50 protein-coding genes and 3 pseudogenes (1 of these 53 running past the window's edge) are annotated in these 57,344 nt (G+C 73.5%); 17 read left to right on the forward strand and 36 right to left on the reverse strand.

Going from position 1 to position 57,344, the window contains the following annotated elements:
* Positions 1-97: 97 nt before the first annotated feature.
* The 16 genes from IE305_RS28725 to IE305_RS28800 form a co-directional block, all read right to left on the reverse strand.
* On the reverse strand, positions 98-922 hold the full coding sequence (locus tag IE305_RS28725) for a thioesterase II family protein (RefSeq protein ID WP_190132728.1): 825 nt from the start codon (positions 920-922) through the stop codon (positions 98-100).
* The gene (locus IE305_RS28730; protein ID WP_190132729.1) at positions 912-1,706 is read right to left on the reverse strand and encodes an SDR family NAD(P)-dependent oxidoreductase; all 795 of its coding nucleotides are present in this window, start codon (positions 1,704-1,706) and stop codon (positions 912-914) included. The genes IE305_RS28725 and IE305_RS28730 overlap by 11 nt, the downstream gene beginning before the upstream one ends.
* A 10-nt stretch (positions 1,707-1,716) precedes the next feature.
* Positions 1,717-2,463, reverse strand: a complete 747-nt coding sequence (locus IE305_RS28735; protein ID WP_190132730.1) for a 3-oxoacyl-ACP reductase family protein — start codon at positions 2,461-2,463, stop codon at positions 1,717-1,719.
* Between the two features lie 34 nt (positions 2,464-2,497).
* A complete protein-coding gene (locus IE305_RS33600) occupies positions 2,498-5,383 on the reverse strand; it encodes an aminotransferase class III-fold pyridoxal phosphate-dependent enzyme (protein WP_190132731.1) in 2,886 nt (961 codons plus the stop codon).
* A gap of 15 nt (positions 5,384-5,398) precedes the next feature.
* Positions 5,399-6,715 carry a beta-ketoacyl synthase N-terminal-like domain-containing protein gene (locus tag IE305_RS28745; protein WP_229891653.1) on the reverse strand — a complete coding sequence of 439 codons (1,317 nt, stop codon included), beginning with the start codon at positions 6,713-6,715 and terminating at the stop codon, positions 5,399-5,401.
* Positions 6,705-7,982, reverse strand: a complete 1,278-nt coding sequence (locus IE305_RS28750; RefSeq protein WP_190132732.1) for a beta-ketoacyl-[acyl-carrier-protein] synthase family protein — start codon at positions 7,980-7,982, stop codon at positions 6,705-6,707. Before IE305_RS28750 ends, IE305_RS28745 begins: the two co-directional genes overlap by 11 nt.
* Positions 7,979-9,145 (reverse strand): beta-ketoacyl synthase N-terminal-like domain-containing protein, encoded by a 1,167-nt coding sequence (locus tag IE305_RS28755; RefSeq protein ID WP_190132733.1) that lies wholly within the window; start codon positions 9,143-9,145, stop codon positions 7,979-7,981. The genes IE305_RS28750 and IE305_RS28755 overlap by 4 nt, the downstream gene beginning before the upstream one ends.
* A gap of 8 nt (positions 9,146-9,153) precedes the next feature.
* Complete coding sequence (locus IE305_RS28760) at positions 9,154-10,467, reverse strand: beta-ketoacyl-[acyl-carrier-protein] synthase family protein (protein WP_190132734.1); 1,314 nt, start codon at positions 10,465-10,467, stop codon at positions 9,154-9,156.
* Between the two features lie 52 nt (positions 10,468-10,519).
* Positions 10,520-11,098 carry an acyl carrier protein gene (locus tag IE305_RS28765; protein WP_190132735.1) on the reverse strand — a complete coding sequence of 193 codons (579 nt, stop codon included), beginning with the start codon at positions 11,096-11,098 and terminating at the stop codon, positions 10,520-10,522.
* Positions 11,099-11,801: 703 nt separating this feature from the next.
* Positions 11,802-13,016, reverse strand: a complete 1,215-nt coding sequence (locus IE305_RS28770; protein ID WP_229891655.1) for an NAD(P)/FAD-dependent oxidoreductase — start codon at positions 13,014-13,016, stop codon at positions 11,802-11,804.
* A gap of 3 nt (positions 13,017-13,019) precedes the next feature.
* Positions 13,020-13,211, reverse strand: coding sequence for a ferredoxin (locus IE305_RS28775; RefSeq protein WP_190132736.1), 192 nt, complete (start codon positions 13,209-13,211; stop codon positions 13,020-13,022).
* A 43-nt stretch (positions 13,212-13,254) separates the two neighbouring features.
* The gene (locus IE305_RS28780; RefSeq protein ID WP_190132737.1) at positions 13,255-14,442 is read right to left on the reverse strand and encodes a cytochrome P450 family protein; all 1,188 of its coding nucleotides are present in this window, start codon (positions 14,440-14,442) and stop codon (positions 13,255-13,257) included.
* Between the two features lie 118 nt (positions 14,443-14,560).
* Entirely contained in the window at positions 14,561-15,205 is a 645-nt protein-coding gene (locus IE305_RS28785; protein ID WP_190132738.1) for a TetR/AcrR family transcriptional regulator, read from the reverse strand.
* The gene (locus tag IE305_RS28790; protein ID WP_229891657.1) at positions 15,202-16,263 is read right to left on the reverse strand and encodes a saccharopine dehydrogenase family protein; all 1,062 of its coding nucleotides are present in this window, start codon (positions 16,261-16,263) and stop codon (positions 15,202-15,204) included. Before IE305_RS28790 ends, IE305_RS28785 begins: the two co-directional genes overlap by 4 nt.
* A 381-nt stretch (positions 16,264-16,644) precedes the next feature.
* A complete protein-coding gene (locus IE305_RS28795; protein ID WP_190132739.1) occupies positions 16,645-17,307 on the reverse strand; it encodes a response regulator in 663 nt (220 codons plus the stop codon).
* A complete protein-coding gene (locus IE305_RS28800; RefSeq protein WP_229891659.1) occupies positions 17,304-18,458 on the reverse strand; it encodes a sensor histidine kinase in 1,155 nt (384 codons plus the stop codon). Before IE305_RS28800 ends, IE305_RS28795 begins: the two co-directional genes overlap by 4 nt.
* Positions 18,459-18,590: 132 nt before the next feature.
* Here IE305_RS28800 and IE305_RS28805 point away from each other — a divergent pair, with 132 nt between their 5' ends.
* On the forward strand, positions 18,591-19,511 hold the full coding sequence (locus tag IE305_RS28805) for an ABC transporter ATP-binding protein (RefSeq protein WP_190132740.1): 921 nt from the start codon (positions 18,591-18,593) through the stop codon (positions 19,509-19,511).
* Complete coding sequence (locus IE305_RS28810; RefSeq protein WP_190132741.1) at positions 19,508-20,341, forward strand: ABC transporter permease; 834 nt, start codon at positions 19,508-19,510, stop codon at positions 20,339-20,341. Before IE305_RS28805 ends, IE305_RS28810 begins: the two co-directional genes overlap by 4 nt.
* Before the next feature lie 63 nt (positions 20,342-20,404).
* On the opposite strand, the gene IE305_RS28815 is transcribed toward IE305_RS28810, so the two are convergent.
* Entirely contained in the window at positions 20,405-21,313 is a 909-nt protein-coding gene (locus IE305_RS28815) for an immunity 49 family protein (RefSeq protein ID WP_190132742.1), read from the reverse strand.
* A 423-nt stretch (positions 21,314-21,736) separates the two neighbouring features.
* Here IE305_RS28815 and IE305_RS28820 point away from each other — a divergent pair, with 423 nt between their 5' ends.
* Positions 21,737-22,726, forward strand: coding sequence for an ornithine cyclodeaminase family protein (locus tag IE305_RS28820; RefSeq protein ID WP_190132743.1), 990 nt, complete (start codon positions 21,737-21,739; stop codon positions 22,724-22,726).
* Here the strand turns inward: IE305_RS28820 and IE305_RS33255 are convergent.
* From IE305_RS33255 to IE305_RS28830, 3 genes and pseudogenes are all read right to left on the reverse strand, one after another.
* Positions 22,713-22,919, reverse strand: coding sequence for a hypothetical protein (locus IE305_RS33255; RefSeq protein WP_229891661.1), 207 nt, complete (start codon positions 22,917-22,919; stop codon positions 22,713-22,715). The genes IE305_RS28820 and IE305_RS33255 overlap by 14 nt on opposite strands.
* 158 nt (positions 22,920-23,077) lie before the next feature.
* A pseudogene (locus IE305_RS33260) lies at positions 23,078-23,392 on the reverse strand (TetR/AcrR family transcriptional regulator); the annotation flags it as partial.
* 5 nt (positions 23,393-23,397) lie between these two features.
* Positions 23,398-23,694 (reverse strand): hypothetical protein, encoded by a 297-nt coding sequence (locus tag IE305_RS28830; protein ID WP_190132744.1) that lies wholly within the window; start codon positions 23,692-23,694, stop codon positions 23,398-23,400.
* A 127-nt stretch (positions 23,695-23,821) separates the two neighbouring features.
* Between IE305_RS28830 and IE305_RS28835 the strand changes: the two genes are divergently transcribed.
* Positions 23,822-24,394: a GNAT family N-acetyltransferase gene (locus IE305_RS28835; protein WP_190132800.1), complete on the forward strand. Its 573-nt coding sequence runs from the start codon at positions 23,822-23,824 to the stop codon at positions 24,392-24,394.
* A gap of 12 nt (positions 24,395-24,406) precedes the next feature.
* Positions 24,407-24,913, forward strand: coding sequence for a DinB family protein (locus tag IE305_RS28840; RefSeq protein WP_190132745.1), 507 nt, complete (start codon positions 24,407-24,409; stop codon positions 24,911-24,913).
* 27 nt (positions 24,914-24,940) lie between these two features.
* Here the strand turns inward: IE305_RS28840 and IE305_RS28845 are convergent, their stop codons facing one another.
* The 5 genes from IE305_RS28845 to IE305_RS28865 form a co-directional block, all read right to left on the reverse strand.
* Positions 24,941-25,138: a ferredoxin gene (locus IE305_RS28845; RefSeq protein WP_190132746.1), complete on the reverse strand. Its 198-nt coding sequence runs from the start codon at positions 25,136-25,138 to the stop codon at positions 24,941-24,943.
* A gap of 19 nt (positions 25,139-25,157) precedes the next feature.
* Positions 25,158-26,318: a cytochrome P450 gene (locus IE305_RS28850; protein ID WP_229891663.1), complete on the reverse strand. Its 1,161-nt coding sequence runs from the start codon at positions 26,316-26,318 to the stop codon at positions 25,158-25,160.
* A 119-nt stretch (positions 26,319-26,437) separates the two neighbouring features.
* Positions 26,438-27,106, reverse strand: a complete 669-nt coding sequence (locus IE305_RS28855) for a TenA family protein (RefSeq protein WP_190132748.1) — start codon at positions 27,104-27,106, stop codon at positions 26,438-26,440.
* Positions 27,107-27,150: 44 nt separating this feature from the next.
* Positions 27,151-28,998: an asparagine synthase (glutamine-hydrolyzing) gene (gene asnB / locus IE305_RS28860; protein ID WP_190132749.1), complete on the reverse strand. Its 1,848-nt coding sequence runs from the start codon at positions 28,996-28,998 to the stop codon at positions 27,151-27,153.
* Between the two features lie 77 nt (positions 28,999-29,075).
* Entirely contained in the window at positions 29,076-30,215 is a 1,140-nt protein-coding gene (locus IE305_RS28865; RefSeq protein WP_190132750.1) for a nucleotide disphospho-sugar-binding domain-containing protein, read from the reverse strand.
* 183 nt (positions 30,216-30,398) lie between these two features.
* Between IE305_RS28865 and IE305_RS28870 the strand changes: the two genes are divergently transcribed.
* The 12 genes from IE305_RS28870 to IE305_RS28925 all read left to right on the forward strand — a co-directional run bounded on the left by IE305_RS28870 (position 30,399) and on the right by IE305_RS28925 (position 37,809).
* A complete protein-coding gene (locus IE305_RS28870; protein ID WP_190132751.1) occupies positions 30,399-31,082 on the forward strand; it encodes an SDR family NAD(P)-dependent oxidoreductase in 684 nt (227 codons plus the stop codon).
* Between the two features lie 105 nt (positions 31,083-31,187).
* Positions 31,188-31,523: a TcmI family type II polyketide cyclase gene (locus IE305_RS28875; RefSeq protein ID WP_190132752.1), complete on the forward strand. Its 336-nt coding sequence runs from the start codon at positions 31,188-31,190 to the stop codon at positions 31,521-31,523.
* A complete protein-coding gene (locus tag IE305_RS28880) occupies positions 31,520-31,945 on the forward strand; it encodes a cupin domain-containing protein (RefSeq protein ID WP_190132753.1) in 426 nt (141 codons plus the stop codon). Before IE305_RS28875 ends, IE305_RS28880 begins: the two co-directional genes overlap by 4 nt.
* Positions 31,942-33,204, forward strand: a complete 1,263-nt coding sequence (locus tag IE305_RS28885; RefSeq protein WP_190132754.1) for a beta-ketoacyl-[acyl-carrier-protein] synthase family protein — start codon at positions 31,942-31,944, stop codon at positions 33,202-33,204. The genes IE305_RS28880 and IE305_RS28885 overlap by 4 nt, the downstream gene beginning before the upstream one ends.
* An 18-nt stretch (positions 33,205-33,222) precedes the next feature.
* Positions 33,223-34,488: a ketosynthase chain-length factor gene (locus IE305_RS28890; protein WP_190132755.1), complete on the forward strand. Its 1,266-nt coding sequence runs from the start codon at positions 33,223-33,225 to the stop codon at positions 34,486-34,488.
* A 4-nt stretch (positions 34,489-34,492) separates the two neighbouring features.
* Positions 34,493-34,753, forward strand: a complete 261-nt coding sequence (locus IE305_RS28895; protein WP_190132756.1) for an acyl carrier protein — start codon at positions 34,493-34,495, stop codon at positions 34,751-34,753.
* Between the two features lie 2 nt (positions 34,754-34,755).
* Positions 34,756-35,223 (forward strand): SRPBCC family protein, encoded by a 468-nt coding sequence (locus tag IE305_RS28900; RefSeq protein WP_190132757.1) that lies wholly within the window; start codon positions 34,756-34,758, stop codon positions 35,221-35,223.
* A 12-nt stretch (positions 35,224-35,235) separates the two neighbouring features.
* Positions 35,236-35,712, forward strand: coding sequence for an anthrone oxygenase family protein (locus IE305_RS28905; RefSeq protein ID WP_229891664.1), 477 nt, complete (start codon positions 35,236-35,238; stop codon positions 35,710-35,712).
* 52 nt (positions 35,713-35,764) lie between these two features.
* On the forward strand, positions 35,765-36,517 hold the full coding sequence (locus tag IE305_RS28910) for an SDR family NAD(P)-dependent oxidoreductase (RefSeq protein WP_190132758.1): 753 nt from the start codon (positions 35,765-35,767) through the stop codon (positions 36,515-36,517).
* On the forward strand, positions 36,517-36,879 hold the full coding sequence (locus IE305_RS28915; protein WP_190132759.1) for an antibiotic biosynthesis monooxygenase family protein: 363 nt from the start codon (positions 36,517-36,519) through the stop codon (positions 36,877-36,879). The genes IE305_RS28910 and IE305_RS28915 overlap by 1 nt, the downstream gene beginning before the upstream one ends.
* The gene (locus IE305_RS28920; RefSeq protein ID WP_190132760.1) at positions 36,876-37,178 is read left to right on the forward strand and encodes an antibiotic biosynthesis monooxygenase family protein; all 303 of its coding nucleotides are present in this window, start codon (positions 36,876-36,878) and stop codon (positions 37,176-37,178) included. The genes IE305_RS28915 and IE305_RS28920 overlap by 4 nt, the downstream gene beginning before the upstream one ends.
* 100 nt (positions 37,179-37,278) lie before the next feature.
* A complete protein-coding gene (locus IE305_RS28925) occupies positions 37,279-37,809 on the forward strand; it encodes a CD225/dispanin family protein (protein ID WP_190132761.1) in 531 nt (176 codons plus the stop codon).
* 27 nt (positions 37,810-37,836) lie between these two features.
* Here IE305_RS28925 and IE305_RS28930 read toward each other — a convergent pair whose 3' ends face one another.
* The 11 genes and pseudogenes from IE305_RS28930 to IE305_RS28975 form a co-directional block, all read right to left on the reverse strand.
* Positions 37,837-39,210 carry an FAD-dependent oxidoreductase gene (locus IE305_RS28930; RefSeq protein ID WP_229891665.1) on the reverse strand — a complete coding sequence of 458 codons (1,374 nt, stop codon included), beginning with the start codon at positions 39,208-39,210 and terminating at the stop codon, positions 37,837-37,839.
* Positions 39,211-39,230: 20 nt separating this feature from the next.
* Positions 39,231-39,845 (reverse strand): PadR family transcriptional regulator, encoded by a 615-nt coding sequence (locus IE305_RS28935; RefSeq protein ID WP_190132762.1) that lies wholly within the window; start codon positions 39,843-39,845, stop codon positions 39,231-39,233.
* A 148-nt stretch (positions 39,846-39,993) separates the two neighbouring features.
* Positions 39,994-41,505, reverse strand: coding sequence for a right-handed parallel beta-helix repeat-containing protein (locus tag IE305_RS28940; RefSeq protein WP_190132763.1), 1,512 nt, complete (start codon positions 41,503-41,505; stop codon positions 39,994-39,996).
* Positions 41,506-41,852: 347 nt separating this feature from the next.
* Positions 41,853-43,085: a beta-ketoacyl-[acyl-carrier-protein] synthase family protein gene (locus tag IE305_RS28945; protein WP_190132764.1), complete on the reverse strand. Its 1,233-nt coding sequence runs from the start codon at positions 43,083-43,085 to the stop codon at positions 41,853-41,855.
* Entirely contained in the window at positions 43,082-43,339 is a 258-nt protein-coding gene (locus IE305_RS28950; protein WP_190132765.1) for an acyl carrier protein, read from the reverse strand. The genes IE305_RS28945 and IE305_RS28950 overlap by 4 nt, the downstream gene beginning before the upstream one ends.
* A gap of 153 nt (positions 43,340-43,492) precedes the next feature.
* Complete coding sequence (locus tag IE305_RS28955; RefSeq protein WP_308440285.1) at positions 43,493-43,702, reverse strand: MbtH family protein; 210 nt, start codon at positions 43,700-43,702, stop codon at positions 43,493-43,495.
* A 51-nt stretch (positions 43,703-43,753) separates the two neighbouring features.
* Positions 43,754-44,968 (reverse strand): MDR family MFS transporter, encoded by a 1,215-nt coding sequence (locus IE305_RS28960; RefSeq protein ID WP_190132766.1) that lies wholly within the window; start codon positions 44,966-44,968, stop codon positions 43,754-43,756.
* Positions 44,969-45,017: 49 nt separating this feature from the next.
* Positions 45,018-54,521 (reverse strand): annotated as a pseudogene (locus IE305_RS28965) (amino acid adenylation domain-containing protein); the annotation flags it as partial.
* Positions 54,495-55,835: pseudogene (locus IE305_RS33905) on the reverse strand (condensation domain-containing protein); the annotation flags it as partial. The pseudogenes IE305_RS33905 and IE305_RS28965, both read right to left, overlap by 27 nt.
* Positions 55,836-55,929: 94 nt before the next feature.
* Entirely contained in the window at positions 55,930-56,847 is a 918-nt protein-coding gene (locus IE305_RS28970) for an ornithine carbamoyltransferase (protein ID WP_190132768.1), read from the reverse strand.
* Between the two features lie 64 nt (positions 56,848-56,911).
* On the reverse strand, positions 56,912-57,344 hold the 3' portion of the coding sequence (locus IE305_RS28975) for a non-ribosomal peptide synthetase (RefSeq protein WP_190132769.1). Its footprint extends 2,195 nt past the window's final position; only the last 433 of its 2,628 coding nucleotides appear in the window; its start codon lies beyond the right edge, outside the window; the stop codon is at positions 56,912-56,914.

Below are 57,344 nucleotides of genomic sequence, written 5' to 3' on the forward strand. Positions count from 1 at the left end.
CACAACCGGGTCTTGAAGGCCGACGTCACGCGAACCCCCGAATTCGCCAACAGCGTCTTCTCTTCTTCCGGGGGCCGAAGCGGCTCGGCGCTGGTACTCAGAGCTGACCTGAGTACCTGAGCCGATGCCCGCCGCGGCGGGCCTGGCCGACGGGGCCTCCGGTGATGTGGCGGGCCAGGTCGGGCCAGTGGGCGGTGAGGTAGAAGTGGTCGCCGCCGGGGAAGAGGCGCAGGTGGAAGCCTCCGGTGGTGTGCTCCTTCCAGGCGGCTGCCTCGTCGACCGTGACCAGTGGGTCGCTGTCGCCGATCAGGGCGGTGACGGGGGTGCTCAGGGGCGGGCCGGGGCGGTGGTGGTAGGTCTCCACGGCCCTGTAGTCGCCGCGCAGCACGGGCAGGGCCATGGCCAGCACGTCCGGGTGGTCCAGCAGGCGGGGGTCGGTGCCTCCCGTGCGGCGGATCTCCTCCAGGAGGCCGGCATCGTCCCGCAGGTGGACGGTGCCGCCGCGGACCCGGCTGGGGGCCCAGGCACCGGAGACCAGCAGGTGGGCGGGGGCAGTGCCCGCCTGTTCAAGGAGGCGGGCCACCTCGTAGGCCACCAGCGCGCCCATGCTGTGCCCCAGCAGGGTCAGCGGCCGGCCGGTGAGCGGCGCGAGTTCCTCGTGCACGCGGGCCGCCAGCTCTTCCAGGTCCTCCACCCGCTCCTCGCGGATGCGGTCCTGGCGGCCCGGGTACTGGACCGCCGACACCTGGTACGGCCCGGTCAGCTCCCTGCCCAGTGGCCGGAAGGCCGCGGCGCTGCCGCCCGCGTGCGGGAAGCACACCACGTGGGCGGCACCGGGCCGCGCCGGCGCGGGGCGCAGCCGGCGCAGCCAGGGGCCGCGGCGGGGGCGCGGGACGGTCGCTGTGCGGGTCTCACATGCCACGGGTGTACCCCCCGTCCACGGTGAGGCTCTGCGCGGTGATGGCCGCGGCCCGGTCGGACACCAGGAAGGCGATGAGCTCCGCCGCCTCGCGTGCTTCGACGAGCCGCCGCAGCGGGACGGACTTGCGGGCCTGGCGGAGCATGCGTGCCGGGTCCGCGCCGATCTCGGCGGCCTGGGCGGCGATCTCCCGGCGGAGCATCGGTGTGTCGATCCAGCCGGGCAGGACGGCGTTGACGGTGATGCCGCGCGATGCGAGGTCGAGGGCAAGGCCCTTGGTGTAGCCGATCAGGCCGTGCTTGGACGCGCAGTAGGCGGTGTTCCGCATCTTTCCGGCCTTGCCGAGGATGGAGGAGACGTTGACGATGCGGCCGTTGTCGACGAGGAACTCCAGGCAGGTCGCGGTGACGGCGAAGGTGCCGTGCAGGTTGACGTCCAGTACGCGGAGCCAGGTCGACTCGTCGTCGGGGGCGTTCTCGTCGGCGACGCCCGCGTTGTTGACGAGAATGTCGAGGGTGCGCAGGGGGCGGAGGACGGCGCGCAGCGCGGTGCGTACGCGGTCGCGGTCGAGCAGGTCCACGGCGAGCGGGGTGACCTGCGTACCGAGGCCGCGTACCTCCTGGGCGACCGCCTCCAGCCGGTCGGTGTCACGGTCGAGCAGCACCAGGTGCGCGGCGCCGGATCCGGCCAGGAGGTGCGCCACCTCGCGGCCGATGCCCTGGGCGGCGCCGGTGACGACCGCCGTCCTGCCGGAGAGTTCGCCGGGGGTGGGGTGGGTGTCGTTCATGTCCGGCCTCTCACGCCATCTTCAGGCCGCCGTCGATGTGCAGTACCTCGCCCGTGGTGTACGTGTTGCGCGGGCTCGCGAGGTACGCCACGGCGTCGGCGATCGTCTCGGGTTCGGCGTAGGTCTTCAGCAGCAGCCGGCTCATGATCTCGTCCTCGCCGTGGCCGCGGATGGTCTCCGTCATGTCGGTGTTGATGACGCCGGGGGCGACGGCGTTGACCAGGACCTTGCGGGAGGCGAGTTCGACGGCCATGGCCTTGGTGAACGCTTCCAGACCGCCCTTGGCCGCCGCGTAGTTGGACTGGCCGCGGCCGGGCTTCGACGCGGCGGAGGAGGAGATGTTGACGATGCGCCCGTAGCGCCGGCGCATCATCGCCGGGGCCACGGCCTGGACGGTGAGCATGGGGGCGACGAGGTTGGTGTCGAGGACGTCGCGGATGTCCTTCAGGCTCTGGTTGAGCAGCAGTTCGTCGCGGGTGATGCCGGCGTTGTTGACCAGGACGTCGATCCGCCCGAAGGACGCGAGGACGCCGGCCGCCAGCCGTGCGGGGACCTCCGGGTCGGAGACGTCGCCCTGGAGGAGCTCGGCCCTGCGGCCCAGCTTGGTGATGTGCTCGGCGACCTGCTCGGCCTCCGTGGTGGAGCTGCGGTAGTTGAGGGCGATGTCGCAGCCCAGCTCGGCGAGCCGGATTGCGACGGCGCGGCCGATGCCCCGGCTGGCGCCGGTCACCAGGGCCACCTGGCCTTCGAATTCCATGATGCTGTGTTCCCCGTTCCTGTGCGTGCCGGGCTCAGACCGAGTGCGCGTTCTTGTAGTCGGCCAGCCGGAGCCCGTGTGCTTCGGCCAGCGCGGCGATGTCGATGACCTGGCGGCGGCTGATGTTCCCGTAGGAGTAGTGGCGGTCGATGCCGGCCAGCCCCATCAGCGCGGTCTCCGCCATGCAGGCGAAGAGCTGGCCCGCCTCCAGGAAGGCCCGCGCGGAGGGGTGGAGGCTCTCGCCGTTGGGGGTGGCGACGATGCCGCCGAGCATGTATGCGAGGTCGGGCCGCTGCTCGGTCAGGCCGGGGACGGCGTTGTTGGGTACGGCGATGTCGCACACCACCGCGTCCTGGGCGAAGTGCTCGGCGCCGAGGAACGGCTCGGGGCTGTTGGAGGCGCACAGCACCAGCTGTGCGCCGCGCAGGGCGTCGGTGTCCTGGGTGACGGTGAGGAAGGGGTCCTCGCCGTACCGTTCCACCAGGTATTCGGCGATCGCCCGGCCACGGCCGGTGTCGTCGCCGGTGGGGCCGTCGGCCAGCCACTTGGTGACCAGCGGCTCCTCGGCCAGCCGGGCCGGGATACCGGACAGCTCGCCGCCGTCCGCGATCCTCGCCCAGCACTCCTGGTAGATGCCCTCCACAGTGTTCCGCAGCCGTCGTGCCGAGCCGTCCCGGCTGCTGCCGACCAGTACGATCCTGCTCAGCCGCTCGGCGAAGAGCTGGCTGTAGACCGAGGCGATGTTGCCCGCCGCACCGACGACCGCCAGGGTGGAGCCGGCCACGTCGAAGCCCCGGTCCCGCGCGCCGCGCTCCATGGCCTGCACGCCCATGGCGACGGTGAGCGCGTTGCCGGAGGTCAGTGCGATGCCCGGGATGTTCAGCGAGGTGCAGTTGTTGGTCACGATCGAGGTGTACATGCCGAGTCCGGCGACCTCGCAGCCGTCCTCGCGGGCGGCCCGCACCCGCTCCTCGACGTCGGCCCGGATACCGGCGACGTCACCGGAGGCCAGGTAGCGGCCCATCTGCTCGGAGGCGACCATCAGCGGGTAGAGCGCGAACTCCACGGCGCTGCCCAGCGGCGAGGTGATCCGCACACCGGGGTAGGGCGCGGCCTTCTTCACCGGCTCCATGCCCAGCACGAAGGAGCGCAGTGCCTCGTCGCTCAGGTCGGCCAGCGCCGGGTCCACCTGCCGCAGGTGGGCGGGGGTGATCAGGTGGTTGATGAAGGCCACCTTGCGGACGGGCCCGGTCACCGGGCGCTGCTCGCCCTGCTCGTAGGGGGCGACCGCGCCCCGGAAGTCGCGGATCTCCAGCCGCGGCTTGGGGAGGGTGCGGTCGGTCGCCGGGTGCACCAGATGGAGGGTGTCCTCGTGGCGCAGGATGCGGCAGAGCCGGTCCAGGGCCCCGCGCAGCCTCTCGATCTCCTCGTCGGTGAGGTGGAGGGACGGCTGGATGCGCAGCACGTTCCCGGCGCTGCCGGTCGGGGCGATCCTGATGCGCTCCTGGCGTAGCAGGTAGCCGGAGAGCAGGTAGCCGAGGGCGCCGGTGTACGCGGTGCCGCGCAGCACCATGGAGCGCGCCCGTCCCTGGTCGTACAGCTGGACACCGACGAACAGGCCCTTGCCGCGGACGTCCTCGATGACGTCGGGGTAGGTGTCCTTGAGTTCGTTCAGCATCGCGGCGAGTCGCTCACCGCGCTCGGTGACCTGCCGGTACGCCAGGCCGTCGTCGGCCTCCAGCATCTCGACGACCTTGAGGGCGACGGACGAGGAGAAGTCGTCCATGGCGAAGGTGGAGCTGTGGATCAGGTCGAACTCGCCCTGGTACAGGGAGCGCCGGACCAGCATGGCGGAGATCTTGGCGAGGCCGCCGCCCAGCGACTTGGACAGGGTGTAGTAGTCGCCGCGCAGCCCGATCAGCGAGCTGGCGAGGAAGGCGCCGCAGCGGCCCATGCCGCTCTGCACCTCGTCGACGATCAGGGCGGTGCCGGCCTTGTTGCAGAACAGCCGGATGGCGCGGCCCTGCTCGGTGGTCAGGACGTGGATGCCGCCCTCGCCCTGCACCGGCTCGACCAGGAAGGCGGTGACGACCGGGAGGTCCCGTTCGGTGACGCGCACGCGCCCGTCCACGACCTCGGTGTCGAGCAGCACCACCCGCTCCTCCCGGGCGATCTCGTCCAGCAGGTCGAGCCGGTCCATCGGGACGAAGCGGACGCGCGTGCCGAGGTTCTGGAAGGGGGTGCGGAAACCCGCATTGTAGGTGAGCTGGACACTGCCGACCAGCTTGCCGTGGAAGGAGCGTTCCAGGGCGAGGAACAGGGGCCGGGTGGCCAGGGCGGCGGCGTTGTGTGCGGCGACCGCCGCCAGCAGCCCCTCGACGCCGTCGGCGGGCGTGACCCGGGTCCGTAGGGCGGGCAGCCGGAAGGCGTCCTCGTCGGCCTCGGCGCCGTCCCGGCGGGCGGCCTCCGAGGCGGCCTCGGCGTGCGCGGCGACCTCGTCGGCGAGCGCCGCGGCCTTGCGTACCCGGACCAGCTCGGCGTGCTTGACGGCGGCCTCGACGGCCTCCGCCCCGCTGTTGCCGAAGGTGGCGATGTACGGCTCCTTGACGGAGGTCTCCCGGCGGACGATGTCGCTGAGCGCGGCGCCGAGCCGGCCGGCTTCGCCGCGCAGGGAGAACTGGGCGTGCACGGCGCGGTTGCTGTCCAGTACCGCCTTGGCGTGGGCAACGAGCTCCGGGTGGTTGTGCCCGAGGATCAGCGAGCCGTAGCCGCCCATCAGGTCCAGGACCGGCACGAGTTCGCCCCGGTCGTCCCGGTGGTGAACGGTGTTCCCCTCGGCCCGCTCGTACTCGGCGTCCAGCCCCAGGGCGGTGAACAACCGGCCCATGTACGGCTGAACGAACTCGGTGAACTGCGACATTACTGGTGGTTCCCCTCAGGTGGTGTACGGTCGCTTGGCGAGCAGGGCGCCCGCGAACCCGCTGAACGTGCCGTGCAGGCTGAGGACGGAGTCGATCCGCCGCTTCCGGGCGGCACCCATCACGAAGTCGGTGTCGTCGTCGGGCGGCGTGCGCAGGTGGGCGATCGGCGGCAGCTCGCCGGCGGCGAACAGGCTGGGGGCGAGTGCCAGTTCCGCCAGCGGGCCGGCGGCCCCCACGGTGCCCAGGACGGGCCGCACGGAGCTCACCGGGACACGGCTGTCCTTCAGCAGCGCGCGCAGCAGCTCGGCTTCGGCGGCGTCGTGGTGAAGGGTGCCCTTCCCGTCGGCCAGGACGGCGCCCAGGTCCTCGGGCCGCAGACCGTGCGCGGCCAGCAGCCCGCGGGCGTTCTCCGCCAGGGTGGCCGGTCCCACGCCACTGTCCAGGGCGGGCCGCAGCACCGCCCCCAGGACCTCCACCAGCGGGCGGGCGCCCCGCGCGAGGGCGTCCCCGGCCCGCTCCAGGACGACCGCCACCGCGCCCTCGCCGAGGACGGTGCCGTCCCGCTCGGCGTCGAAGCTCCGCAGCGAGTCGCTGCCGTGGGTGCCCGCGCTCAGGTGCCCGGCCCGGTACAGCCCGGCCAGCTTCAGCGCCTCGTTGTAGCTGCCGGCGCCCACCACCAGGGCGGTGTCGCAGTCGCCGTTACGGAGGCTGAACGCGGCCCGCTGCAGAGCGCCGAGAGCCGCTCCGGCGTCCTGCACGAAGGCCGCGCAGTCGCCGCGGAACCGTTCGGCGATGCTCACCATGGCGAGGGTGTTGTTGTTCAGCGCACGGATGACGGTGAAGGGGTTGAAGGCCGCCGCGTTGCCGAACGCCTCCGCCACCACGCGCTGGAGCTCCACTCCCACCTGCGACGAGTCGTCCCGCCGCGACCGGTCGAGCGCCTTGTGAAAGGCGGCGACGCCGAGTTCGGTCGAGTCGTCCTGGGCGACGTAGAGGCCCCGCCGCTCTTCCGGGATGCCCTGCCAGCCCTCCCCCGCCTCCCGCAGCGCGTCCTGCGCGGCGAGCATGGCGTTGAAGGTGAAGGAGGTACCGAACTTGCGCAGCTTGTGGGGGACGCTGTCCCTGCCGAGCCGCTCCAGCTCCTCGGGCACGTGCCCGAAGTGGGTGACCTTACGGGTCCGGACGTACGGATCCCGGTAGGGCGTCAGCGCGGGCCGCGCCGCGTGCCACGCCTCCCACAGGGCCTCGCGCCCGCGCCCGGTGGGCAGGACCGCGCCGATGCCGGTCACGACGACGGCGGCCGGGCCGGTCGCCGGGATCTCACTGCTCATAACCACGCACCACCAGACTGGCGTTGAGTCCGCCGAAGCCGAAGGAATTGCTCACTGCCACCGAAACCTCCTGTTGCCGTGCGCTGCCGGGCACGTAGTCCAGGTCGCAGGCCGGGTCCGGGTTCTCCAGGTTCAGCGTGGGGGGCACGACACCGTCCCGTACGGACAGCACGGTGGCGATGAGCTCGGGCGCGCCGGCGGCAGCGATCAGGTGCCCGAGCATGGTCTTGTTGGCGGTGACCGCCAGCCTCCGGTAGTGCTCGCCCGCCGCGAACACGTCCTTGATCGCCCGGGTCTCGACCGGGTCGTTCAGGGGGGTGGACGTGCCGTGGGCGTTGACGGAGTCGACCCGGTCCGGCTCCACGCCCGCGTCGGCCAGTGCCCGGCTCATGGCCAGTGCCGCGCCGTGTCCCTCCGGATGCGGGGCGGTGACCTGGTAGGCGTCCAGCGAGCTGCCGAAGCCGGCCACCTCGGCGAGAATCCGCGCGCCGCGCCGGCGCGCGCTCTCCTCGCTCTCCAGCACCAGCATGGCCGCGCCTTCCGCGGCCACCAGCCCACTGCGGTCCCGGTCGAAGGCCCGGCACAGCCGGTTCCCGAACAGCTCCGAGGTGGAGGGCGCGCCGAGCAGCAGCAGCCCGGTCATGGTCGGCAGGTTCAGCACGGAGTCGGCACCGCCGACCAGCATGGCGTCCACCTCGCCGCGCCGGATCATGCGGAAGCCGTGGCCGATGGCGTGGGCGGCGCCCGCGCAGGCGGTGGAGAAGTTCAGCGCCGGTCCCCGCAGCTCGTGCCGGGCGGCGATCCCGGCCGCCAGCGCGTCGTTGGTGCAGAACAGGCCGCTGGCCCGGTCGAGCGCGGCCCGGTCGGCATAGAGCGTCGCCCACGACGGCTGCCCGTCCTCGCCGACGGCGTGCAGGAGTTCGTACGGATCTCGTTCCGGTACGCCGGAGCCGACGGCCGTGCCGGTGCGGGCCGGCGCGCCGGTCTCGGCGAACCCGGCGTCGGCCAGTGCCTGGGCGGCGGCGGCCAGCCCGAAGCGGACCCGCCGCTCCATGGGACGGTCCATGCCGTCGCCGGCGCCGTACCGGGCCTCGAACGCGGCGTCGTCGACCGGTGCCGCGTACTTCACCGGGAAGTCGTCGACGCCGGGAGGCTGCCAGGCGCGGACGGCCGAGCGGCCCTCGACCAGCCCCTCCCACATGGTCTGCCAGTCGAGACCCAGTCCGCAGACGGCGCCCAGGCCGGTCACCACGACGCGGCGGCTCATTCCACGACTCCTTCCAGTACGACGGAGCACACCTGGCCCCGCACGCCGCAGGCCAGGACGAGCACCCGCGGGACGGGCAGCTCCTCCTCGCGCACCGCGTCCCCGTCGGCGACCAGCCGCCGGTTGCCGGCCAGGCCGTGCAGCGCCAGCACCGTGTGGGCCAGCGGGTGTGCGGGGCCGAGCACACCGGTGGCCCGCTCGCCGGTGAAAGCCGGGGGCCGGTGGGCGGCCCCGCCGAAGACCCGGTCCAGCGCGGCGTCCTGGGCCCGCGCCCCGGAGTCCGTCCAGACGGTGTCCGGCAGGATCCAGCCGATGCCGCCGGGGTCCGTGCCGGCCATTTCCAGTGCCGCGCGGACCGCGTCGGCGATCGCCCCGGCACGGTCGTCCCCGTCGGCGCCGAAGGCCCGGCCGTACCCGGCCAGCCGGACGGCCGGGGCATCACCGGCGGGCCCGGTGCCGTGCCGGCGGGCGAGGAGGAAGGCCGCGCCCTCCCCCGGGACGACGCCGTTCCACCCCAGCTCCTCGTACTGCACGAAAAGCAGGGGGTGCACCTTGGGGCTGACCGCCCCGACGAGCGCCGCCTCGTTCTCCCCCTCGGCCACCGACAGCACGCCGTCGATCAGGGCCTGGAGCCCGGCGTCCGAGTACGGCGAGTAGGCGGCCATGGCCCCCGACAGCCCGAAAACCGCCGAGACGTGGGCCGCGGCCGTGCTGTTGAGGTGGGAGAGCCCGCTGAAGGGCGGTACCTCCCGGGCGTAGAGGGCCGCCACCTCGCCGGGCGACCCCGCCACCCTGCGCAGCCGGTCCAGGGCCCCGAAGCGGAGCAACTCCTCGTCCACCGTGGGCAGCCCGAGGTACAGGCCCCAGCCGGGGCCGCCGACGGGCCCGTGCGCGGCCGGCCCCGCCAGCGACAACCGCGCCCCGTACAGCGCCAGCCGCGCCTGCTTCTCGGAGGTGCGCAGCACCCTGCGGTGCACCCCGAGGGCGGCGGCGTCGGGATCGTCCACCAGGAACGCGGTGCCCGTCGCGGGGCCCTCCGGAATCCCGGAGGGCCCGCTGGTGTCCTTGCCCGCGAGCAGCGCCTCCCACAGAGCGGCGGGGTCGGTGCCGGCCGCCGTGCAGACACCGGGTGCGGTCAGCAGCACCGTATCGAGAGCGGTCATGGTCGTGCTCACCTCGCCCGGGCCAGGATCAGGGAACAGTTCTCGCCGCCGAAGCCGAAGGAGTTCGACAGCACCGTGTTCACCGGTGCCTCGCGCCGTTCGGTGACGATGTCCAGCCCGCGGCTGTCCTCGTCCGCCCCGGTGAAGTTCAGGGTCGGCAGGAGCGTCTGCCGCTGGAGGCCGATGACCGACAGGACCGCCTCGACGGCACCGCTGTTGGCCAGCGAGTGGCCGAGGGCGGACTTGTTGCCGGTGACCGGCAGGCGGGCGGCCCGCTCGCCGAAGACGGCGTGCAGCGCCGCGGCCTCGCAGGCGTCGTTGGCCTGGGTGGACGTGCCGTGCGCGTTGATGTGGTCGATGTCGTCCGGGGTGAGTCCGGCGTCGGCGATCGCGGCCCGCATGCAGGCGGCGTAGTCGGAGCCGTCCCGCGAACTGGACGTCATCCGTACGGCCTCGGTGACCCCGGCGTACCCGGCGACCCGGGCCAGGACGCGGGCGCCGCGCGCCTCGGCGTGCGCCCGCGACTCCAGCACGAGGAAGGCGGCGCCGTCCCCGATCACGAAGCCCGCGCGGTCCTTGTCGAACGGCCGGCTGATCTCCGCGGCCGTCCGGCCGCCGGCCGGGGCGAGGGCGCCCACCGCGTGGAAGGCGGTGATGGAGGCCAGTGTCGTCAGACTCTCGGCGCCACCCGCGATCGCCACGTCGAGCACGCCGCTGCGGATGTAGCGGTACGCGCTGCCGACCGCCATGCCGCCGGCGGCGCAGGCGTCCGCGCGGGTCTCCATGACACCGACCGCGCCGAAGTGGTCGGCCAGGCCGGCGGTGACGGAGTCCGGCTGGTGTCTGCGGTGCCGCAGCGGGTCGGGGCCACCGTCCGACGCCAGGTAGGCGTCCAGGTCCAGGGTCCCTGAGGTGTGATCGACGTGGGCGGCGAGGGCGGTGAGCTCCTCCGGCTCCATGACCATGCGGTTGCAGGCGAGGAAGACGCCGCCGCGTTCGCCGTCCAGGCGGCGCGGCAACCCGCTGTTCTCCCAGGCCTGGGCGGCGGCGTGCCAGGCGAGGACGCCGGCGGGCCCCTGGGCGCCGGCCTCCTCGGGCACCGCCGCGTCGAGGGACCGCCACACGTGTGGCGGGATGTGCGCGGAGACCGCGCACGGGATGCCCCACTCCTGGTGGAGAGGGTGCTCCGCGATGAGCGTGCGCCCTTCTGCGAGGTGGTCGAACAGTGCCTCCGGATCGGTCAGTCGACCGGCGACCAGGCCGATGCCGGTCACCACCACCTCGTGTCCGGCCGCGGTGGGTAAGTGGGCGTGGGGGTTCACTTGCTGTCCTTTCGTACGACGAGCGACGCCTTCCGCACGGGTCGTCGCGCCGTCAGCCGGCGTGCTGCGGCAGGCCGAGCGCCTCCAGGGCCGACCGGACGCCCTCGGCCATCACCTCGTCACCGGTCGCCGGCTCCGGCACGGCGCCGCAGCCCGCGCAGACGGCCTTGCCGGAGGCGGCGACCTCCGCCTTGTCGGCACCGCACTCCGTGCAGTTCTCCGGCAGGTGGTCGAAGATGGCGTGGGTGAAGGCGGCCCAGTGCGCGCTGGTCGCCGCCGCGGCGACCTCGTACGGCCGCATGCCGGCGTGCACCTGCTCCTCGGAGTAGCCGAAGGCGCTGCGCCGCAGCACCTCCGCCGCCAGCTCGGTGATGCCGCCGCGCTCGTCGTACAGCCGCTCGGAGCCGCCGAGCGCGGACGCCAGCTGGTCCAGCACATTGGACTTGGGCAGGGCCACGCCCAGCCGGGTCTCCATCTCGTAGCGGAATTCGACCAGGTCGAGGGATTCGGCACCCAGGTCGGAGACCAGGGTGGCCTCCGGGGTGATGCTGTCGGCACCGGTGCCCAGGACCTGGGCCAGGCCCTCCCGCACGATCTCCTGGATCTGCTCCGCCTCAAAAGGGTTCTGCATGGCTCTCTCCTCGCATATGAGGTGCATACGAACTCGTTCGTGGGCACGCCGGGCGGCACAACGTTCCGGGCGGCACCTTTTTACGGCGTGAAACGCCACGAAAAAGCGCAGGGTAAATCATCCGGCGGAATACCGCGCCCGTCGCGCGATTTCATGACTCCCCTACCGGGAGTGCGGAAATACCCGTTACAAGGGCAGGGCTGCACACCCGGCGGACGAATGAATGGGAATACCTGTCGGCACGCGACCCGGAGCCACAGAAAAATGGCGTGATCAACCGACGGGCAGAAGAAAAGGGGCACACACCCGGCGTTCGGCCGGCCCCGTACTCAGACGGCCTCAGACAGCCTTGAACGCACTACACATACCAACCCCCGTACACAGTCCCCCGACACAGGAACCTGAACTGCAGGTTCGAAAAAAGGCTAGCAGAGCCCTTTCGAATGAGTCACTCGATTGTGCGCTAGGTCACGCGACCGAGCGGCGTGACAGCCATGCGGCCGTGACATATTCCCGGGAATGAAGAAATTAACCTGCGGTTCACATGGTGGATATTTTTTCACCGAGAGGGCCGCCACCTGCGGTTACGCACGGTAAACGCTTCCCGGAACACATCGGATCGAGCCATCCTGCGCATTTTCGGTCAATGGCCGGAACGCGGCACCCGGGGGTGCCGCGTTCCGTCGCGGTCGCCGGTGACCGGTCAGGCGGCCGGCGCGGCCGGCCGCGTCTCCCGGAGCCGCCGCGCGTAGGCCGTCAGCAGCCCGCCCCGGTTCACAGTCACCGCGCCGACCAGCCGGTCCCCGCGATAGTGCGCCTCCACCACCGCGTCCGTCGCCGGGTCACCCGCCTCGACGACCGCCCGGTCACCGGTCCCCGGCAGGCCCACCGACTTGATCCGGAGCCCGAACGCGGAGGTCCAGAAGGACGGTACGTGCTCATAGGGCTCCGCCGGTCCCGGCCCCGCCAGGAGGTTGCTGCCGGCCAGTTCGCCCTGCGCCGCCGCGTTGCTCCAGTGCTCCAGCGCCACCGGACCCTCCGGCGAGCACACCGCGTCGCACAGGGCCACGTCCCCTGCCACCACGATCCGCGGGTCGGACGCCCCGGCCCCGCCACCGGTACGGGCGAACAGCCGCTCGTCGCAGTGGACCCGCCCGGACACCAGCGACAGCCCGGAACCCCGCAGCCACCCGGTGGCCGGCGTCATCCCGATGGCCACCACCACCAGCTCCGCCGGCAGCACGGTCCCGTCCGACAGCACGGCCCCGGTGACCCGCTCGCCGTCGGACCGGAAACCCCGGACGCCGGTGCCCAGGCGCAGTCCCACGCCGGCACGGCGCGCCGCGGCGGCCACGATTCCGGAGACCGTTCCGCCCAGCGCCCGCAACGGCCCATCGAGCGGTTCCACCAGCGTCACCCGGATTCCGAGGCCCAGCCCGGACAGTGACGACGCCAGTTCCACCCCGACGAACCCCGCCCCGACGACGACCACGTCACGGGCCCCGCCGTCCACGGCGGCGCGCAGCCGGCGGACGTCGTCCAGTCCCCGTACGGCCAGTACTCCCCCGGGCGGCACCTCGCCGGGCCAGGGCCGGGCCTGTGCCCCGGTGGCCAGCACCAGTCCGTCGTAGGGGAGTTCGGTGCCGTCGGCCAGCCGCACGCGGCGCCGGTCCCGGTCGAGGCCGGCGGCCGCGGTGCCCCGGATCCAGCGGGCGCCGAAGTCGTCGGCGCCCGCCAGCCGGATGTCGGCCTCTGTGAGGGTGCCGGCCACGACCTGCTTGGTGAGTGGCGGGCGGTCGTAGGGCAGGTGGGCCTCGTCCGACACGACGGTCAGCGCTCCGGAGTACCCCTGGGCCCGCAGTGACGCGCAGGCCCGGACACCCGCCAGGCCGGCGCCCACCACCACGACCTCGCGCAAGGTTCAGGCCCCCTCGACCGTGATGGCCCGCACCGGGCACGCCCGAGCCGCGGCAGCCACCCTGGGCGCCAGCCCGGGCGCCGGGTCCGGGGCGACCATCAGCCGCTCGTCGTCATCCAGTTCGAAGACCTCGGGCGCGACGAGGGCGCACTGCCCCAGCCCGTCGCACAGGTCGTGATCCACCGTGATCCGCATGTCCGTACGTCCCCCTGTCGCTGTTTCCGTGTTCCCGCGCCGTTCACGCGGTACCGCGCGCGTAGCGCAGCGGCAGTTCCTCCAGGCCCCGGATCGCGTCCGAGGCGAGCCACCGCACTTCCTCCGGCGGAACCGCCAGCTCCAGGGTGGGGAAGCGGTCCAGGATCTCGGTGAGCGCGATCGTCGCCTCCTGACGCGCCAGCCGCTGCCCCAGGCAGAAGTGCGGCCCCATGCCGAACGCCATGTGCTGTGCGGTGGCCCGGCCGATGTCGAAGGTGTGCGGGTCCTCGCGCACGTCCTCGTCGCGGTTGGCCGCGTTCAGCAGGAACCGCACCAGCTCGCCCTTGCGGATGACCACGCCGCCGGCCTCGATGTCCTCCAGCGCCACCCGGTTGACGGTCGTCATCGCCGAGCCGCGGAACCGCAGCGCCTCCTCCACCGCCTGGCCGGCCAGCGAGGGGTCCCGGCGCAGCGCGGCCAGCTGTGCGGGGTGCGTGAGCAGGTCGTGGAGGGCGTTGGCCAGCAGGTTCGTCACCGTGTCGTGGCCGGCGATCAGCAACACCGCGGTGAAGGAGGAGAGTTCCTCGTCGCTCAGCCCGGTGCCGTCCTCGAACCGTGCCGCGATCATCTCGCCGAGCAGGTCCTCGGTGGGGTGCTCCCGCTTGGCGGCGATCAGCGTGGCGCAGTAGGCGAACAGTTCGGCGGCCGCCTTCTGCATCGCCTCCAGCGAGGGCGCGGCGGAGATGTCCATGGCCCACCGGCGGAACGGGTCCCGGTCCTCGGCCGGTACGCCGAGCAGGTCACAGATCACCTCCAGCGGCATCGGGTAGGTGAACGCCTCGATGAAGTCCGCCGTCCCGCTGTCCCCGAGCGCGTCCAGCAGTTCCCGGGTGATCTGCACGATGCGCGGCTCCAGCTGCCGTACGGCCTTGGAGGCGAACGCCGCGGTCACCAGGCGGCGGTAGCGGGAGTGCTCCGGGTCGTCCTGCTCCAGGAGCATGACGGGCATGCCCTCGACCAGGGCCCCGTGCGGAGCGTGGGTGTGCACGTCGTTGGAGAGCCTCGGGTCGCTCAGCAGCTCGCGCGTCAGCGCGGCGCCGAGTACCGTCCAGGTCTCCTGCTGGTTCAGCTGCCGCGTGCGGATGATGCCCCGGCTCGTGGTGAGCCGCTGCAGTTCCCGCTCAAGACCGGCGCTCGCCGCGAGTCCGGCGAGGTCGATTGCCTCGGACATGGTGAAATCCCCCTGGTGACTGCTGATGGACCCGTGCGAGGGCCCGTCGGCCCGCGCCACCGCGGCGCGGGCCCGGCCGGCCTCCGGATCGTCCGCCGGGGCCGGTGCGTTGCGTCGGTCAGTCCCTGAGCAGCTGTGCGGCCTGCTGGGCGAGCTGGGTGTCCATGGCCTGTGACCTGCTGCCGGCGATCCCCGACCGCATCAGGGCCGCCCCCTCGACCAGGGCCACGAAGGTCTCGGCCCTGGCCCGGCAGAACTCGGCCGGCCAGTCGGGGCGGCCCTGCCGCACGTACGCCTCCACGTGCGCGACGTACTTGCGGTAGAACTCCCGGACCACCTCGGCGATGTCCTCGTCCCTCGCCGCCAGTGCCCACACCTCGACATACAGCCGGACCAGCCGCGGGTCCTCCTGTTCGGCCAGGACCACCGCCACCACGTCCGCGGCGTCGACCGGGTCCTGCGGGGCCTGCCCGGACGGCGGGGCGTCCGGGGAGACCCGCAGGCCCGTGGTGTCGGCGAGGCGCTCCAGCGAACGGTCGAGGGCCCGTTCCAGCACGGCCTTGATCAGGTCGGCCCGCGTGGGGAAGTAGTGCTGGAGGTGCCCGACCCGCACCCCCGCCTCCTCGGCGATGGCCCGCAGCGAGGCGTCCGCGTTCCCACGGGCGACGAGCACCGTCTCGGCGGCGTCCAGCAGGCTCGTGCGGCGGAGGCTGCCCTGCCGGGTCAGCTGCGGCCGGCCGCCCTTGTCCGTCGCCCCGCTCATGACACCGTGACCTCGACCCCCGCCTTCTCCAGGGCGGGAAGAACCTCCTGCGGCACCGGCGTCAGCTCCGGGAAGACCACCCCGGACGGTGCCGGGGCACCGTCCTCACCGAGCACCCGCCGCAGCCCCAGGACGCCGCCCAGCGCAGTGAGGTGGGCCTGCCCGGCGGGGTCCTTGACCACCGCGGTGCGCTGCTGCCCGTTCCTGCCGCGGACGTCGATCCGCAGCAGCGCGCTGCCGCCCTCGCCCGGCGAGTACAGCATCGAGCGCCGCACCGACTCGAACCGGTCACCACGGCCCCACCGGAAGAATCCCGTCTTCTTCAGCGCCAGCAGCGTGGAGGTCGACGAGTTCGCGCTGAAGCCGATCCGGGTGATCGCCGTGTCGACTCCCAGGGACAGCGGCAGGGTGAACTGCTCGGGGGTGTCGATCCGCGCGACCTTGGTGCGGTGTCCGCCGATGGTGACGTGACCGGCACCGCTCAGCGGCATGATCATCCGGCGTTCCCCGCCGATGGTCACCTCGTAGTCGAGCCCCAGCCGGTCCATGAACTCCACCGAGTCGGTGCCGGCCCGGTCCTTGAGGTCGTACCGAATCGCGATCTCCACGGCCGACGCGCCGCCGAGCGTCTCGGCGAGCGCCGCGGTGACCAGTGCGGTCACCCCGCCCATCCAGCTGGACGACAGCAGCACCGGTGCCTTCGGCGGGGTCACGGCCGTGACCGCGACCGCCCGCTGCAGCCGCGCGGTCCAGCGCGTGATGTCGACGTACGGGACGCCACCGCGGACCGCGGCACGCAGCACCCGGTCCTCCGGGTCGTTCACGGCGCTGACCACGGCCCGCACACCGGCCGAGAAGGGCTGCGGGTCACTCAGGTCCCAGCACCGCACCGACGCGCCGACCTCGTCGGCCAGCGCCTGCCCACGCTCCGGGCTGCGCCCGGTGAGCAGCAACGGCCACGCGGGAGCGGCCAGCCGCGTCAGGTCACCGCCGACCGTCCCGTAACCACCGACCACGAGCACCGGGCCATTCACGTCTAACTGGATGTCATCGTCCACACCGGAGACACTAGGTCACGCGACCTAGAATCTCAACGCCCTTCACTGTCGCCCGGATCACATACGTGTGGCTACGAAATGTCGTTGCTGTCAGGGAACTTGACGGTCAGTGGGGCCGTAACTGGGCTCGTCGAGGACCTTGACGATGCCGTGGGAGGCGAGATCTTCGTCCGGTCCAGATGTCCGGTGGGGCGTGCTGAAACCGGCGAAGCCGAACGGGACCCAGTCCACGCCGTCCAGAGGGCAGGAGATGATTGGCTGTGACGAGCCGATGAGGTCCGGGCCACAAAAGGTGTCCCTGCTCGGCCGCCCGCCACCGTGCTGCCGGCAGGCGTATGGCGGCGGCACGTCGATGGCCTGCCGCGCGGCAGCCGCGGCTGCTCACCGAGGTGGTGTGACGAGCCCCATCTCGTAAGCCGTGATCACGAGTTGCACCCGGTCCCGGGCGCCCAGTTTCGTCAGCAGCCGCGACACGTGCGACTTGGCCGTGGCCACCGTGATGAAGAGGTCCGCCGCGATTTCGGTGTTCGACCGGCCTCGGCCGACCAGGGTCAGTACTTCCCGTTCCCGCTCCGTGATGCCCTCGACCGGGCGTGGCGGGCGCTCCGGCAGAGCCGCCGGCTGGCGGACGAAGTCCGCTATCAGGCGGCGCGTCACGCCCGGCGCGATCAGGGCGTCGCCGGCGGCGACCACGCGGATCGCGGCGAGGATGTCGTCCAGTGCCATGTCCTTGACCACGAAACCGCTCGCCCCGGCCCGGAGGGCGCCGTGGACGTGGTCGTCCTCGTCGAAGGTGGTCAGGACGAGGACGCGCGCCGTCGATGGGCCGGTCGTGATGAGGCGGGTGGCCTCGATGCCGTCCATGCCGGGCATGCGGATGTCCATCACCACGACGTCGGGGTTGACGTCCTCGGCCAGTTGGACGGCCTCCGCGCCGGTGGCGGCCTCTCCGACGACCTCCAGGCCGGGGTGGTCGGCCATGATGACGCGGAGGCCGGACCGCACCAGCGGCTGGTCGTCGGCGAGCAGGACGCGGATCGTCATCGGGCAACCCCCACGCGTGCGGGCAGCGGCAGGCGGGCCGTCACGCGGAAGCCGCCCTCGGGGCGCGGGCCGGCGCTGAGGTGTCCGCCCAGCAGAGCGACGCGCTCGCGCATGCCGATGAGGCCGAAGCCGTGGCCGGAGCCGTTCCCGGTGCCGCCACGCCCGTCGTCGGTGATCTCCACGGACAGTTCCTCGTCGCCGTGGTCGATGGTCACCCGGCACTGCCCGGTGCCCGCGTGGCGGACCACGTTGGTCAGCGCTTCCTGCACGATGCGGTACGCGGACAGGTCGATGTCGGCGGGCAGCGGGCGCTGGTCGCCGCTGTGGCGCACCTCGACCCGTACGCCCGCGTCCGCGGTCGCCGCCGCCAGCCGTTCGATGTCCGCCAGGCCCGGCAAGGGGGCGACGGCCGCCGCGCCCCGGTCGGCCTGACGGAGGGACACCAAGGTGCGCCGGAGGCCGGAGAGAGTCTCCCTGCTGGTGGCCTCGATGGCGCTCAGTGCCTCGCGGGCCTCCGCCGGCTGGGTGCGGATGACCCGGCTGCCCACGCCGGCCTGGATGGCGATGATGCCGATGCTGTGCGCGACCATGTCGTGCAGTTCGCGTGCGATCCGCAGCCGTTCGGCGGTCACGGCCTCGGCCACCTCCTGCGTACGCAGCGCCGCCGCGTGCTCGCGGCGCTCGCGGGCGAGCAGGCCGGCGGTGCAGGACGCGGCCATCGCCAGGAGGGCGATGAGCCCGTTGACGGTCAGGTTGTCGCCGTGCGCGAAGAGGCCGGTCACCAGGAGCTGGACGGCGAAGGACACCGCGACGGCGACGACGGCGGGCCGTCGCGCGCGGGTGGCGACGACGAAGCCCAGGACGACGTCCACCGCCAGGTACGACAGGAACTCGCCCTGGTACGCCGCGGCCGGGCTCTCGTGGGCGGACGTCGGGGGGCCCACCACCACGGCGGTGGATCCGAGGAGTGCCAGTCCCAGCGCCGGAAGCGGCGCCCGCCGCACCGCGCCGGCGAGCAGGCTCGCGGCCAGCAGTGCCCCGGCGCCGTGGACCGTGCCCGACGCCCGTGGCGCGCCGCCCACCAGCAGGCCCACCATGAGGAGGTAGACGGCGGCCCCCGCCCACACCACGGCCTTCGTTCTCTTGTTCACGCCGGGAGACTAATCGGGCCGCCGGCCGGGCGGCATCAGCCCGGGGACGTACACCCACGGGCGGGTCCGTGCGCACGATTGCCGTCCCCGGCCCCATGCCCGGGCAGGGCACCTCCCGGCAGTGTGGCCGTCGTGATCGAAGTCAACGAACTCACCAAGCGCTACGGCAGCAAGACGGCCGTGGACGGTCTGTCCTTCACCGTGCGGCCCGGCCGGGTCACCGGCTTCCTCGGCCCCAACGGCGCCGGCAAGTCCACCACCCTGCGGATGATCCTCGGCCTGGACGCGCCCACCACCGGCACCGCCACCGTCAGCGGGGTCCCGTTCCACCGCCACCCGCGCGGGCTGCGGCACGTCGGTGCCCTCCTCGACGCCGGGCAGGTCCACGGCGGCCGCAGTGCCGCGGCCCACCTGTCCGCCCTGGCCCGCAGCAACGGCATCCCGCGGCGCCGGGTGGGCGAGGTGCTGCAGGAGGTGGGCCTGGCCGAGGTGGCGAACCGCCGCATCGGCGGGTTCTCCCTCGGCATGAAGCAGCGGCTGGGCATCGCCACCGCCCTGCTCGGCGACCCGCCGGTGCTCATGTTCGACGAGCCGGTCAACGGCATGGACCCGGAGGGCGTGCTCTGGGTGCGCCGGCTCTTCCGGCGCCTGGCCCACGAGGGGCGCACGGTCTTCCTCTCCAGCCACCTGATGTCGGAGATGGAGAACACCGCCGACGACCTGGTCGTCATCGGCCGGGGCCGCCTCGTCGCCGCCGAGCCGCTACGGGACTTCGCGGCCCGCGGCACCGGGCGCAGCGTCGTGGTGGCGACACCGCAGGCCGCCGAGCTCGCGGCCGTGCTGACCGCGGCGGGCGCCTCCGTCGAGCCGGAGGGCTCGGCCGGCGCCGAGAAGCTCGCCGTGACAGGGCTCCCGGCCGACCGGATCGGAGCGCTCGCCCTCCGGAACGGCATCCGGCTCGACGAGCTGACGACCCGTACCGCCTCGCTGGAGGCGGCCTTCATGGAACTCACCGCCGACAGCGTCGAATACCTGGCAGGACAGCACCGATGACAGCACCGACGACCACGCTCACCTCGCTCCCTTCCGTCGCCGGGGCGCCCGCCGCGCGCTTCCGCGACCTGCTCGCCGCCGAGTGGATCAAAATGCGGTCCCTGCGCTCCACCGCGTGGACGATCGCCCTCACCATCGTGTTCGTCGTCGGGTCCGCCGCCGTGGCCACGCTGACGGACAGCGCGGCCAAGGACTCGGGCCCCGCCGGCTTCCTGCCCTACGACGCCTTTCCCCCGGCGGGGTACTGGACGCTGATCCTCGTCGCCGGCTGCGCCGGTGCCCTCACGGTGGTGAGCGAGTACAGCAGCGGCCTGATCCGCACCACGACCGTGGCCGTGCCGGCCCGCGGCTCGGTGGTCCTGGCCAAGGCGGCCGTCACCGCCGCCGTGTGGACCGTGGCCGGCGCGGTCGCCGCCACGGGTTCCCTCCTCGTGTCCCAGGCCGTCCTCGGCGGGCACCACGGCGGCGTCCCGGTCACCCATCCCGGGGTGTTCCGGGCACTGGCGGCCTCCGCGCTGCTGGCCCCGGTCTGCGCACTGGTCGGCCTGGGCCTCGGCGTTCTGCTCCGGCACGCCGCCGCGACCATGGTCACCAGCGTCTTCACCCTGCTGATGCTGCCCACCATGTTCTCGGAGAGCAACCGCTGGTCGGCGGACATCAAGCACGCGCTGGTGTCGGCGGCCTGGAAGCGCCTGGTCGAGACGTGGGAGCCGGATCCCGGCTCCCTGGCCTACACCGCCACCATCACCGGCTCCTGGACCGTGTACGCGCTCTGGCCACTGGCCACGGTCGCCCTCGCCGTACTCGTCGTGCGGCGCCGCGACGTGTGAGCGCCGTGGTGGTGGCGAACGGAGGAGCCATCAGATGCCCCGTCATTCTCCCCGCCCGCTCTCTTACACCGGTGCCTGCGGCGACCCGAGGAGGGCGGGTGGCAGGTAGCCGGAGCGGACGCCCAGTTCCCAGCCGTGGACCTGCACCGCAAGGGAGGCCAGGGCGAGGGGGCCGAGCGGTAGCAGAGTTCTGGGGGCGGGATCGGCTCCCGCGCGCTCGTGGTGCTCGGTGAGCCGGGCGGCGAGGGCCTGTTCGAAGGCGTGCTGCTCGTCCTCCAGGAGTACGCGAAGGAGGCGCTGGTCCGGTGTCAGTGGGCCGGCTGCGTCCAGGCGGCGGGCTGCCTCGGCGCGCTCGCCGGCGTCGGGCCGGCGCAGGGGCACGGTCGGCCAGTCGCGGGGTAGGTGACTGCGCGACGGGGTGAGGTAGCCGCACAGTGCGTCCATGGCGGCGAGGTCCGCCGGGTCCGAGACCGAGATCAGCTCCGAGTAGGGCACGCCGTCGCGGATCGCGGGTGCGAAGTCGTCGCGCAGGAGCAGTCCGATCACCCGCTGCCATTCCCACAGCAGGCCGCTGACCAGGCATATCGCGAATGCGTCCCACCATGTACGGGCTGTGGGGGCCTGGTCGACGGCGTCGTCGCCGAAGCAGATCTCCTCGGTGGTGAGCTTCTCGTCGACGAGCGGGAGGGAGATTTCCTGATCCCCGTCGGGGAAACAGCCGACGCTCAGGATCCCCAGGGAGCATTCCGCGGCGGTCAGCAACGCTGTGCGTGACTGCTCGTCGAGCGCGGGGTTCTCGGTGGTGCGGGCCGCGACGTGGTCGAGGAGGTCGTCGTGCATCTCCCGAAGCCCCTTCAGGGACAGACGGTCGTAGCGGAGGCCGTGATAGTGGTGGAACGTCCGCCGGAAGATGTCCTCCAGCGCGTGGGCGATGTGCTGCTCGCCGACCGTATGGCGTGTCACGTCCTGCACGAATGCCGTCCTTCCTGCGTCTTCCCGGCCAGTGCCGATCATGTCAGCCGCCGCTGACAGCGCAGCCGTGCGCCGGTGGAAGACCGGGCGATCGCCGGCTCGGCCGCGTCCTCCCAGGAGCCCCGGCGCCTCCGGAGGAAGGGGCGAGCCGGATCGGATCGGCAGGCCGATCAGCCTCCCCCGCGAAGGCGCCTACCGGTCCGCCGCCGCCCGCGCCTTCGCCCGCCTCATCCACGACCACGTCGCAGCTCGCGCCTGTGCCCCTGCCTGCGCTCAGGCGGCCTCTACGGATGAACGTGCTCAGGAGGGCGGCGTGGCGCCATTGGGGCAGGGTGGCTACGGTCGACGCTTCGACTGGTCCGGCTGACTCGGCCGATTCGGCTGACGAGCCTTCAGCCGGGAGAGCATCAGGAGGTGGGGAGAATGCTCGTACTGGGGCGCTCGCAGGTCGAGACCCTGCTCGACATGGACGTGCTGATCGATGCCATGGCCTCGGCCATGGCGGACCTCAGTGCGGGTCGCGCCTCGGCCCCTGACCGCGTCGCTGCTCTAGTGCCCGAGCAGGAGGGCTTACTGGCGGCGATGCCGGGCTTCGTGCCGTCGGCCGGGGTGCTCATGAGCAAGCTGGTCTCCCTCTTCCCGCGCAATGCCGGGACACCGCTGCCGACCCACCAGGCTCTGATCGTGGTGTTCGACCCGGACACCGGTGAGCCCGCGGCGTTGCTGGACGGTTCGGTCATCACCGCGGCACGGACCGCCGCCTGTTCTGCGCTGTCGGTGCGGCTGCTGGCGCGCAGGGACGCGACAGTGCTGGCGGTCCTGGGCACCGGCGTGCAGGCCCGGTCGCACGCCCACGCGATCTGCCGGGTGCGCCCGATCCGGCAGGTCCGGGTGGCCGGCCGGGATCCGGCGAAAGCGGCCGCCGTGGCAGAGGAGCTGTCGTCCGTGCTGGAGGCCGAGGCCCGTGCCGCGTCCTCCTACGCCGAGGCGCTCGACGGCGCGCACATCGCCGCTGCGACCACCCACGCCCTCGAACCCGTGATCCGCCGCCCCTGGCTGAGCGCCGGGGTGCACATCACGTCGGTCGGGTACAACCCGGCCGGTCGCGAGGTCGACGACGCCACGGTCGCCGAGGCCCTGGTGTGCGTCGAATCGCGGCAAGCCGCGCTGGCCCCTTTCCCGGCAGGCAGCAACGACCTGCTGACGCCGATCCGCAACGGCCTCGTCACCGCCGACCACGTGCACGCCGAGCTCGGCGAACTCGTCCTCGGCAGCACAACGGGACGCAGCTCGCCGGAGCAGATCACCCTCTACAAATCGGTCGGCGTAGCAGTGCAGGACGCCGCAGCCGCTGCCCTGGTCGTCACCGCCGCCCGTGAGCAGTCGATCGGCGAGGAGATCACCTTGTGGTGATGCCGGCGCCCCGCCCAGCCTCCGCCGAACCGGGCATGAGCCTCTGATCGCCGAGCCCCAGCGACCTGACCATCTGGGCGAGTTCGGCGGCGGAGAGCTTGTCCGGTGAGAGCGTCTGGGCGCGCAAGTGGCCGTGGATCTCCAGCGTGACCAGGCCGTGGAGGTGCCCCCAGATCGGCAGGGCGAGGGCCACCCCGGCCGGCGGCAGCTCGGGGAAGGCCGGGCGGACCTTGTCCAGCAGACCGGGGTCGAAGTCGTCCCAGCCGAAGTCGCTCTCCGCGTGCGTCCGTTCGGCGCTGCCCCAGTGTCCGCCAGGGCGGCGATGCCGATGCAGACACGGCGGGCGGCGTCCGGTGCGCCGCCGCCGTCGGGGGCACGGTAGCCGGGGACGGGGTAGCCGTAGATCAGCCGGAAGCCCCCGGGGTTGGCCAGGGCCCAGGCGCGGAAGGCGTGCGCCCAGGTCCGGATCCGTTCTGCCGGAGTGCCCTGCGCGGAAGCGGCCCAGGCGGCGTCGACGGCGTCCGCAAGCGCGGTGCAGACATCCGCGATGAGCGCGGTGACCAGGTCGTCGCGGGTGGCGAAGTAGCCGTAGACGGCGTTGGCGGTCATGCCCATCTCGCGGGCGATCGCCCGCAGGGTGATCGCGTCCGGCCCGCCCGAGCCCATCAACTTCAGGCCTCCCCCGCGCGTACGCGGCCGCCGTACGCGGTCACCGCGAGGCGCTGGACGTCCTGCGCACCTCCAACCGGCTCTGGACCTGCTTCAGCCCCGCCGAGCAGATCGCCCCCGGCGAGCGCACCGGCCGCTTCCGCATCGGCGGCGACCAGCCCGTCCGCGACGTCGACGGCCTCAGCCGGGTCTCGGCGGAGGACGCCGCGGTCGCGCTGCTGGACGAGGCCGAACTCCCCCGCTTCGTGCAGCGCCGGTTCACCATCGGCTGCTGAGCGGCAGTGACCGGCTCCCAGCAACGCTGTTGGCAGGTGCCGTCATGCCGGCGCACGCCGCCGGCAGCGGCCAGCAGCTCATGGCCCCCTCCGTGCCCCCACCGCCTTGCCCAAGGCCGCGCAAGCGCCGGCCGGATAGGCTCGCGTCGTGATGACGACCGTGATCAACAGCGGGACGGCCGGGCCCGTCGTGCTGGAGGCGACGGAGCTGTCGGCCGACCCCGGCCGTGAGGCCGGCTTCGTCGAGGAGGCCCACCGGATCCTGGCGGACCTCGTTCGTGGTGGGGCCGCGCTCGGGTGGGTCGAGCCGCCTTCGCCCCGTGAGGTGGCGGAGCTGCTCGGTTCCGTTCTGCGTGCCGTGCGGGACGGGGACGGGGCCCTGCGGGCCGCGTATCTCGGGCGGCGGCTCGTCGGGCTGGGGTACTGGTTGCGCCATAACCGGCCGACCCATCGGCCGCATGCCGAGCTGGAGAAGGTCGCGGTGGACGCCGCTGCGCAGGGGCACGGCGTCGGGCGGGCGTTGACCGCTGCCCTGGTCGCCGATGCCCGGCGGGCGGGCGTCGAGGTGCTCACCCTCGACGCCCGGGGCGACAACCTCACCGCTCTCAGCCTCTACCGTTCCCTGGGCTTCACCGAGTACGGCCGGCTGCCCGACTACGTCGCCGTCGGCGAGCGCCGTTACGACAAGGTCTTCTGCATGCTCGACCTCCGCCGCCGAAGCTGAAAGGGCCGCACCGTGACCACCGGACGCACCCCGCCTCCCCTCCTCGGCGGGGAGCGCGAGACGCTCCGCTCCTTCCTCGACTTCCACCGCGCCACGCTCGCCATGAAGTGCGAGGGGCTGACGGACGAGCAGTTGCGGCGGCGGTCGATGCCGCCGTCCGCGCTGTCGCTCCTGGGGCTGGTACGGCACATGGCCGAGGTCGAACGCACCTGGTTCCGGCGCGTCATCGACGCCGAGGACGTCCCGCTGGTGTGGTCGGCGGAGGGCGACTACCAGGTGGCGTACAACGCCGCCGGTGCCACCCGCGCGGAGGCGTTCGGCGCGTGGGAGGCGGAGGTCGCGCACGCCCGGCGCATCGAGCGGGAAGCGGCGTCGCTCGACGTCACCGGCTACCAGCCGCGCTGGGGGGAGCACGTCTCCCTGCGGCTGGTCATGCACCACGTGATTCACGAGTACGCCCGCCACAACGGCCACGCCGACCTGCTGCGCGAGGGGATCGACGGAACCGTCGGCGTGTGACGGCCCGCCGCTCCCCCGGACTTGCGCTCACTCCTCCTCGGTGATCCTGATCGAGCGGGTGGGGCAGCTGCGGGCGGCGTCGCGGACCGCGGGGTGGAGGTGCTCCGGGGGGTCGGGGCGGAGGACGACCACGTGGCCGTCCTCGTCCTGGTCGAAGACCTCGGGGGCGCGGTAGACGCACAGGCTGCTGACCGTACAGGTGTCCCTGTCTGCGGTGACGCGCACGGTTTCTCCTATCGTCGCACTACCAGGTGACCGGGATCTCGGTGAAGCCCTCCGTGAATCCGCCCAGGCCGCGCGGCAGCCGGTCGCCGGGGACGGCCAGCCGCAGGTCCGGCAGTTGTTCCAGCAGGGAGCGGGTGGCGACCTGGAGCTCCATCCGGGCCAGCGCGGCGCCGGCGCAGTAGTGCAGCCCCGCGCCGAACGTCATGTGGTGGTTGTCGGTGCGCCGGATGTCGAGGCGGAACGGCTCGGGGAAGACCTCCTCGTCCATGTTGGCCGACTCCTCCGACAGCAGCACGCTGGTGCCCTTGGCGATGACCGTGCCGTCGGACAGCGGGATGTCCTCGACCGCGTAGCGCAGTGTGCCGACCGACGAGCCCATGATCTGGGTGCGCAGCAGCTCCTCGACCGCACTCGGTACGAGGGACCAGTCGGCCTGGATCTCCTCCACCAGCTCGCGGTGGTGCAGCAGCACGGCCGTGCTCGCGCCGATCTGGCTCGCCGTGGTGACGTAGCCGGCGATCAGCAGGCCCTGGGTCCAGAACCGCAGCTCGTGCTCGGAGAGCCGGTTGTTGTCCTCGTCCCGGGCCTTGATCAGCCCGCTGACGAGGTCGTCGCCGGGCTGCTCGCGCTTGCTGTCGATGAGTTCTCCGAGGTACTGCCACAGCCCCTCGCGGCACCGCTGCATCTCCTCCACCGGCAGCTTGGTGACGGACAGGAAGCCGTCCACCAGGTACCGGAACCGGTCCCGGTCCTCCAGCGGCACGCCCAGCAGGCGGCAGATGACCCGGATGGGCAGCGGGTAGGCGAAGGCCTCGTTGAGGTCCGTGGGCCGGGTGCCGGCCTTCATCGCCGCGATGAGCTCGTCGCAGACGCCTTGCGCCACCGGGCGCAGCGCCTCGACGCGGCGGGCTGTGAACGCCCGGGTGACGAGGCCGCGGACGCGGATGTGGTCCGGCGGGTCGGGGTTGATCTCGGGGTCGGCGAACAGTTCGTTGTCGGCGGAGATCCGGGCGACGTCGGGCCGCTGCCGGCGGGAGATGTTGCGGCTGAGCCGGTGGTCGGCGAACAGGGCGCGCACGTCGGCGTAGCGGGTGACCATCAGGGCCCGGTCGCCGCTGGGCAGGGTGACGGTGACGGCGGCCTGGTCGCGGAGTCCGCGCAGGGCGTCGGGGATCTCCATGGGCGGGGTCCACGGAAAGGGATAGCTCAGGGGTGCGGTCATCGGTGTCGTCGGCCTTTCCACTCCGGTTCCACTCCGGTTCCATTCCGGTGCTCTCGTCGCTTCTCTGGGGCGTTGCGTCACACGGGCCACGCGGGCCGGGTCCAGGCGCTCTCGGCGAACGTCCACTCGTAGCGGACGGCCTGCCGGAAGGCGTCCACGAGCCGTTCGCGCCCGTCCTCGCCCGACCGTTCCGCGATCTCCTCGGCCACGGCGAGGCAGCGTTCCACGACGTGCGCGTAGCCCTCGGCCGGCTGGTAGAGCGCGATCCAGGGGGCGTAGCGGGAGCCGGGGGTGTGGCGTTCGGCGAGGTCCTGGGAGACGCGCTGGTTGAACCAGGCCATGGGCAGCAGGGCCCCGGCGGCCGCGGCCGGCGAGGCCGCCGCCGCGGCCAGGAAGAAGGAGCAGTGGGCGAGGGCGAGGGGGTCGGCGGGCGCCCGGTCCGCGGGGGTCTTCACGCCGAGGTGCGGGGCGAGTTCGGTGAAGGCGTCGCTGAGCCGGTCGCGGGCCTGGAACGTGCCGGTCGCGGCGCGCGCCCAGAACGCCGCGTGGGCGTCGTCGGGCGCGGTGGCGGCGCTGCGGGCCAGGGCGCGGGCGTAGGCGGGCAGCAGGTGGCCGGTGTCCTGCTCGACGAAGTGCGTGAGCGCCTCGCCGGGGAGCGTGCCGGAGCGCAGTCCCGCCCAGAAGGGGTGGTCGAGCACCCGGTGCAGCACCGGTTCGGCGATCCGGGTCAGCCGGTCTCGCAGCATCGTTCGCTTCCTTTCCGAAGGGCCGGTGGCGACGGGCCGGGCGGTCACGGCGTCAGGCGCACGCCGTAGTGGCGGAGCCAGGCGTCGAGCTGGAGCGCCATCTCGACGTTGCGGCGCTCGCCCCAGCCGGTGGTGTGCACGGGCCGGTCCTCGGCGAGCAGCCTCCGGGCGGCGGGCAGGTCGAGCAGGGGGCGGACGGGGCTGTTGGGGTCGGCGACGACGTCCGCGAGGCGGTCGCGCAGGACGTGCCCGTAGCCGGGGTCCTGGGTGATGGGGAAGGGGCTCTTGGGCCGGCGCAGCACGGACTCGGGGAGGAGGCCGCGCAGGGCGGCGCGCAGTGGGCTCTTCTCCTGGCCGTCGCGGGTCTTGAGGTGCCAGGGGATGGTGTGGACGTACTCCACGAGCCGGTGGTCGCAGTAGGGGACGCGTATCTCCAGGCCGACGGCCATGCCGAGGTGGTCGTTGCGGGTGAGGAGCAGTGGCAGCCAGCGGGTGAGGTGCAGATGTCCGACGCGGCGCTGGAGGGCCTCGCGGTCGTCCTCGCCGGCGACGGGCGGGACCTCGCGGACGGCCTCGGCGTACCGGTCGGCGGAGTAGCCGGGCACGTCGGTCTTCTGCAGCAGGCCCGGGTCGAGGAGCCCGGTGCCCATGCCGTGCGGTGCGACGCCGAAGCCCATGGTGACCCAGGGGAAGTTGCCGCTGTCGACGAGGGCGCGGTCGGTGAAGGAGCGGTAGCCGCCGAAGAGTTCGTCGGCGGCCTCGCCCATCAGGGCGACCGTGGAGTGCTGCCGGACGGCGCGCAGCAGCAGGTAGAGGGAGCGGTCCATGTCGGGGGTGGGCCGGGGCAGGTCCTGGGCCACGAGCGCGGCGTGGCCGGTGACGGGGTCGGCCAGGTCGGCGGTGCGCAGGACGACGGGGCGGTGCTCGGTGCCGACGAAGGCGGCGACCTCGGCGGCGTAGGGCGCGTCGGGGCTGTCGTGCCAGAAGTCCTGCCGGAACCGTTCGGTGTGGCCCTCGAAGTCGACGGCGAAGGTGCGCGGCCGGGTGCCGGCGCCGTGCCGGGCGGCGAGGGCGGCGATGGCGCTGGAGTCGAGGCCGCCGGACAGCAGGGTGCACAGGGGCACGTCGGCGACGAGGTGGGAGGCGACGGCCTCCTCCAGCAGGCCGCGGACGGTGTCGACGGTGGTGGGCCAGTCGTCGGTGTGCTCGTGGGCCGGCAGCTCCCAGTAGCGGCGTTCCCGCAGGCCGCCGCGGGTGACGGTGAGGACGTGGCCGGCGCGGACCTGCCGCACGCCGCGGTAGACGGCGTGGCCGGGGGTGGCGATGTACGAGAGGAGTTCGGCGAGGCCCTCGCGGTCGACCGCCGGCTCGACGAGGGGGTGTGCGAACAGCGCCTTGACCTCGGAGCCGAACAGCACGCCTTGCGCGGTGGGCGCGTAGTAGAGGGGTTTGACGCCGAGCCGGTCGCGGGCGAGCAGCAGCGTGTCGTGCCGCGGGTCCCAGACGGCGAAGGCGAACATCCCGTCGAGGTGCTCGGCGCAGTGCTCGCCCCACTCCAGGTAGGCGCGGAGCACGACCTCGGTGTCGCCGGCGGTGCGGAAGCGGTGGCCGAGGGCGGTCAGCCGGTCGCGCAGGGCGCGGTAGTTGTAGACCTCGCCGGTGTACACGAGGACGGCCAGGACGGTGCCGTCGTGCTCGGCGACCATGGGCTGGGCGCTGCCGGGCAGGTCGATGACGGCGAGCCGGCGGGAGGCCAGGGCGGCGTGCCGGCCGGTCCAGACGGCCTCGGCGTCCGGGCCGCGGTTGGCCATGGCAGCCACCATGGTGCGGACGGTGGCGGCGTGTTCGGTGAGGTCCCGCTCGAAGTCGATCCATCCGGCCAGCCCACACATGCTGCGTCCTCGTCTGTCGCGATATCAGTGGTATCGGCGGTATCAGGCGGTGGTCCTTGCGCTGCGCCCGGCAGGCCTCACCCCGGCAGCCCCAGGGCCGTGCGCGGGTCCGCCGCCAGTGCGGACGGCGGCGGCGGCCGGTGCATCTCCTCCCGCAGCCGCGCCGCGGCCTCCCGCGCGGTGCCGTCCTCCAGCAGCCGGGCGGTCTCCTCGCGCAGCCGCGCGGGCCCGGCGTCACCGGCGGGCAGCAGCGTGCCGGCGCGGGCGCCGGCCACAGCGGCGGCGTGCGCGGCGTGGTCGGGCAGCTGCGGGACGAGCAGCAGCGGCAGGCCGTGGTGCAGCGCCGTCATGGACGTACCGGCGCCGCCGTGCGCCACGACCAGGTCGCAGCGGGCGAACAGGCCGTCCAGCGGTGCGTCGACCACCACGCGTACGTCGTCCGGCAGCCGGCCGAGCAGCGGCACCTGGGCGGCGGAGACCGCGGCGACCAGCTCGACGCCCAGGGGGTGCAGGGCACGCAGCACGGCCGGCAGCAGGAAGCGGGCGGGCGACAGCTTCGCCATGGTGTGCCCCCACGTCACGCAGACGCGGGGGCGGGTGGCGGTGGGCAGGCCGACCGGCCGCCCGTTGCCGTTGTACGGCACGTAGCGCACCGGTACGGCGGGCACGCCGCCGGGCAGGCGCAGGCCGGGTGGCGTGGGGTCGACCGTCACGGTGCCGTACAGGTCGGTGCCCTCCACGCCGTGGCGGGCGGCCAGCGGCGCGAACATGCCGGGCAGCACCGCGCGGGCCCGCTGCATCAGGTCGGTGCCGTAGAGGTGGCGTACGGCCGGCACGCCGAGGGCCGCGGCGGCCAGCGGGCCGGCCAGGGTGGTGGGTTCGTAGACGACGGCGTCGGGCCGGTACTCGGCGCCGAGGGCGACCAGCCCGTCGAGCATCGACTCGGCGTGGGCGAGGACCATGTACGCGGCCCGCGGCCCGGAGCCGGGCGAGGCCCGCCGGTGCGCCGTGCCCAGCACGTAGCCGCGCACCATCGCCACCGCGTCCACGTCGTGCCCGACGGGCACGGCCGGCAGTCCGCACCGGGCCGCCTCCGCCACCAGCGCGGGCTGGACGGCGACGAGGACCTCGTGGCCGGCGGCCCGGCAGGCCCACGCCTGGGTCACCAGCGCGTACAGGTGCGACGGCCACGCCCAGGTGGTGAACAGCAAGCGCATCGCGGCGCGTCCCCTTCCAGCCGGTGGTCGCCGCCATGCTGGGCCGGGCACCTCGCGGCGGGCTCGAGGACGGCTGGGCAGCCGCGTCGCCCCCGCCTCACCGGCCGTCGAGCCCCGGCCGGGACGGTGGCCACCGGACCGGCAACAGGAGCGGCGGGCGGACCGCCGGGAGAGGAGGCGGCCGTGGGGTTCCACCGCACCGCCCTGGTCACCGGGGCGAACCGGGGTATCGGCCTGGCCACCGCGCGGGCCCTGCTCGGCGCCGGGTGGCGCGTGGTGCTGACGGCACGGGACGGGGCGGCGGCCCGCGCGGCCGCGACGGCCCTGGGGCCGGGCGCGCGGGGGCTCGCGCTGGACGTGACATGCCCGGAGGGCGTGGCGGCGGCCCGCGAGGCGGCCGGGCCGGTGGACGGCCTGGTGAGCAACGCCGGGGTGCTGCTGGACGCGGGTCACGACGTGCTGACCGTGCCCCTGGAGACGGTGCGGGCCACGCTGGAGGTGAACGTGCTGGGCGCCTGGCGGGTCTGCCAGACCTTCGTGCCCGGCATGGTGGCGGCGGGCTGGGGGCGGGTGGTGCTGCTGTCCAGCGGTACGGGCACCTTCGGCGCGGGCCTCCACCCCGGCACGCCCGCGTACTCCCTGTCCAAGACGGCCGTCAACGCCCTGACGACGCTGCTGGCCGCCCGCACCCGCGGCACCGGCGTGCTGGTCAACGCGGTCAACCCCGGCCGCACCCGCACCCGCATGCTGCCCGGCGGCGAACGGTCGCCGCAGGAGGCCGCCGCGGACGTGCTGCACGCCCTCGCCCTGCCCGACGACGGGCCGACGGGCGTCCTGCTGCGGCACGGCCGGCCCACCGCCTGGTGACCCGCCCCCGCGTTCGAAGCCCGCTTGACCCCCCTTCCAGGAGCCTTCAAGAGCCGTCTGCGACGGTCTGCTGCGTCAGCGCACCCGTGCCCGGAGGAGGGCGATGTGCACCGCACGCTGATCGTCGCCAGGCTGAGGACCGACGACCCCTCGCGCATAGCGGACGTCTTCGGCGCGTCGGACGCCACGGACCTGCCGCACATGGTGGGGGTGGACCGGCGGACCCTCTTCACCTTCCACGACCTGTACTTCCACCTCGTCGAGGCGGACCAGGACATCGGCCCCAGCCTCTACCGGGCGCGCAGCCACCCCCTGTACGCCGACATCAACCGGCGCCTGGCCGAGCTCGTCGCGCCGTACGACCCCAACTGGAAGGAACCCAAGGACGCCATGGCCTCGCCGTTCTACGTGTGGAGCGCCCGCAACGGGAGGGAACGGTGAGCGGCGGGCGGCACCGGGTCAACGCCTCGGACGTGGCGGCCAACCGGCGGCGCGGCGGCGAGCTGCGCGTCACGCTCAGCCCGCGCACGGTCGGCTGCACCTCCGGCTTCGGCGGCGTGCTGCGGCTGGAGCCCGGCGAGTACGTCAGCGAGCACTACCACCCGTACTCCGAGGAGTTCCTGCACGTCGTCAGCGGCCGGCTGGAGATGGCCGTGGACGGCGAGCCGGTGCCGCTGGGGCCCGGCGACTCGCTGTACGTGCCCATCGGCGTGCGGCACCGCCTCGTCAACACCGGCGACGAGCCGGCCACCGGCGTCTTCCACCTGTCGCCGCTGGCGCCCCGCCCCGAACTGGGCCACGTGGACACCGAGCCGGTGCCGGAGCCCGGCCGGCCCGCGCCCGACGTCGGGACGGGCCCGTGAGGGGCGACCGCGCCGTCGTCACCGGCATCGGCGTGGTGGCCCCGGGGGCGGTGGGCCGCGAGCCCTTCTGGGAGCTGCTCACCGCCGGCCGCACCGCGACCCGCCGCATCACCTGCTTCGACCCGTCCGCGTTCCGCTCCCGGATCGCCGCCGAGGTGGACTTCGACCCGTACGCGGCCGGGCTGACGTCCCAGCAGGTACGGCGCATGGACCGCGCCGCGCAGTTCGCCGTCGTCAGCACCCGCGAGGCCGTCGCCGACAGCGGCCTGGAGCTGCCCGCCGCCGACCCCGGCCGCGTCGCGGTGTCCCTGGGCAGCGCCGTCGGCTGCACCGTCGGCCTGGAGGAGGAGTACCGCGTCCTGTCCGACGACGGCCGGCACTGGCTGGTGGACCACACCTACGGCGTGCCCCACCTGTACGGCTACATGGTGCCCAGCACCCTGGCCGTCGAGGTCGCCCACGAGGTGGCCGCGGAGGGCCCGGTGGCGCTGGTCTCCACCGGCTGCACCTCCGGCCTGGACTCCATCGGGCACGGCGCCCGCCTCATCGAGGAGGGCACCGCCGACGTCGTCGTCGCCGGCGCCACCGACGCGCCGCTGTCCCCCATCACGTCGGCCTGCTTCGACGCGATCCAGGCGACGTCCCCCAACAACGACGACCCCGAGCACGCCTCGCGCCCCTTCGACGCCCGGCGCGACGGCTTCGTGCTCGGCGAGGGCGCCGCCGTGCTCGTCCTGGAGGCGGCGTCGGCGGCCCGCGCGCGGGGCGCCCGGATGTACGCGGAAATCGCCGGCTTCGCGAGCCGCAGCAACGCCTTCCACATGACCGGCCTCAAACCCGATGGCCGGGAGATGGCCGAGGCCATCGACACGGCGCTGCGCCGGGCCCGCCGCGACCCGTCCGCCGTCGACTACGTCAACGCGCACGGCTCGGGCACCCGGCAGAACGACCGGCACGAGACGGCCGCGTTCAAACGCAGTCTGGGCGACCGGGCGTACCGGGTGCCCGTCAGCTCCATCAAGTCCATGATCGGGCACTCGCTGGGCGCCATCGGCTCGCTGGAGGTCGCGGCCTGTGCCCTGGCGCTGCGCGCACAGGTGGTGCCGCCCACGGCCAACCTGCGCCACCGGGACGCCGAGTGCGACCTGGACTACGTGCCGCTGACCGCGCGGGAGCACCGGATGGACACGGTCCTCAGCGTGGGCAGCGGCTTCGGCGGGTTCCAGAGCGCGGCCGTGCTGACGCGTGCCGGCACGTGAGAGGAGCAGGAGGAGGCCATGGGCCCTTCGGGCACCGCGGTGGTCACCGGCATCGGGGTGATCGCGCCGACGGGGATGGGCACGGACGCGCACTGGCAGGCGGTGCTCGCCGGGAAGCCGGGCATCGGCCGCATCAGCCGGTTCGACCCGTCGGGCTATCCGGTGCGGCTGGCCGGGGAGGTGCCGGGGTTCGTCGCGCGCGAGGCGCTGCCGGGCCGGCTGGTGCCGCAGACCGACCGCTGGACGCACCTGGCGCTGTGGGCGGCGCGGGCCGCCCTGGACGACGCGGGCGTCGACCCGGCCGCGCTGCCGGAGTACGCGATGGCCGTGGTCACCTCCAGTTCCTCGGGCGGCACCGAGTTCGGCCAGCACGAGATGGAGCGGCTGTACCGGAAGGGCCCCTCGTGGGTGGGGGCCTACCAGTCGATCGCGTGGTTCTACGCGGCCACCACCGGCCAGATCTCCATCCGGCACGGCATGCGCGGCCCCTGCGGGGTGCTGGCCACCGAGCAGGCCGGCGGGCTCGACGCGATCGGGCAGGCGCGGCGGGTGCTGCGCGACGAGGCGGAGCTGGTCGTCACCGGCGGCACCGACGCGTCGCTGTGCCCGTACGGGCTCACCGCCCAGCTGGCCACCGGGCGGCTGTCGACGGTGGAGGACGCGGCCCGCGCCTACCTGCCCTTCGACGTGGACGCCTCGGGGTACGTGCCGGGCGAGGGCGGGGCGATCCTCGTGCTGCGGGACGCCGCGGCGGTGCCGCCGGGCGCGGGCTACGGGGTGGTGGCGGGGTACGCCGCGGGTTTCGACCCGCCGCCGGGGTCGGACCGGCCCCGGGTGCTGCGGCGCACCCTGGAGCGGGCGCTGGCCGACGCCGGCTGTGCGCCGTCGGACGTGGACGTGGTGTTCGCGGACGGCCTGGCGGTGCCCGCCGAGGACCTGGCGGAGGCGCGGGCGATCAGCGAGGTGTTCGGGCCGGGCGGGGTGCCGGTGACAGTGCCCAAGACGCTCACCGGGCGGCTGTACGGCGGCGGGTCGGCCCTGGACGCGGCGACCGCGCTGCTCGCCCTGCGGGAGGGCGTCGTCCCGCCCACCGCCGGCACCTCGCGGCTCGCCCCGGGCTGCGACCTCGACCTGGTCACCGGTGCCCCGCGGCGCAGCGCGCCGCGCACCGCGGTGGTGCTGGCCCGCGGCCATGGCGGCTTCGCCTCGGCCCTGGTGCTGCGGGCCGTGCGCGGCCGGGACGCGGACGGTCGGGGAACGACAGGGGTCACGGAAGAGAGGTGACGGCATGAGTGGTTTCACGCTGGACGATCTCCGCACGGTCATGCGGGAGTGCGTGGGCGTCGACGAATCGGTGGACCTGGCGGGCGACATCGGCGACGTGGCGTTCGCCGAGCTGGGCTACGACTCGCTCGCCGTGCTGGAGCTGGCGAGCCAGGTGCAGCGCACCTGGGGCGTGCCGCTCACGGACACCCCGGCGCTGGAGGCCCGGACGCCGGGCGCGTTCGTGGCGTACGTCAACGACAACCTCACGGAAGCGGGACGCTGACCATGGCAGGACACACGGACAACTCCATCCTCATCGACGCACCCCTGTCCCTGGTGTGGGAGACGACGAACGACGTGGCGTCGTGGACGACGCTGTTCAGCGAGTACGCCGAGGCCACGGTGCAGGAGCGGGACGGGAACCGGGTGCGGTTCCGGCTGGCGCTGCACCCGGACGAGAACGGCACGTCGTGGAGCTGGGTGTCGGAGCGGATCAGCGACCCCGAGCGGCACGTGGTGCACGCGCGCCGGGTGGAGACCGGCAACTTCAAGTATATGTGGCTGTTCTGGGAGTTCACCCAGGAGGAGGGCGGCGTGCGGATGCGCTGGGTGCAGGACTTCGAGCTGAAGCCGGGCCTGCCGCTGGACGACGCCGCCATGACCGAGCGCCTCAACACCAACAGCACGGCGCAGATGCGGCGCATCAAGGAGCGGATCGAGGCGGCGGCACGGCAGTCCGCCGGCGCCCGCTGACCCGGGCCCGCCGTGCCGTCCCTGGTCACCGCCCTGGTGCTGCCGCTGGTCGTGCTGGCCAACGGGCTGGCCGCCGGGGTGCTGGTGGGCACGCAGCTGGGCGGCTGGCCGCTGCTGGCGTCCCTGCCGCCGGCCCGCTACGTCCACGCGCACGCGTTCTTCGCCACCCGCTACGACCCGTTCATGCCGCTGTGCTTCCTCGGCACGGTGGCCGGCGACGCCGTGCTGGCGCTGGGCGCGCCGCACGGACCGGCCCGCTGGGCGTTCGCGGCGGGCGTGCCGCTGGTGCTGGCCGCGGTGGCCGTGTCGGTCACCCGGAACGTGCCGGTCAACCGCTGGGTCCGCTCGCTGGACCCCGAAGCGCTGCCGGCGGACTTCGCCCGCCGGGACCCGCGCCCCGGCTGGGGGGCGTGGAACCGGGTCCGCTGCCTGCTCGCCGTGGCCGCACTCGTCACCAACTGCCTGGGGCTGGGCCTGCTGCTGCACTGACCCGCCCCCTCCCCCATTCACCGCACCGATGCCACGAAGGGAGACCGTCACCATGGATCACGGTCTGGAAGGCAGGAAGGCCCTGGTCACCGGAGGCACCCGCGGCATCGGCCGCGCCGTGGTGCTCGCCCTGGCACGGGCCGGGGCCGACGTCATCACCTGCCACCGCCAGGAGAGCGACGCGGTCGCCGCGCTGGAGCAGGAGCTGAAGGCCACCGGCGGCGACCACCACGTCCTGCGCGCCGACCTCGCCGACCCGGGCCAGGTCGCGTCGCTGCTGCGCGAGTGCACCACCCGGTTCGGCCGGCTGGACGTCGTCGTCAACAACGCCGGCGCGATCAGCCACGTGCCGTACGGCGAGCTGCCGCTGGAGGAGTGGCGGCGCATCCTCGACACCAACCTCACGGCCGCGCACCTGGTGATCCAGCACGCCCTGCCGATCCTCTCCGAGCGGGCCTCCGTGATCAGCATCGGCTCGAAGTCGTCGGAGGTGGGCATCCCTTTGCGGGCCCACTACACCGCGTCCAAGGCCGCGCTGCGCGGGCTGACCCGGTCGCTGGCCAAGGAGTTCGGTGGCACCGGGCGCCGGTTCAACGTCATCGCCGCCGGGGTGATCGAGACGGAGGCGTTCGACACGATGCCGGCGGACCAGGCGGCGGTGCTGCGCGAGCGCTACAGCACCAAGACGGCGCTGGGCCGGCTGGGCCGGCCCGAGGAGGTCGCCGACGCCGTGCTGTGGCTGGCCGGCGACCGGTCCGGGTACGTCACGGGTGCCACCATCGCCGTCGACGGGGGCATCTCCTGATGGCCGCGGCCACGGCCGGCCCGTTCCGGGTGATGCTCCGCATGCAGGTCAAGCCCGGCCTTGAGCAGGAGTTCGAGCAGGTGTGGCAGGCCGTGGGCGACTCGGTCACCTCCCATCCGGCCAACCTCGGCCAGTGGCTGTCGCGCAGCCTGGACGAGGAGGGCGTCTACTACATCGTCAGCGACTGGGTGGACGAGGCCCGCTTCCGCGAGTTCGAGACGAGCCGCCGCCACGTGGAGCACCGCGAGCGGCTGCACCCGTACCGCAGCGGCGGGGCGATGACCACCATGAGCGTGGTCGCCCACCTCACCTCCGGCCCCGGCGGGCCCGCCACCCACGAGGAGTGGGAGGCCCGGCGGTGACCGGCGAGGTACGGGTGCTGGTGCGGCACGTGGCGGACAGCGCCGAGGCGATCGAGCACGCCTACCGGACGGTGAGCGAGGAGCTCGCCGGGGTGGCGGGCATGCTCGGCAACGAGCTGCTGCGGGACGTGCACGACGACCGGGTGTTCGTGGTGCTCAGCCGGTGGCGCGACCTGGCCGCCTTCCGCACCTGGGAGGCGGGGGCCGCCCACCGGGCCAGCACCTCGCCGCTGCGCCCCTTCCGGGACCGCGCCGCGGCTCGGCCCTTCGAGGTGCTGCACGTGACCGCCGCCTACTGACGGTGACGGGGGCCACCGGCGCTGTTTGCAACGCCTTTGGGCCGGTGTGACGCTTGTAGTGGGGGTCCCAACGACCGCCGAAAGCAGGAGTCAGGTCCCCATGAGCCAGGAACAGTGGCCCGGCAGACCGCCGCCGGAGGACCGCGGAAATGCCGGCACCCCACCACCGCCCCAGGGCGGCGGGCCCACCCACCCCGGCTACCCGCCACCGCCCTCTACCCCTGGAGGCCCCGGCGGCGGCGCCGGGCCGCAGTACTCGCCGCCGCAGGGTCATCCGCCGAACCCCCCGCCGGGTGCGTACCAGGGCCAGACGGGCTGGCCACCGCAGCAGCCGGGCTACAGCACGCAGCCCGGCGGCTACCCGCCCCGGCCTGCCAGCCACCTCGGCTGGGCGATCGTCTCGCTCATCCTCTTCTGGCCCCTGGGCATCCCGGCGGTGATCTTCGCCGCCCAGGTGAACGGCAAGTACGCCTCGGGCGACCTCCCGGGAGCCGAGGACTCGTCCGGGAAGGCCCGCCTGTTCGCGCTCATCGCCACGATCATCGGTGTGGTCCTCATCGTCCTCACCGTGCTCTTGTTCGTGGTCGCCGGGTTCTGGGCGACGGACAACGTCCCGGACACCAACTACTGACCCGCGGCCGGGGGCCGGCCGGCCCGGTCAGTCCTCGTCGTCGCGGCCGGCGCCCCGGAAGGTGCTCTCCGACATGACGATCTTCCGCTTGACCGGGGGCAGGTGGTTCATCGTGCGCATGGCGGTGCGCATGCCCCCGCGGGCGAAGGTGCCCAGGAGGTCGCCGCGGTGCATCACCGAGTGGCCGTCCATCTGGGCCCGGGACTTGATCACCGCGTCCCAGGCGTAGGAGGTCATCGTCGTCTCGTACGCGTGCACGGCGTCGAGCAGCGACTGTTCGCCACGGTGAACGGCGACCAGCTTGCGGGCCAGCAGCCGGGCGTCCCGCAGCGCCGTGTTGGCGCCGACGCCGCGCCCGGGCGTCATCGTGTGGATGGCGTCGCCGATCAGCGTGATGTTGCTGCTCGGCCACGGGTCGATGGGTTCGGACGTCCGGATGACCAGCGGGAAGCTGCTGTTCGGGTCGCCCAGGGAGAAGATGCGCCGGAAGTCGGGGTGCCAGGCCTTGGTCTTCTCCAGGACCAGCTGCTGGATCTCGGCGCCGCGCATCTTGGTGACGTTCGGCGGCAGCCAGCGGTCGGAGGCGGCGAAGCCCCACATGATGTAGTCGCGGCTGTTGTCGTAGAGCATGCCGGGCCAGTTGCGGAGGGCATCGGCGTCTGTGCTGCCGATGCCCTCCTTGGGCTTGCCGTTCTCGTCCCACTTGAAGCGCATCACGTGCAGGATGCACATGAAGCCCTTGGGCCCGTGCACCATCGTGACGCCCTCCATCACCCGCTGGGGCAGCAGGGCGCGCGTCTCGTCGTTCAGCGGGGTCTTGCCCGTGATGCCGACGAGACCGGTCTCCACGAGCCGGGCGTGCGGCAGGTACTGCTTGCGCACCCGCGAGTTGGCGCCCTCGGCGCCGACGAGGAGGTGGCCGGTGGCCACGTCGCCGTCGGTGAAGTGGGCACTGACGGTGCCGTCGGGGTGCTGCTCGTAATGCGTGAACTCCTTGTCGAAGTGGACGACGTCCTCGACACCGGTGAGCAGGAGCTGCCGGAGCGTCATCCGGCTCACCGACTCGTCCTGGTCGTCCTCCGAGGGCTGGTCCTCGGGCTTGAGGACCTCGGGGCCGGCGGAGAACAGGAACTTCTTCTCGTGCGTCATCTGGTTGCCCCACAGGGGCCGCTTGGCGCACGTGGCGATGAACGTCTCGTAGAGCTCGGGCGAGAGGTTGGCCCTCAGCGCCCGCTTGCCGTCGGCGTCGATGCCGACCCGGTAGCCCTGGAGGCCGTCGCGCCGGGTGCGGTCGCGCTCGTAGACGGCGACGCTGACCCCGGCCCGCTTGAGGCCCTGGGCCAGGCAGAGGCCGCCGGTGCCGGCACCGATGATGATGACGTGCAAGGGTGTGGCGGACATGGTGGTTGTTCCTTCTCCCACTAGTGCGAGTGGGCGGCCGCCATGGCGGCCAACCACTCCTTGGACCAGGTGATGCTTCCGGAGCGCAGGTCCTTGATGACCGATTCGACCCACTCCAGCTCGGCCTCGGTGGTCGCCCGCAGGCACTCCAGCTCCAGCGTGAAGAGCCGGCCCCACTCGCCGGAGGCGGCGATCTGGGCGTTGAGCCGGGTCAGTTCGGTCTCGAGCTTCTCCTGTCTCCTGGCCAACTGGTCGGCCACTTCCCCCGGCTCGAGAAGGGGGACGAAGGCCATGGCGGCGAGGAATTCGGGGAACTCCCGCTTCGGCGTGGCCAGGGCGTCGAGCATCCACTCGCGCCAGACCCGCGTGCCTTCGTCGGTGAGGGCGTAGAGGGTGCGCTCGGGCCGGTTGTGCTCCCTGCTGCTCTCCCGCACCTCGATCAGCTCCTTGCGGTGCAGGCGCTCGATCGTGCGGTAGAGGCTGGCCCGCTGCCCGACGTTGACCACTTCGCCCTTGCCGCGGTCCTTCATCAGGCGCTGCATCTTGTACGGGTGCATACCGAGCTGCTGCTGGTGCTGGGCCTCGGCGAGCAGGGAGAGCACGGCCAGAGCCAGCGTGGAACGCCTGTACGTCATAGTTGCCAGGTTACTAGTGATCCGGCAACTACTCAACCGGCGCCCGGGCGCATCCGCCGCCCCGGGGGCGCCGCCCGCGCGCACATGCGAACGGGGCGCCCCGTTGCCGGAGCGCCCCGTCCTGTGCGGTGCACGGTCGTGCTGTGGCCTAGCGGAGGCCGGGCCCCTGGTAGGCGCCCATGTTCGGCCGGGCGGCCGGGACCCGGTTGCCGAAGAAGTCCCGGTCCGCGTCGCCCGGCACGGCCACCCCCGCGCCCAGGGCGGGCGAGCCGGCCTTGAGCTTGTACCCGTCGGGGCCGGGTGCACCCGCGTTCACGAAGCGCGGGTCGCCGACGACGGCCTTCGGGTCGGCCGGGACCTTGGCGACGTTCTGGTAGAGGTTGCCGCGGAAGGTGCTGGTGGTGTCCTTGACGGCCGAGCCGCCGGGCTTGCCGACGAAGACGTTGTTGGAGACCAGCGGCTTGTCCGGGCTCACGTTCCACCACAGGGTGTCGGCCTGCGGGGCGTGGACGGTGTTGCCGTAGATGGCGATGTTGGTCTGCTGGGTGCAGGCCAGGATCATCACGCCGCCGTTGACGTCCTTGTCGTTGCGGCTGATGTTGTAGCGGATCGTGGGCCGGTCGGAGGGCAGGCCCTCGACCGAGCAGATCAGCATCAGCCCGCTGTTGTCGTGCGAGTAGTTGTACTGGTAGAGCGTGCCGGTGTTGGCACCGTCCACGTCGAAGGCGAAGGCGCCGAATTTCCCGCCGTTGCCGCCACCGATGGTGTTGTGCTGGACGGTGGTGTAATCGGAGTTCCACGACCAGATGCCGGCGTGGTCGATCGTGGCCTTGAGGGCGAATCCCTCGACGGTGTTCTTCTGGATCATCGCGTGCTGGCCGTTGGTGATGTTGATGCCGTCACCGCCCAGCTCCGAGAGGCGGTTGCCCTCGATACGGATCCGGGTGTGCGGGCCGTACGCGGTGCCGGGGCCGGCGGGATAGGCGGCACGGCGGGCCCACAGCGAGGAGGTGCCGATGCCGATGCCGCTGACCTTCCGTACGACGTTGTCGGCGACGTGGAGGTCGTCGAAGGACGTCAGTTTCCGCGAGCCGGTGGCGTTGAAGACGATGCCGCCGCCGGGCTGGCCCGGGTTGGTGCAGTCGCAGCCGGCGATGTCGTGCACGTAGTTGTCGCGGAAGGCGTAGTGCGTGCCCTTGCCGTAGTCGGTGAGCTCGACGTAGATGCCGGTGCGCGGGTCGGTGACGTTGGTGCCCGGGTTGGAGATGTCGAGGCCGCTGATCTCCCAGCCCTCGACGTTGCGCAGGTGGACGGCGGCGCGGGCGTCGGCGGCCACGATCCGGGGCCGGGCGCCGCTGCCGTACGCGGTGACCTTGACGGGTCTCGAGGCGGTGCCGGAGCCCTGCGGCACGAGCGTGCCGGTGCAGGTGGTGCCCTTCCGTAAGGAGATGACGTCGCCGGGCCGGAAGGTGACGGAGTTGACCTTGCCCAGCGTGCGCCAGGCGGTGGTGGTGCCGGTGCCGGCGCGGCTGTCGTCGCCCGCCGCGCAGTCGACGTAGTAGGTGGTGCCCGGCCGTCCGCCGTCGTCGTCCGCGGCGGCGGTGCCCGTGGCGGCGAGCGCCGGGCAGACGAGTGCGACGGCGAGCGTGACGGCCGTCAAGGATGGACGAAGTGTTCGAACGATCGACACAGAACTTTCGCTCCCCCATGTCCTGTGTTTCACGGCCGCGCCGCGGCACCGCCCCGATGGGCGTCAAGGATCTACCGGCACGCAGGCGGAAAACGCATGCGTATGCGCGGCCACGAAACCCCCGTTTCGCTGGGGAAGAGGGATCACCCTCTTTCCCGCTGGCACGCACAGAGTACACGACATCAGTTGCCCCGCACGGCTCAAGTGGACGTGAGTTCCAAGCAGTTGAGCACTCCTCCGGTTTCCCGGAATGCCGTGCACGGAATGCGCACAGCAATTCACGAAAGAAAATGGCCGGGGCACCGGACGGCCGGTATTCAGCGGGCCGCCGTGAGGGCGAGGACGACGTTGTGACCACCGAAACCGAACGAATGACTGAGGGCCACTCGTACGTTCTGGCGGCGCGGTTGTTTGGTGACGCAGTCGATGTCCGCCTCGGGGGCGGCGGCCCCGAGGTTGGCCACCGGCGGGACGAGCCGGTGCTCGATCGTCAGCACCGTCAGGGCCGCCTCGACGGCCCCGGCCGCGCCGAGGGAGTGCCCCAGAGCGCCCTTGGGCGCCGTGACACTGGGCCGGTGCGGCAGGACCCGCGCGATCAGGGCCGCCTCCGTGGCGTCGTTGAGCGGCGTCGAGGTGCCGTGCGCGTTGACGTGGTCCACGTCGTACGGGTCGAGGCCCGCCTCGGCGAGCGCCGCCCGCAGGGCCGCCTCGGCACCGGCGGCCCCGGCGGGCGGCGCGGTGGGGTGGTGGGCGTCGGAGGTGCTGCCGCACCCGGCGAGCACGGCGCGCAGCCGGGCGCCGCGGGCGGCGGCGTCCCCGGCCCGTTCCAGCACCAGCACACCGGCACCCTCGGCCATGACGAAGCCGTCCCGGTCCGGGGCGAACGGCCGCGACGCACCGCCCGCGTCGCCCGTGCGCTCCGACAGGGCGCCCATGCGCCAGAAGCCCGCCGTCGACAGCCGGCCGACGGCCGCCTCGGCGCCGCCGGCCACCGCCACGTCGCAGTGCCCGGCCGCCAGCAGGTCACGGGCGACGACGAGGGCCGTGGCCCCCGAGGCGCAGGCGGTGGCGGGGGCGAGGCTCGGGCCGGTGGCCCGCAGGTCGATGGAGACCTCGCCGGCCGCCAGGTTGGGGATCATCGTGGGGATGGCCAGCGGCGACACCATGCCGGGGCCCTGCTCCTCCAGCCGCCGTGCCTGCTCCTCCCACTCGGTGCCGCCCATCCCGCAGCCGATGACGACGGCGACCCGGGACCCGTCCCAGCCGCGCGGGTCCAGGCCCGCGTCGCGGACCGCCTCGCGGGCCGCGAGGACCGCCAGTTTGACGAACCGTCCCATGCGCCACGCCGCGCGCCCGATGCGCCGGTCGGCGTCCCGGGGGCCGGGCACACGGCAGGAGAAGTCCACCGGCAGGCCCGCCAGGGCGGGGTCGCGGGTGGCGGTGCCACGGCCGGCGCAGACCGCCTGCCACGTGGCCTCGACGCCCTCGCCGGCCGCGGTGACCAGGCCGAGCCCCGTGACGGCGATCCGCTCCGGGCGCGCCGGGCTCACCGCGCCGCCACGCTGCCGTCGCGCAGGGCCCGGACGTGGGCCGCGACCTCGGCCAGGGTGGTGGAGCGGGTGGCCTGCTCGCCCCGGAGCCGTACGCCGAGCCGTTCCTCCAGGACGAGGGCGAACTCGGCCAGCGCGAGCGAGTCCATCTCCAGCTGCTCCAGGGTGGCCTCGGGGGTCACCTCGTCGTCGGGCACCTGGAAGGTGGTGGTCAGGACGGTGCGGATGGTCGCGAGGACCTCGGCGTCGGTCATGGGGGAATGGTTCCGCACGAGCGGAGGCGGATCCGCGAGGCGGCCCGGCATGTTCACACGATCGCACCAGCTGCGCGGCGCCCGCCGGCCCCGGACGCGCCGAGAGCCGGCAGCGGTGCGCTGCCGGCTCTCGCCTCCGGGTGGGGCCGGGTCCTACCGGTCCATCGCCTCGGCCAGGCTCTTGGGCCGCATGTCGGTCCAGTTCGCCTCCACGTGGTCCAGGCACTCCTGGCGGCCGGCGGGGCCGTGCACGACGGTCCAGCCGGCCGGCACGTCCGCGAAGTCCGGCCACAGCGAGTGCTGGCCCTCGTCGTTGACGAGCACGCGGTACTGGGCGTCGTTGTCCTCGAAGGGGTTGCTCATGATGTCGCTCCGGTTTCTCTTCTCTCGGTTCGTGCTTCTTGTCCCGTGCGGTCAGCCGACGGGGACCGCCGGCTCCCCGGTGGCGGGCGCGGTACGGGCCCGTACCCCGCGCCCCACCAGGAGGGCCCCGGCGGCACTGGCCACGCCCAGCACCAGGCAGCCCGTCCAGACCGCGCCGCCGCCGAGGTGGCCGAACGCCCAGCCGCCGGTCAGCGGGCCGATCACGGCCGCCAGCGCGTAGGCCATGCCGTACAGGCCCTGGTAGCGCCCCTGGAGGTGGGCGGGCGCGAGCTTGGAGACGACGGCGGCGCTGGTGGGCATGACGACCGCCTCGCCGAGCGTCCACACGGCGATGGAGGCGGCGAACATGGCCGGGCCGTGCGCGAACGCGGTCAGGGCCATGCCCGCGCCGAGGAGCAGCGCGCCGCCGGCGAGCAGCAGGTCGTCGTGGTAGCGGTCGACCAGCCGGGTGACGGGCAGCTGGATCACCACGACCAGCGCCCCGTTGACGGCGCTGACCAGCCCGTACATGCGCGGTGAGAGCCCGGCCTCCTGCATGGCGATGGGCTGCGTCACCTGGTACTGCGTGTAGATCACGACGACGCCGAGGGTGATGAGCAGCAGCGCGGTGAACACGTGGTCCTTCAGCACGCTGCCCAGGCCGCCCTGCGCCTGCTCGCCGTCCGCGTCGGCGCCGTCCTGTCCGGGCCGGTGCTCGGGCACCCGCCAGGCGATCAGCACGGCGCAGGCCGCGGTGGTCGCCGCGTCGCCGACGAACAGCCAGACGTACCCGCTGCCGGCCATGAGGCCGGCCAGGACAGGGGCGGCGGCGAAGCCCAGGTTGACCGCCCAGTAGTGGACGGCGTAGGCCGTCTTGCGGTCCTCCTCGGGCACCACGTCGGCGATCATCGCGGAGAAGACCGGCCCGGCGGCGTACGAGGTGAAGCCGAGGACGAACGCCAGGACGTCGATGAGGGCGACGTGGTGGGCGAAGCCGAGGGCCAGCATCGCGCCGGCCGCGCCCGCCTGGGACACCAGGAGGGTGGGGCGCCGGCCGATGCGGTCGGCGGCGACCCCGGCCACCACCGTGGACAGCACGCCGCCGGCCCCGTAGAGCGTGGCGACCAGGCCGACCTGGAGGGGGGTGAAGCCCTGCTTGCTGGTGAGGTAGTAGGCGAAGAACGGGATCACGAAGGAACCGGCGTGGTTGACCAGGCTGCCGGCCCACACCCACCAGTACGCGGCGGGGAACCTTCCGAGTTTCATCGCGAGCCGTCCTTTTCCTTGTCCGTGCTGGTGTGCGGTGTGCGGGTCACGGGCGGCGCATCCGCCGCAGTGCGGGCCGCTGCTTCCGGCCGCCGGCCTGGTCGAGGCGGCCGGCGAGGCCGGCCACGGTCGGCGACTCGAAGACGGCCCGGATGCCGGGTTCGGCGCCCAGCACGGAACGGATCCGGCTGATGAGGCGCGTCACCAGGAGCGAATGGCCGCCCATGTCGAAGAAGTTGTCGTCGATGCCCACGGCCGGTACGCCGAGCACTTCCGCGAACAGGCCGCACAGCACCTCCTCCTGCGGCGTGCGCGGGGGCCGGCTGCCGGCCGCCGGGGCGAAGTCCGGTGCGGGCAGGGCACGGCGGTCCAGCTTGCCGTTGGGGGTGAGCGGCAGGGCGTCGAGGGTGACGAACGCGGACGGCATCATGTAGTCGGGCAGGCCGGCCGACGCGTACCGGCGCATCTCGGTGGCCAGCGCGCTGCCCTCGAAGGAGACGGACGGGACGTTGGTGAGGCCCGTGAGGTCGCCGGGGGCCCGGCCCGCCGCGGCCGGCAGGTACAGGTCCGTGAGCGTGGTGCCGGGCGCGTCCTCCGGGTCCACGAACAGCACGTCGAAGGTGTCGTGCCCGCTGCCGGACCAGGTGGCCACGGTCCGGTAGCCGAGCTCCTCCCCCGCCGCACAGAACGCCTCGGGGTCGACGCCGTGCGCGGTGCCGGGCAGCCGCAGGTTGGGCACGCCGGTGACGCGCAGCCGGGCGGGGCGCTTGCGGGCCACGTGCTCGGTGACGGTGCCGAGGGTGTCCTCGCCCGGCCGCCAGGGGAACGCCTCGGCGTCGCGCAGCGACACCAGGGCCCCGGCGGGCTTCTTGTGCAGGACGGCCTCGTAGCGGTAGCGGGTCAGCTCGTTGTGGTAGTCGCCGCGCTTGATGCGGATGTCGGCGCCGGCGAGCCCGGGGACGGCCTCGGCGAGGGCGGCGAAGTACTCGGGCGCGACGAGCAGCTCCTTCTCCATCAGCGCAGCCCGTTCGGCCTTGCGCCGCAGCTCGGCGGGGTCGTCCTCGCCGGTGCGGGCGGCCTGGACGTCGGCGTGGAAGGCGTGCAGCAGGCGCAGGTTGCGTACGTCGCCGACGACGATGACGCCGCCGGGGGCGAGCAGGTCCGTGGCCTTGCGGAGCACGTCGGTGAGGTAGTCGGCGCTGGGGAAGTACTGCACGACGGAGTTGAGGAGGACCACGTCGAAGTACCCCTCGGGCAGCCCGTCGACGACGTGCGCCGGCTGTTGCCGCAGCTCCACGCGGCCGTCGAGCTCCGGGACGCCGGCGACCTTGGCCCGCAGCGCCTCGATGACGGGGGCGGAGAAGTCGGTGCCCCAGTACGTCTCGCAGCCGGGCGCCAGGCGGGACAGCAGGAGGCCGCTGCCGACGCCGATCTCCAGGATGCGCCGCGGGGCGTGCTCCTGGACGCGGGTCACGGCGGCGTCCCGCCACCGGCGCATCTCGCCGACCGGGATGCGGGCGTTGTCGTAGCTGCTCACCCACAGGCCGAAGTCCTCGCCGAACTCGGCGGAGGCGGCGTCGGCGTAGATGGAGTCGTAGATGTCCTGCCACTCGCCGACGCGGTGGCCCTCGGCGACCTCGCCCTGCCGGGCCTCTTCGCCCACCGGCACGACGTAGGCCACCAGGCGCTTGTTGCCGGGCTGGTCCTCGCGGACGGTGACGGCGACGCGGTCGACCAGGGGGTGCCGGGAGAGGACGGTCTCGATCTCGCCCAGCTCGATGCGGAAGCCGCGGATCTTCACCTGGTCGTCGACGCGGCGGACGAACTCCAGCTCGCCGGAGGACGTCCAGCGGACCAGGTCGCCGGTGCGGTACATGCGGGCGCCGGGGCCGGCGAACGGGTCGGCGACGAATCGTTCCGCCGTGAGGCCGGGCCGGCCCAGGTAGCCGCGGACCACGCCGGTGCCGCCGATGTACAGCTCACCGGCGACGCCCACGGGCACCGGGCGCAGGTGGGCGTCGAGGACGTACACCCGGGTGTTGGCGATGGGCCGGCCGATGCGCGGCGTGGCCGCCGTGGCCGCGTCCAGCACGGAGGACGTCGACCAGATCGTGGTCTCGGTGGGCCCGTAGAGGTTGGTCACCGAGGCCGCGCCGTCGACGAGCGAGGCGGCCAGGTCGCCCGGCAGGGCCTCGCCGCCGACGAGGACGCGGACGCCCGCCAGCGGGAGGCCGTCGGCGACGGCCACGCGCCACAGGCTCGGCGTGGCCTGCATCACCGTGACGCCGTGCCGGACGACGAGGTCGCGGAGCGCGGCGGTGTCACGGACGGCGTCCCGGTCGGCCAGGACGACGCAGGCGCCGCTGAGCAGCGGCACGAACGTCTCCAGGCCGGCGATGTCGAAGCCGAAGGTGGTGACGGCCAGCAGCCGGTCGCCGGCGTCGAAGGCGAGCTGTTCCCGCATGGAGGCGAGGAAGTTGACCAGGCTGTCCTGCGGCACGACGACGCCCTTGGGGCGGCCGGTGGAGCCGGAGGTGTAGATGACGTAGGCGGGGTGGGACAGGGGGTGCGCCGCGACGGTGACGTCGTCGGCCGGGTGTGCGGCGACGGCACCGGCGGTGGCGGGGTCGTCGAGCACGACCTGTCGGACGCCCGCCCCGGGCAGGGTGCCGGCGGTCTCGCGCGTGGTGAGCAGGAGCGCGGGGCGCGCGTCGTCGAGCATGTACGCGATGCGGTCGGCCGGGTAGTCGGGGTCGACCGGCAGGTAGGCCGCGCCGGTGGTGAGTACGGCGAGGAGGGCCACCACGTAGTCGGCGGTGCGGGGCAGCGCGAGCGCCACGATCCGCTCGGGCCCGGCGCCTTCGGCCAGCAGGTGGCGGGCCAGCCGGTTGGCGCGGGCGTTCAGTTCGGCGTACGTGAGGGTCTCGTCGCCGCAGACCACGGCGGTGGCGTCCGGGGTGCGGGCCGCCCACGTCCGGAACTGCTCCGCGACGCCGGCGGTGGGCACCGGGGCGTCGGTGGCGTTCCACCCGGTCAGCAGGCGGTGCCCTTCGCCCTCGTCGAGCAGGTCGACCGCGCCGAGCCGGACGGCGGGGTCGGCGACCACGGCGCGCAGCAGCCGTTCGAAGCGGCGGGCGAGGGTGACGACCGTGTCGCGGTCGAAGAGGTCGGTGGCGTACTCGACGTCGCCCTCGACGCCCGCGGGGCTGCCGTCCGCGGCGAACCGCTCGGTGAGGCTCCACGACATGTCGAACTTGGACGTGCCGACGTCGAGCCGCTCCTCGCGGAGCCGCAGCCCGGCCAGCTCCAGGCTGCCCTCGCGGTTGTTCTGGAGGGCGAACATCACCTGGAACAGCGGCTGGTAGGCGGCCGAGCGGACGGGGTTGAGGACCTCCACCAGGCGCTCGAACGGCAGGTCCTGGTGGTCGTAGGCGGACAGGGTGGTGTCCCGGACGCGGGTGAGGAGCTCGGTGAAGCCCGGGTCGCCCGAGGTGTCGGTGCGCAGCACGAGAGTATTGACGAAGAATCCGACCAGATCGTTGAGCGCCTCGTCGGTGCGGCCGGCGACGGGTACGCCCACGGGCACGTCGGTGCCGGCGCCCAGGCGGGTGAGCAGCCCGGCGAACGCCGCCTGGAGCACCATGAAGGCGCTGACGCCGGTCTCGCGGGCCAGGGCAGCGATGCCGTCGTGGAGGTCGGCGGGGAGGCCGAAGGTGATGCGCTCGCCGCGGTGGGTGGGGGTGGCGGGGCGCGGCCGGTCGGTGGGCAGGGCGAGCTGGTCGGGGATGCCGGACAGCTGCTCGCGCCAGTAGGCGAGCTGCCGTGCGGCGAGGCTGTCGGGGTCGGCCTCGTCGCCCAGGAGCTCCCGCTGCCACAGCGCGTAGTCGGCGTACTGCACCGGCAGCGCGTCCCACACCGGCGCCTCGCCGGCGCAGCGGGCCGCGTAGGCCCGTGACAGGTCGCGGATCAGCGGCTCCAGGGACCAGCCGTCGCAGGCGATGTGGTGGATCACCACGAGGAGCACGTGCTCCCGTTCGGAGAGGCTGAAGAGCCGGACCCGTACGGGCAGTTCGGTGGAGAGGTCGAAGCCGTGGGCGCCCTCGGCCGCGACGGCCGCGGTGAGCTCGTCCTCGTCGCCGACCGGGACGACGGCGACGTCGGGCCGTACGCCGGCGGGGTCGGTGATGCGCTGCCAGGGCTCGCCGTCGGTCTCGGCGACGACGGTGCGCAGGCTCTCGTGCCGGACCATGAGGTCGCGCACCGCGGCCCGCAGGGCGTCCGGGTCGGGCGTGCCGTGCAGCCGCAGCGGCATGGCCATGTTGTACGTGGCGCTGCGGCCCTCCAGGCGGGAGAGGAACCACAGCCGCTGCTGCGCGTACGACACGGGCAGCACCTCGGGGCGCGGCGCGGCCGCCCGCAGCACCGGACGGCCGCCCGCCGCGGAGGCGACGCGCTCGGCCAGGCCCGCGACGGTCGGCGCCTGGAACAGCGCCCGCACGGGCACGTCGACGCCGAAGACGGAACGGATGCGGCTGATGACCCGGGTGGCCAGCAGGGAGTGGCCGCCCAGCGCGAAGAAGTCGTCGTCGACACCGACGCCCGGCACGCCCAGGACCTCGGCGAACAGGCCGCAGAGGATCTCCTCGCGCGGGGTGCGCGGCGCGCGGCCGGCGACGGGGGTGAGGTCCGGCACGGGCAGGGCGCGCCGGTCGAGCTTGCCGCTGGACGTCACCGGCAGCGCGTCGAGGACGACGAAGGCCGAGGGCACCATGTAGTCGGGCAGCGCGCCCGCGACGAAGGTGCGGAGCGCCGCGACGTCCACACTGTCGTGGCCGGCCGTGCCGGCCGCGGCGGACGGCACGACGTAGCCGACGAGACGGGGGTCGCCCGCGCGGTCCTCCCGGACGACCACGGCCACCTGGCCCACGGCGGGGTGGCGGGAGAGCACGGCCTCGATCTCGCCGGGTTCGATGCGGAAGCCACGGATCTTCACCTGGTCGTCGGCGCGGCCGAGGAACTCGATGTGGCCGGAGCGGGTCCAGCGGACCAGGTCGCCGGTGCGGTACATGCGGGCACCGGGACCGGCGAACGGGTCGGCGACGAAGCGTTCCGCGGTCAGGCCGGGCCGGTTGAGGTAGCCGCGGGCGACGCCGGCGCCGCCCACGTACAGTTCGCCGGCGACGCCTACGGGCACCGGGCGCAGCGTGGCGTCGAGGACGTAGGCGCGGGCGCCGGGCACAGCGCGGCCGATGACGGGCCGGTCGCTGCCGGTGATCTCGCCGTCGACGGAGTCGACGGTGCATTCGGTGGGGCCGTAGGTGTTGTAGGCGACGACGCCGGTGCGGGCCAGCAGGTCGTCCCAGAGGGCCTGGGGCACGGACTCGCCGCCGAGGACGAGCATGAGCGGGGTGTGGCCGCCCTCGTCGAGCAGGCCGAAGGACATGAGCTGCTGGATGTAGCCGGGGGTGCCGTCGACGGCGTCGATGCGTTCGCGGCGGACGTGGGCGACGAACGCCTCGGCGTCCAGCCGGACGGCTTCGTCGACGATGTGCAGCTCGTGGCCGTCGATCATCCACAGCAGCGGGTCCCAGGACGCGTCGAAGGACCAGGAGGCGGTGTGGGCGACGCGCAGCCGGCGTCCGCCGGCGGCCCGGAGCGCGGTGGTGAACAGGGCGGAGCCGCTGCTGTAGACGCGGGCGAGGTTGGCCAGGCCGCCGTGTTCGACGACGACGCCCTTGGGGCGGCCGGTGGAACCCGACGTGTAGATCACGTAGGCGGGGGTGGCCGGGGTCAGGGGCCGGCCGCGGTCGGCGTCGGTCGGGTCGTGGTCCGGGCGGGCGGCGAGGGCCGCGGCGGTGCCGGCGTCGTCCAGGACGAGGCGGGGCACGTCCGTGGCGGGGAGCCCGGCGGCGGCGTCGTGGACGGTGACGACGAGCGCGGGGCGCGCGTCGTCGAGCATGGACGCGATGCGGTCGGCCGGGTGGCCGGGGTCGAGCGGCAGGTAGGCGGCGCCGGTCTTGAGGACCGCGAGGAGGGCCACGACGAAGTCGGCGGTGCGCGGCAGCGCGAGCGCCACGATACTTTCCGCGTTCTCCGCGCCGACGCCGCCGGCCAGCAGGTGGTGGGCCAGCCGGTTGGCGCGGGCGTCGAGCTCCGCGTACGTCAGCCGGTCGGTGCCGCACACGAGTGCGGTGGCGTCGGGGGTGCGGCGGGTGGTGGCGCGGAACAGGTCGAGCACGGTGTCGTGGGTGTGCGCTGCGCCGGTGTCGTTCCACTCGACGAGGAGGCGGTGCTGCTCGTCCTCGTCGAGCACGCCGATCTCGCTGAGCCGTACGCCCGGGTCGGCGGCGACGGCCCGCAGGAGCCGTTCGAAGCGGACGGCGATCGCCTCGGCCGTCTCCGGGTCGAAGAGGTCGGCGGCGTACTCCAGTTCGCCGTCCATGCCGGTGGGGCCGCCGTCGCCGGCGAAGCGCTCGTCGACGGTGAGGCACAGGTCGAACTTGGCGGTGCCGTTCGGCACGGGCTCGGCCGTCACGTCCAGGCCGGACAGGTCGAAGGTGGTGGCCGGGTTGCTCTGGAAGGCCAGCATCACCTGGAAGAGCGGCTGGTGGGCGGCGGACCGGACGGGGTTGAGGACCTCGACGAGCCGGTCGAAGGGCAGGTCCTGGTGCTCGAAGGCGGTGAGGTCGGTGTCGCGGACGCGGTCCAGCAGCTCGGTGAAGGCCGGGTCGCCGGAGGTGTCGGTGCGCAGCACGAGGGTGTTGACGAAGAAGCCCACCAGGTCGTCCAGCGCCTCGTCGGCGCGGCCGGCGACGGGCACGCCCACGGGCACGTCGGTGCCGGCGCCCAGGCGGGTGAGCAGGGCGGCGAACGCCGCCTGGACCACCATGAAGACGCTGACCCCGGCGTCGCGGGCGACGGCCGCGACCTGCCGGTGCAGGTCCGCGTCGATCCGGACGGGGACGACGCCGCCGCGGTGGGTGGCCGTGGCCGGGCGGGGGCGGTCGGTGGGCAGGGCGAGCTGGTCGGGGATGCCGGCCAGCTGCTCGCGCCAGTAGGCGAGCTGGCGTGCGGCGAGGCTGTCGGGGTCGGCCTCGTCGCCGAGCAGCTGCCGCTGCCACAGCGCGTAGTCGGCGTACTGCACCGGCAGCGCGTCCCACACCGGTGCCTCGCCGGCGCAGCGTGCCGCGTAGGCCCGGGACAGGTCGCGGATCAGCGGCTCCAGTGACCAGCCGTCGCAGGCGATGTGGTGGAGGACGAGCAGGAGCACGTGCTCCTGCTCGGACAGTGTGAAGAGACATATGCGCACGGGGAGTTCGGCCGTCACGTCGAAGCCGTGGGCGCCTTCGGTCACCACGGCGGCGGTGAGCTCGGCCTCGTCGCGGACCGGCGTCTCGGCCCATGCGGGTTCGGCCTCGCCGAGGGTGCGGACCAGCTGGCAGGGTTCGCCGTCCACCTCGCCGACGACGGTGCGCAGGCTCTCGTGCCGGACGACGAGGTCGCGCACGGCGGCGCGCAGGGCGTCACGGTCGAGGGTGCCGCGCAGGCGCAGCGGGATCGGCATGTTGTACGTGCCGCTGCGGCCCTCCAGCCGGGACAGGAACCACAGCCGCTGCTGGGCGTACGAGACGGGCAGCACGTCGGGGCGCGGTTCGGCAGCGGCGAGCACCGGGCGGGCGCTGCCCGCGGAGGCGAGGTGCCCGGCCAGGCCGGCCACCGTCGGGGCCTGGAACAGGGCGCGGACGGGCAGGTCGACGCCGAAGACGGAGCGGATGCGGCTGATGACGCGGGTGGCCAGCAGGGAGTGGCCGCCCAGCTCGAAGAAGTTGTCGTCGATGCCGACGCCGGGCACGCCGAGGATCTCGGCGAACAGGCCGCAGAGGGTCTCCTCCTGCGGGGTGCGCGGGCCGCGGCCGCCGGCGGCGGCCGTGAGGTCGGGGGCCGGCAGGGCGCGCCGGTCCAGCTTGCCGTTCGAGGTCAGCGGCAGCGCGTCGAGGACGACGAAGGCCGAGGGCACCATGTAGTCGGGCAGCACACCAGTGACGGAGGCGCGCAGCGCCGCGACGTCCACGCCGTCCGGGCCCGCGGCGGCGGACGGCACGACGTAGCCGACGAGGCGGCGGTCCCCGGGGCGGTCCTCGCGGACGACCACGGCCACCTGGCCGGCGGCGGGGTGGCGGGAGAGGGCGGCCTCGATCTCGCCGAGCTCGATGCGGAAGCCGCGGACCTTGACCTGGTCGTCGGCGCGGCCCATGAACTCCAGTTCGCCGGTGGTGCTCCACCGGGCCAGGTCGCCGGTGCGGTACATGCGGGCGCCGGGGCCGGCGAAGGGGTCGGCGACGAAGCGTTCCGCGGTCAGCCCCGGCCGGTCGAGGTAGCCCCGGGCCAGGCCGGCGCCGCCCACGTACATCTCCCCCACCACGCCCGGCGGCACGGGCGACAGGGAGGCGTCGAGCACGTAGACGCGCAGGTCGGGGATGCCGGTGCCGATGACACTGCCCTGGTTCGACAGGGCGGTGGCGCGGTCCAGGGGCCGGTGGGTGACGTGCACGGTGGTCTCGGTGATGCCGTACATGTTGACCAGCACCGGCGCGTCGTCGGCGTGGCGGGCGTACCAGTGCGCCAGCTTGCCGGGCTCCAGCGCCTCGCCGCCGAAGACGACGTAGCGCAGCGCGAGTTCCTGGCCCGGGTTCTCGGCGTCCGCCTGCATGAGCTGGTAGAAGGCCGACGGCGTCTGGTTGAGCACGGTGACCCGCTCGGCGGCCAGCAGGCGCAGGAAGTCGGCGGGGGAACGGCTGGTGTCGTAGGGCACCACGACGAGGCGGCCGCCCCGGAGGAGGGCGCCCCAGATCTCCCAGACCGAGAAGTCGAAGGCGTACGAGTGGAACAGCGTCCACACGTCGTCCGGGCCGAAGCCGAACCAGTGGTCGGTGGCCGTGAGCAGCCGCGTGACGTTGCGGTGCGGCACGACGACGCCCTTGGGGCGGCCGGTCGAGCCCGAGGTGTAGATGACGTACGCGGCGTGGTCCGGGGACACGGCGACGGCGGGGCGTCCGGCCGGGCGGGCGGCCACGGCGGCGGCGACGGAGGCGTCGTCGAGGCGCAGCACCGTGGCGTCCGCCGGCAGCCGGGGCGCGGTGACGGCGTCGGCGAGCACGGCGACGGGCGCCGTGTCGGCGAGCATGGTGGCGATGCGGTCCGCCGGGTAGTCCTGGTCGACCGGCAGGTACGCGGCGCCGGTCTTGAGCACGGCGAGGACGGCCACGACGAGGTCGGCGGAGCGGGACAGGGCCAGGGCGACGAACCGCTCGGGGGCGGCGCCGTGCGCGGCGAGGTGGTGGGCCAGCCGGTTGGCGCGGGCGTCGAGTTCGGCGTAGGTGAGGCGGGTGTCCTCGTGGACGACGGCGACGGCGCCGGGGGTGCGGGCCGCCTGCGCCTCGAACAGCCCGGTGATCGTGCCCGGGTCGTCGGGCAGGGCGAGGCCGGCGGCGCGGTCGGCGCCGCTCCACTCGGTGAGGATGCGCCGCCGTTCCTCGTCCGCGAGGATCTCCACGTGCCCCAGCGGGCGGTCGAGGTCGGCGACGAAGGCCATGACGAAGGCGAGGAACCGCTCGCGGTGCGCGGCCACGTCGGCCGGGGTGAAGCCGGCGCGGTCGCCCTTGACGTCGAAGCGCAGCCCGCTGTCGTCGGGGAGCTTGGTGACGTCGACCGACAGGTCGGGCACGGGGCCGGTGAACAGCGGCACCAGCGTGCCGGCGCAGTCGCCGAAGGCGATGTCGCCCTCGAACGGCATGATGTTGATGCGGGGGCCGCCGGCCTGCCGGTCGTGGCCCGCGTCGCGGAGGTCCTTGCGGATGTCCTCGGCCCGGTAGCGCTGGTGGCGCAGCAGCTGCCGCACGGCGCCGGAGACCGCGCGGACGGTGTCGCGGACGCTTGCCTGCGGGTCGAGGGTGAGGGTGAGCGGCAGCACGTTGGAGTGCATGCCGGGGGTGCGCCGGTTGGCGGTGCCGACGCGGGCCGGCACGGGGAACTCGACGGTGACGTCCGGCGTGCCGGTCACCCGGTGCACGTACGCCATGAACGCGGCGGTGAGGACGCCGGACCAGGTGGACCGCGCGGCGCGGGCCGCGACGGACAGCGCCTTGAGGTCGTCGGCGGAGAGGTGGCCGGTGACGTGGTGGATGTCGCCGTTGCTGCTGCGCCCGGCGCGGCCGGAGACGGTGGCCGGCGGCGGGGCGTCGGCCAGCCGCTCCAGCCAGTGGGCGCGGTCCTCGGCGAACTGCTCGCCGGCGCGGTACGCGGCGTCGTCGGCGAGGACCTCGGCGGCCGGCGCGTACGGGGAGGGCCCGGGGTCCCGGCCCTCGGTGAGGGCGGCGTAGTGCTCGGCGATGCGGCTGATGACGAGGGTGGAGCTGAAGCCGTCGGCGAAGAGGTGGTGCACGTGCAGGACGAGCGTGTGCTCCTGCTCGGCGGTGCGGTAGAGCACGGCGCCGAGGGTGTGGTGGTGCAGGTCGACCGGCTTCCGGCGGCGGGCCTCGGTCAGCTCGCGGACCGCCTGCGCGGGGGACGTCTCGGCGCTGACGTCGGTGACGGGCAGCGCGAAGCCGTCGAGGGGCCGGACGGTCTGCCGCGACCCGTTGTCGCCGGGAACGACGGCGCAGCGGATGGACTCGCCCTCGGAGTAGGTGGCGCGGACGGCCTGTTCGAGGCGCGGCACGTCCAGCGGCCCGCTGATCTCCAGCCCGTAGCAGACGTTGAAGCCGTTGTCCTCGGGCGTCAGCTGCTGGGCGAGCCAGACGCCCATCTGGGCGGCCGACAGGGGCAGGGCGGAATGTGGCTGTGCGGTCATGGCTGAGACGTCCCCCATGAAGTTCTCGGTCAACGTGCTGCGGCTCCCGGCGGACGGCACACGGCGTGCGGCGTGCGGCCGTCCGCCGGGAGCGGGAAGCGGACGGGTGGCGTCAGGCGGCCGCGCACCACTCGAGGACGGCCATGGCGGCGGTCATCTTGTGGTACGCCTGGCGCCAGGCGCGGCTGCGCGGGCCGTCCAGGACCTCGTCGACGACCTCTTCGCCGCGCATGGCGGGCAGGTCGTGCATGAAGATCGTGTCGTCCTTGCTCAGGCGGTCCAGGAGCCCGGTCGTCACCTGGTAGGGCAGGAACGCCTTCATCCACTCCTGGTCGGCGTGCTGCACGCCCATGGTCTGCCAGCGCGCGGTGTAGACGGCGTCGACCGTGCGGTCGACGGAGGCGAGGTCGTGGGTCTGCGTGACGCCGTGCGTGCTGCCGCCGATCTCCTCGACGAGCGGGAGCACCTCGTCCGGCATGCCGTAGCCGGGCGGCGTGACGACGGTGAGCCGGAAGCCGGGGACGTGCGCGGTGGCCAGGGCGAGCGCGGCGGCGGTGCTGTTGCCCTCGCCGACGTAGAGCAGTTCGCGCCCGTCGAGGCTGCCGAACTCCTCGGTGAGCATGGCGAGGTCGGCGAGCGCCTGGGTGGGGTGCTCGTAGGCGGTCAGCGCGTTGACGATGCTCAGCTCGCCGCTGCGGGCGAGGCCGCGCAGCTCGGCCATGTCGTCGTTGGTGCGGGCCACCAGGATGTCGAGGTAGTTGCCCAGGACGCGGCCGGTGTCCTCCAGCGACTCGCCGGTCACCAGCTGGAGGTCGTCGGGGCCGTAGGAGATGGCGTGGGCGCCCAGGCGCACGGCCGCGGACCAGAAGGCGGTCCGGGTGCGGGTGGACGAGCGGCGGAAGTAGATGCCGACGGACTTGCCGGCGAGCGTCTGCTCGGGCTGCGGGGTGCGGCCGAGTACGACGGCGCGGTCCACCAGGGCGGCGAGGGTGCGGTCGTCGATGTCCGCGAGGGACAGCAGGCTCCTCATATGTGGCTCCCGTTCAACAGGGTCGGCAGGTCAACAAGATGGGGTTGCGGGGCGTGGAGGCCGGTCACGACGGCCCGGTGGGCCGGCGGGCCATGCGCGCGAGCGCGCGCCGGTCGAGCCGGCCCTCCGGCGTCAGCGGCAGGGGCAGGGCCTTGTGGTCGGCCTTGCCGGTGGGGCCCAGGGGGACGCGGTCCAGCGGGATCACGATCGCGGGGATCATGTAGCCGGGCAGCCGGTCGGTGAGGAAGGCCCGCACCTCGGCCGCGGTGAGCGGGGCGGCGCCCTTCTCGGGGACGAGCCAGGCCACGAGCTGCGGTCCGCCGCCGGCGATGTCGCGGGCCGCCACGACGGCGGCGCTGACGCCGGCGTGGGCGCGCAGGGCCGCCTCGACCTCGCCGAGCTCGATCCGGAAGCCCCGGATCTTCACCTGCTGGTCGGCGCGGCCCAGGAACTCCAGGCTGCCGTCCCCGCGGAAGCGGGCGAGGTCGCCGGTGCGG

The sequence above is a fragment of the Streptomyces mashuensis genome (assembly GCF_014654785.1).
In the GTDB taxonomy this organism is placed as follows: Bacteria; Actinomycetota; Actinomycetes; order Streptomycetales; family Streptomycetaceae; genus Streptomyces; species Streptomyces mashuensis.

Bases quoted from the DNA above. Each gene is read 5' to 3' on its own strand.
- IE305_RS28730 (WP_190132729.1), bottom strand. From the start codon at position 1,706: ATGAACGACACCCACCCCACCCCCGGCGAACTCTCCGGCAGGACGGCG.
- IE305_RS28735 (WP_190132730.1), bottom strand. From the start codon at position 2,463: ATGGAATTCGAAGGCCAGGTGGCCCTGGTGACCGGCGCCAGCCGGGGC.
- IE305_RS33600 (WP_190132731.1), bottom strand. From the start codon at position 5,383: ATGTCGCAGTTCACCGAGTTCGTTCAGCCGTACATGGGCCGGTTGTTC.
- IE305_RS28745 (WP_229891653.1), bottom strand. From the start codon at position 6,715: ATGAGCAGTGAGATCCCGGCGACCGGCCCGGCCGCCGTCGTCGTGACC.
- IE305_RS28750 (WP_190132732.1), bottom strand. From the start codon at position 7,982: ATGAGCCGCCGCGTCGTGGTGACCGGCCTGGGCGCCGTCTGCGGACTG.
- IE305_RS28755 (WP_190132733.1), bottom strand. From the start codon at position 9,145: ATGACCGCTCTCGATACGGTGCTGCTGACCGCACCCGGTGTCTGCACG.
- IE305_RS28765 (WP_190132735.1), bottom strand. From the start codon at position 11,098: ATGCAGAACCCTTTTGAGGCGGAGCAGATCCAGGAGATCGTGCGGGAG.
- IE305_RS28775 (WP_190132736.1), bottom strand. From the start codon at position 13,211: ATGCGGATCACGGTGGATCACGACCTGTGCGACGGGCTGGGGCAGTGC.
- IE305_RS28780 (WP_190132737.1), bottom strand. From the start codon at position 14,442: ATGTCCGAGGCAATCGACCTCGCCGGACTCGCGGCGAGCGCCGGTCTT.
- IE305_RS28785 (WP_190132738.1), bottom strand. From the start codon at position 15,205: ATGAGCGGGGCGACGGACAAGGGCGGCCGGCCGCAGCTGACCCGGCAG.
- IE305_RS28795 (WP_190132739.1), bottom strand. From the start codon at position 17,307: ATGACGATCCGCGTCCTGCTCGCCGACGACCAGCCGCTGGTGCGGTCC.
- IE305_RS28810 (WP_190132741.1), top strand. From the start codon at position 19,508: ATGACAGCACCGACGACCACGCTCACCTCGCTCCCTTCCGTCGCCGGG.
- IE305_RS28820 (WP_190132743.1), top strand. From the start codon at position 21,737: ATGCTCGTACTGGGGCGCTCGCAGGTCGAGACCCTGCTCGACATGGAC.
- IE305_RS28835 (WP_190132800.1), top strand. From the start codon at position 23,822: ATGACGACCGTGATCAACAGCGGGACGGCCGGGCCCGTCGTGCTGGAG.
- IE305_RS28850 (WP_229891663.1), bottom strand. From the start codon at position 26,318: ATGGAGATCCCCGACGCCCTGCGCGGACTCCGCGACCAGGCCGCCGTC.
- IE305_RS28855 (WP_190132748.1), bottom strand. From the start codon at position 27,106: ATGCTGCGAGACCGGCTGACCCGGATCGCCGAACCGGTGCTGCACCGG.
- asnB (WP_190132749.1), bottom strand. From the start codon at position 28,998: ATGTGTGGGCTGGCCGGATGGATCGACTTCGAGCGGGACCTCACCGAA.
- IE305_RS28865 (WP_190132750.1), bottom strand. From the start codon at position 30,215: ATGCGCTTGCTGTTCACCACCTGGGCGTGGCCGTCGCACCTGTACGCG.
- IE305_RS28890 (WP_190132755.1), top strand. From the start codon at position 33,223: ATGGGCCCTTCGGGCACCGCGGTGGTCACCGGCATCGGGGTGATCGCG.
- IE305_RS28895 (WP_190132756.1), top strand. From the start codon at position 34,493: ATGAGTGGTTTCACGCTGGACGATCTCCGCACGGTCATGCGGGAGTGC.
- IE305_RS28900 (WP_190132757.1), top strand. From the start codon at position 34,756: ATGGCAGGACACACGGACAACTCCATCCTCATCGACGCACCCCTGTCC.
- IE305_RS28910 (WP_190132758.1), top strand. From the start codon at position 35,765: ATGGATCACGGTCTGGAAGGCAGGAAGGCCCTGGTCACCGGAGGCACC.
- IE305_RS28915 (WP_190132759.1), top strand. From the start codon at position 36,517: ATGGCCGCGGCCACGGCCGGCCCGTTCCGGGTGATGCTCCGCATGCAG.
- IE305_RS28925 (WP_190132761.1), top strand. From the start codon at position 37,279: ATGAGCCAGGAACAGTGGCCCGGCAGACCGCCGCCGGAGGACCGCGGA.
- IE305_RS28930 (WP_229891665.1), bottom strand. From the start codon at position 39,210: ATGTCCGCCACACCCTTGCACGTCATCATCATCGGTGCCGGCACCGGC.
- IE305_RS28935 (WP_190132762.1), bottom strand. From the start codon at position 39,845: ATGACGTACAGGCGTTCCACGCTGGCTCTGGCCGTGCTCTCCCTGCTC.
- IE305_RS28950 (WP_190132765.1), bottom strand. From the start codon at position 43,339: ATGACCGACGCCGAGGTCCTCGCGACCATCCGCACCGTCCTGACCACC.
- IE305_RS28955 (WP_308440285.1), bottom strand. From the start codon at position 43,702: ATGAGCAACCCCTTCGAGGACAACGACGCCCAGTACCGCGTGCTCGTC.
- IE305_RS28960 (WP_190132766.1), bottom strand. From the start codon at position 44,968: ATGAAACTCGGAAGGTTCCCCGCCGCGTACTGGTGGGTGTGGGCCGGC.
- IE305_RS28970 (WP_190132768.1), bottom strand. From the start codon at position 56,847: ATGAGGAGCCTGCTGTCCCTCGCGGACATCGACGACCGCACCCTCGCC.